Source organism: Williamsia soli (genome assembly GCF_017377795.1).
GTDB classification, from domain to species: Bacteria; Actinomycetota; Actinomycetes; order Mycobacteriales; family Mycobacteriaceae; genus Williamsia; species Williamsia soli.
Genome location: NZ_JAFRDR010000011.1, coordinates 56,858 through 113,133, shown reverse-complemented (window position 1 = coordinate 113,133; position 56,276 = coordinate 56,858). Strand labels below are relative to the sequence as shown.

Sequence of the window (56,276 nt, the reverse complement as noted above, 5' to 3'; positions counted from 1 at the left end):
GGGTCCTCTCCGATCGGCGCATTCTGGTCGGCACGGTCGACACAGCCCAGCTGCCGGCGCTGTTCGCCGCGACCTCTCCCGATGCCGAGCGGGGAAAGTTCTACGGACCACGCGGGATCGGGCATGTCGGAGGCGGCCCCGGAGAGCAAAAGCTCTACTCGCGGCTTCGCGACACCGAGGCGGCGCGGATCTGGCGGGTCTCTGAAGGGCTCACGACACCATTCACCTGGTAGATCTCCGACTACATGTTCGCCCTCGATGAACAGGGCTACCGAGCGGAACAAAGCTTCTATTCCAGAAGTTGAGCCAAACGTACTTAACTTTGGAGGAAACATGACCGAACTCAAACGGTTGCCGGTGTTGTTCCTGACCGATCCCGTCCTGCTTCCCGGCATGGTGGTCCCGGTCGAGCTGGATGACGCCGCACGCGCTGCCGTCGACGCTGCGAAAGCATCCGATGCCGGCAAACTACTGGTCGCTCCACGCCTGGACGACCGTTACCCCGCCTACGGCGTCGTCGCCTCGATCGTGCAGCTGGGCCGCATGGCCGGTGGCCAGTCGGGCGCTGTGCTCAAGGGCGAATCTCGCGCGCACATCGGCTCCGGAACCACCGGCCCCGGCGCTGCGCTGTGGGTCGAGGTCGAGCCCGTCGAAGAGCCCGATGTCACCAACGACGTCCGTGAACTAGCCGCCGAATACAAGCAACTGGTGCTCGCCATGTTGCAGCGCCGCGAGGCCTGGCAGGTCATCGATTCGGTGAACAAACTGAGCGACCCCTCGGCCCTGGCCGACACCGCCGGCTACGCCTCGTACCTCACGGACGTACAGAAGCGCGAAATGCTCGAAACCCCCGATGTGGGTGAGCGTCTGCGCACCCTGATCACCTGGACCCGTGACCATCTCGCCGAGGTCGAGGTCAACGACAAGATCGCCGGAGACGTCCGCGACGGCATGGAGAAGACGCAGAAGGAATTCCTGCTGCGTCAGCAACTCGCTGCCATCCGCAAGGAACTCGGCGAGGACGAGCCCGACGGGAGCGACGATTATCGAGCCCGGGTCGAATCGGCGGAACTTCCCGACAACGTCCGCGAAGCCGCGATGCGTGAGGTCGGCAAGCTGGAGCGGGCCAGCGACCAGAGCCCCGAAAGCGGCTGGATCCGAACGTGGTTGGACACTGTCCTCGATCTGCCGTGGAACGTCACCACCACCGACTCCACCGACATCAAGGGTGCCCGCGCGATCCTCGATGCCGATCACCACGGTCTGGATGACGTGAAAGATCGCATCGTCGAGTACCTCGCCGTCCGAGCCCGTCGGGCCGAGCGAGGCCTGCAAGTCGTCGGCGGACGTGGCTCGGGTGCCGTCATGGTGCTGGCCGGTCCTCCGGGCGTCGGCAAAACCTCTTTGGGCGAGAGCGTCGCTCGGGCCCTGGGCCGCAAGTTCGTCCGCGTCGCACTCGGCGGCGTGCGCGACGAGGCCGAGATCCGCGGTCACCGGCGTACCTACGTCGGCGCGCTGCCGGGCCGTATCGTCCGGGCGATCGGCGAGGCGGGCTCGATGAATCCCGTTGTGCTGCTGGATGAGATCGACAAGGTCGGCGCCGACTATCGGGGCGACCCCAGCGCGGCACTGCTCGAGGTCCTGGATCCGGCGCAGAACCACACGTTCCGCGATCACTACCTCGATCTGGATCTCGACCTGTCCGACGTGGTCTTCCTCGCGACAGCCAACGTGATCGAACAGATCCCGTCGGCCTTGCTCGACCGCATGGAGCTCGTCACCATCGACGGCTACACCGAAGACGACAAGGTGGTCATCGCCCGCGACTACCTGCTGCCCCGTCAGCAGGAGCGCGCAGCGATCACCGACGACGAGGTCGATGTCACCGACGAGGCCCTCCGCAAGATCGCCGCGGACTACACCCGGGAACCCGGCGTTCGTCAGTTCGAGCGATTCCTCGCGAAACTGATGCGCAAAGTGACCACTGCCCTGAGTGATTCGTCTGACGGAACCAAGATCACCGTCGACGAGCCCGATCTGGTCGGCTACCTCGGCAAGCCCCGGTTCACCCCGGATTCGGAGGAGCGGACGGCAGTGCCGGGCGTGGCCACCGGACTCGCGGTCACCGGACTCGGCGGCGATGTGCTCTACATCGAAGCCGGATCCACCGACGGAGAGGGCCTGGTCCTCACAGGACAGCTCGGCGACGTGATGAAGGAGTCGGCGCAGATCGCACTGAGCTATGTGCGCTCGCACGCAGCCGATTTCGGCATCGACCCGAAGAGTCTCGACCGGAGCATCCATGTCCACGTGCCGGCGGGTGCCACTCCCAAGGACGGACCGTCCGCGGGTGTCACCATGGTTACCGCGCTGGTCTCGATGGCGACCGGACGTAAGGTTCGCGCAGACGTCGCGATGACCGGCGAGGTCACCCTGAACGGCCGCGTGCTGCCGATCGGTGGCGTGAAGCAGAAGTTGCTCGCCGCGGCGCGGTCCGGAATGACGACCGTGTTCATCCCGGCACGCAACGAGCCCGATCTTGACGACGTACCGGCCGAGGTCCTCGAAGCACTGACCGTGCATCCGATGACCGACGTCGCCGACATCATCGCCCAGGCGCTGGAGCCGATCGAACAGAACGCCACTGCTGCGGCCTGACACCACGACGATCTGGACAAGCCCACTCGCTGCCGGCGAGTGGGCTTGTCGCTGATCACCGCCCGAAGGCCGGTCTGGTTAGGATCACCCGATGACCAGCGAGGATCGTCCTTTCAACTCCAAGCAACTGGCCTTCAAAGAGCTGTTCGTCGGCGCGCTCATTTATGCGGTGGTCCTTGGTTTCTTCAACGACTACACATCGCTCGTCTACGCGACCAGCTTCTCCACGATCTTCTTTGCAGCCATAGTTCTGGAGATACTGACGTTGGAGCGTTCTTCGTCAAAGGCCGGATTGTCGACCATCTCAGACGGCGCTCGGGATTGGCCAATCAACTTCTGATGTTCTTCTGCGTGTGGCTCGTCATGTTCTTGTCGAAGTTTGTGTTCATCTGGGCGATCGACCTCATGTTCGGCGATGAGATCACTATCAACGGGTTCTTCGGTATCCTGCTCGTGGCATTGACAGTCACGGTCGTGCACAGGCTCGCCGACTACGCGTTCGTGATTCTCGGACAGAAATCGAGTACAACCCCGACCACGGAGTCCTGCTGATGACGCACGATCGTCGAGACCGTCTCACCGTCTTCTTCCAGAAGCGGGTGGCCAACCCGGTCACCAAACTGTTCCCCTTCCAGACGCTTCTGGAGACCACCGGCCGGAAGTCTGGAGAACCGCGCCGCACGGCGCTCGGAGGGCGCCGGGTCGGCAACCAATTCTGGCTGGTTTCCGAGTTCGGTGAGCACTCGCAGTACATCAAGAACATCAAGTCGGACCCGCGCGTTCGAGTCCGTCTGCGGGGCAAGTGGCACAACGGAACCGCTCATCTGCTTCCCGACGACGACGCCGCCGCTCGCCTCAAGAGCCTTCCCGCCCTCAACAGTTTCGGCGTCCGGACGTTTGGTACGAACCTGCTGACCGTCCGCGTCGATCTGGACTGACATGGCCTACGATGACGATCTCGCCCACCGGATCCGCGAACTGATCGGCCCCGAGCCCGGGGTGTCCGAGAAGCGGATGTTCGGCGGGCTGGCGTTCCTGATCAATGGGCACATGGCCGTCGCCGCCAGCGGTCAAGGCGGACTCATGGTCCGGGTGGACCGCGATGAGCGCGACGCACTGCTCAAGGGCAAGTTCGTGTCACCGATGATCATGCGCAACAAAGAGACCCACGGATGGCTTCGGGTCGACGCCGGCGGTCTCAAGACCAAACGACAGCTGCAGACGTGGGTCGCGCGCGGAGTAGAACAGGCCCGCTCGGCTCGGTGAGATCGGAGGTCAGGGAGCCTGTTTCCACCAGGCAATCACGTACAGCGTCAGCGACGCGACCAGACCGGCGAGGACCCAGAGCACCACGGAGTAGTCGACCCACGATCCGAACGGCGGTGTGCCGGGGAAGATGTTCCGCAGGGGCAGCACAGCGAACAGCATCACCGCGAACCATGTGACCATCGGAGGCTGAAATGCCTTGCGGCGACGTACGGTCTGGATCGACACGAAGAGGGTGCAGATCGGCAGGATGACGAGCATCACGCACAACGCGAGGTCGAACGTCAGAGAACCGGCAGTCCTCGCCGAGGTGATCGTGAACGCCTGCCCCTCGGTCGGGTCGGTGTCGCCGGCTTCGACGTCCCAGCCGATGAGCGAATCGGTGATCGCGACCTCGGTGGGCAGCGCCGCGTCATTCGGGCCGTAGGCCTGGACGGCAACCGACTCCGATGTGTAGCTGTCGAAGGGCCAGTGCCGGATGTCACCGTCGCTGTACAACGTCACCGGCAGTGTGCCCGGCCGCGACCCGCGCGAGAACTCGATGTTCGCGGCGGAGACCATCGGCGAGACATCAATCATCAGGTCCTCTTTGAGGTCGCCCCTCGCATCGAGCAGATCGGGACCTGGATAGACGGAAACATGACCGCCCAGCGAGAAGTCGGCACCGTTCACGGCATCGATGTCCAGGTAGATCAGCACCCCGTTCGCTGCCGGTTCACGCGAATCCGAATCGTCATCGGTGTTGCCCGCGGCGTAGGCCACCAGCACAGCGATGTACACGATCACGAGACCGACGACAATCGCCAGACCCTTTATCCACGTTGGTCGTTTACCGGTCTCCACCATCCGGCGAGTGTATCGGGCTAGAGCTCGAAATAGAGGACGTTGTCTGTCCAGTTCCCATCACCGTTCGATGTGGTGACCACATGCAGGAGGATCGGAGAGAAGCCGCAGGCGAAGGCAGTGGCGACGGACGACTCCCCTGGCTCGAGAGTGCCGAAGGTGTACGGCCACAGTCCGGGCTGGACGTGCACCGTGACATCTCTGGCGACGTGATCGCCGTGGTTGGTCACCCGCACAGCGCAGGCGTCCATTCCCACGCCCGACGCACGTTCGATCCCTACATCGGGCACCCCCGCGCTCCCCCATGGCGCCGCGCCCGCAGTCCCAGCTGCCGTCAGTGCAAGGACTGTGGCCGCAACGAGTCCTACCCCGCCACCGAGCCGCTGCCGAGATGTCATCAGATTCCTCCCCGCGCTGCCCTCATGCCTGGGTAGGTTACTCGCCAGGTACTACATACAAGGGGAAGATCGAGCATGGGAACAGTTCGACACAGTTCGCAGGTCAGCGCGCCGCGAGAACGCGCGTTCGCCTACGTCAACGACCACGAGCACGTCCCGGACTGGATGTTCGGGGTGAAGAAGTTCGACCCGGTCTCCGAGGTCACCTATGGACTCGGCTCATCCTTCGACGTCGTCATGAACGTGGGTCCGAAGGCGTTGTCCGCCACGGTCGAGGTCACCGAGTTCATCGAGAACGAGTTGATCCGTCTCGAATCGATCAAGGGATTCACCGCGGCAACCGTCTGGCGATTCGCCGATACCGACAGCGGGACGAACGTGTCCGTGGAATTCTCTTACGAGCTTCCCGGCGGCATCGCCGGGCGCGCTTTGGGTGCGATGATCGAACCTTTTGCAGGACAGGTCATCAAGCACACCGATTCTTCGCTCAAAGCCAAACTGGACGCGCCCGCCTGACCGGAGATGGTGGTCAGGGGACGATGTTCACCATTCGTCCGAGTACGACGATGACCTTGCGGGGTTCGCCGTCGAGGAGCTCGACGATCTTTGGGTCGGCGAGCGCAGCGGCGCGAACCGTTGCCTCATCGGCATCGGCGGCAACCGTGATCCGGCTCTTGACCTTTCCCTTCACCTGAATCGCATACTCGACGGTGTCGTCGACGAGCCAGACCGGGTCCGGGGTCGGGAACGGTCCATGCGCCAGAGACTCCGTGCCGCCCAACCGCTCCCACAGTTCCTCCGCCGCGTGCGGAGCGACCGGCGCCAGCATCAACACCAACGGCTGCACCGCATCTCGCGGTGCACCTGCAGGATACTGCTTGGTCAGGTGATTGGTCAGCTCGATCAACTTGGCGACGGCGGTGTTGTCGCGAAGATTGCTGTAGTCCTCACGCACTCCGGCGATCGTCTTGTGCAGCAATCGGTTCGTGTCATCGGTCAGCGCATCCTCGGTGACCCGGGTCGCGCCGGTCTCCTCGTCGACCACCAGCCGCCACGCTCGCTGCAGGAACCGCTGGGCTCCGACGACATCCTTGGTCGCCCAGGCCCGTGAGGTGTCCAGCGGGCCCATCGACATCTCGTACACCCGCAGGGTGTCGGCGCCGTAATCGCGGCAGATGTCGTCGGGCGCAACGGAGTTCTTGAGCGACTTGCCCATCTTCCCGTATTCGCGATTGACTTCTTTGCCCTCGTAGAAGAACTTTCCATCTTCTTCGACGACCTCTTCGGCGGGAACGTAGATGCCTCGCGAATCGGTGAACGCGTACGCCTGGATCATGCCCTGGTTGTAGAGCCGGCGGTATGGCTCCGCCGAGGACACGTGACCGAGATCGAAGAGCACCTTGTGCCAGAACCGTGAATAGAGCAGATGCAGCACCGCGTGCTCGACACCACCGACATAGAGATCGAGACCACCGGGATCGGTCGGGCCGTGCAACTCCGGACGCGGACCCATCCAGTACGCCTCGTTCTCCTTGGCGCACAACTCCTTCGAGTTCTCAGGGTCGATGTACCGCAGCTGGTACCAGGAGCTGCCTGCCCACTGAGGCATCACGTTGGTGTCGCGGGTGTAGTCCTTGAGCCCGTCGCCCAGGTCGAGTTCGACGTTGACCCAGTCGGTCGCCTTCGCCAGCGGCGGTGAGGGCTCACTGTCTGCATCGTCGGGGTCGAACGAGATCGGTGCGTAGTCGACGACGTCCGGCAGCTCCACCGGCAGCATCGAGTCCGGGATCGAATGTGGCGCTCCCGCAGCGTCATAGACGATGGGGAACGGCTCGCCCCAGTACCGTTGCCGCGCGAACAACCAATCGCGCAGTTTGTACTGGATCGTGCCGCGGCCGGAGCCGTCTGCTTCCAGCTTCTCGATGATCGCGACCTTGGCGTCGTCGACGGACTTGCCGGTCAAGAATCCGGAGTTCACCAAGGGCCCGTCACCCGCGTACGCCTGCTCGGCGACGCCCTGCTCGGATCCGATCACCTCGATGATCGGAAGCCTGAAGGCGGTGGCGAACTCGTAGTCGCGGCCGTCATGAGCGGGCACGGCCATGATCGCGCCCGTGCCGTAGCCGATGAGCACGTAGTCGGCAATGAACACGGGAACCTGCTCGCCGTTCACAGGGTTCGTCGCGTAGCTCCCGGTGAAGACGCCGGTCTTCTCTTTGTTCTCTTGGCGCTCGAGGTCCGACTTGGCGGCGATGGTCTCGCGGTACTTTGCCACTGCGGCAGCGGGTGTCGCGGCGCCATAGGTCCACAGTGAGTCGACGTCGTCGGGCCACGCCGCAGTCGTGAGCTTGTCGACCAACTCGTGTTCGGGAGCCAGCACCATGTACGTCGCACCGAACAAAGTGTCGGGACGGGTGGTGAAGACCTCGATGGGTCCAGCCGGGGAATCGAACGCGACCTGTGCGCCCCGAGATCGGCCGATCCAGTTGCGCTGCATGGTCTTGACCTTCTCGGGCCAGTCCAGCAGATCCAGGTCGTCGAGGAGCCGATCGCTGTAGGCGGTGATCCGCATCATCCACTGCCGCAGGTGCTTGCGGAACACCGGGAAGTTGCCGCGGTCGCTGCGACCATCGGCGGTGACCTCTTCATTGGCCAGCACGGTACCCAGCCCCGGGCACCAGTTGACCAGGGAATCGCTCTGGTAGACGAGCCGGTACTCGTCGATGACGTCATTGCGTGCAGCCTGGTCGAGATCTGCCCAGACCCTGCCGTCGGCCAGAGTCCTTGTTCCCGAATCGAGTTCGGTGATCAGCTCGGGGATGCGGCGGGCCTTGCCCTGCTCGGCGTCGTACCAGGCGTCGTAGATCTGCAGGAAGATCCACTGAGTCCAGTGATAGAACTCGACGTCGGTGGTGGCCACCCGCCGGCGCTCGTCGTGTCCGAGGCCGAGGCGGCGGATCTGCTCCAAGTACCGCTCGATGTTGGCCTCGGTGGTTGTGCGCGGATGGGTACCCGTCTGTACCGCGTACTGCTCGGCGGGCAGCCCGAACGAGTCGAAACCCATCGTGTGCAGAACGTTGTGGCCGTTCATCCGGTGAAAGCGCGCATAAACGTCCGTGGCGATGAAGCCCAGCGGGTGGCCGACGTGCAGGCCCGAGCCCGACGGGTACGGGAACATGTCTTGGACGAACAGCTTGGCGTCGGGTCCGGCGAACTCCGAGAGATCGCCGGCCAGCTCACCGACGGGGTTGGGTGCTTCGAAGGTGCGCCGCTCGGTCCAGTTCCGCTGCCAGCGCTCCTCGATCTGCCCCGCGAGCTGCGCCGTATAACGGTGCTGCGGGGAATCGTCAGGGCCAGGAGTCGTCGAACCAGTCACTTGACCAGCGTAAAGCGTTGCTCGCGAGCCCCACACCGCGGCCTGCACAGTGCTGATTTGCACCGGGCTCGTATCCTGTTCTGGTGACCGTTGCTGCCCTGATATTCGCCGCTCTCGCGCTGGTGCTGGCGCTGGTCTGCCTGACCGCAGGCGTCCTCGGAACCCTGTCCCGGCTGCCGCGAAATCGCTGGCTCGGCGTCCGGTCGGCCGAAACACTGCAGAGCGATGAGGCCTTCGCCCTTGCCAACCGTGTGGCGGGACCCGGCGTCATCTGCGCCGGTGTGGTGCTGGCCATGGGCGCGGCCCTGGCGGCAGCGCTCGGCGGCGGCGGCGGTCTGATCGTCGCCCTTGCCGCCATCACCGTCGGCATCGGCATCGCCGGCGTGGTGGGATCCCTTGCCATCCGTGCCGCAGTGGCCGCCGCACCCGACCCGGCGTCCGACTGCGGCGTCTCCGGAGGATGCACCAGTTGCTCTCTGCAGAGCATGTGCGTGACCGAGGACAGCGCCGCGGGCCCGAAGGCCTGAGGCGTCACTCTTTGTTGGTGGCCTTTCGCAGTCGCTCGATGTGTTCGGACGCCTCGGCTTTCGTGAGGTCGGCCGTGATCGTCTCGCCGGCGTCGCGAGCCAAGGTATCCAGGTAACTACGCTGCGCCCCGGTCATCGGCTCATCCCCGGTCACCCAGTCGTCAGGATCCTTTTCGGTCGTGTTGCCCGCGCCTGCGCCTAAGACCTCACCCGTATCGGCGTCCGCTGAGCTGCTGTTCTCCGAATCTTTGTTCGATGTCATGTCCTTCGGCTACCCAGAACTTCAGGGAACCAATCGCGACACGGGCAGATTGATGAAACTCGGCGCGTTCGGGTCGAGTTGGATGTGTTCGGGCTTGAGTTCCGACTCGTTCAGGAGCGGCCGCAGTGGCAGCCCCTTCGGGAAGTTCATCGCGAACACGTCGACGCGCAGCCGATGCCCGGGTTTGATCAGCGCATCCGTGGCCAGCAGACCGACGTCCAGTTGCACCGGCTGACCGGGGACCACCGGCTGACGGGTCTCCAGGGTCAGCGAGTTCACCGGGTCGATCACATCACCGTTCGGCGCGTAGCCGGTCTTCTCCTCATCGAGCGCGCGCAGTGACGCCATCACCTGACCCGAGGTCAGCACCGTCGAGGTGCCGTCGGGTGCCACGTCGTTGAGCGTCGCCGTCCAGTAGCCGTCGGTGGCGTCCATGACCGTGTTCAGGTGCAGGTTGACCGGACCGCTGACCGTCGTCGCCGTCGTCACCGGCGCCGTGGTGAAGGTCAGCGCGTTGGACTCGGCGATCCGGGCATCATCGGCGCAGAAAGAGAACACCCCGACGATTCCCGCGGTCTGCTGTGCGGCGTCCCGAGAGCAGAGCGTCGTCAGGCCAGGTGCGATCGTCAACCGGCCGCGGCTGACGGGCGGCGCCGTGGACAGAGAACCGTCGCGCACGGCGTGCGGCGCGGTGCCACTGCGCCGGTCGGAGAGGTACAACCGCTGGTTCTCCATCCCCGGCTGCGGGAAGTCCGGGGCCGTGATCCACCCGTTGCCCTGCTGGTACAGCGTGGCAGGGCCGTAGTTCTCGATCCCGTTGTCGATGCCTTTGAGCCACTTGTCGAACCAGGCCTGCTGCAGCACATCCAGCCGAGGCGGATAGCCCGGCTCACCGAACCTCGTCCCCGGATTGATGTGGTACGTCGGGCCCATGATCAGTTGCTTCTTGCCGCCGGAGAGCGGGATGTTGTCGAACATCCGCCACTCACTGTTGGTGAACAGGTCGTGCCAGCCGCCGTAGATCATCGTCGGCACCTTGATGTTCTGGGCGTAGTCCTGCCACCCCGTGCGTTCTGCCGAACTCTCGTCGAGCAGATTCATCGTGCGCGGGGGCAGATCCTCGATGCTCGGTGCGAGCAGTGCGTCGAGTAGCTGCGGAGCGAAGACCGCGGGATCGGACAGACGCGACGACAGCCACTTCCAGTCGAAGGTGCCGTCGAGCATCGAACCCACGTCCGGCACGAACTTGAGCCCGTTGACCAGGGTCAGCCACAACGGCAGGAATCCGAAACCGAGTGCGCCACCGGGAGCGACGATGTCGCGGATCAGGTCACCACCCGGCTCCACCGGGAAGATCGCCTTGAGCGCTTCGGGGTTCTTGTTGGCCGCGTGGATCTGGTTGATCGCCGAGTAGGAGATACCGCTCATACCCAGCTTGCCGTCGGACCATTTCTGTTTCGCGGCCCAGTCGATGACCTCGAGGGTGTCCTGCTGTTCCCGCGCCCGGAAGACATCCCAGACACCTTGGGAGAAGCCGGTGCCGCGAACGTCCACGACCACCTGGGTATAACCGGAGCGGACAAGCTTCGAGTCCACCGAGAAGGCCTGCACACCGCCGCCTTTGAGGGCCTGGATGAGATCGGCGAGACCGTCGATCGGGGTGCCCGAGAAGTTCAGCAGATCAGCGAGTTGGATGGCCAGCGGTCCGAGCACCGGGTTGGACAGCGCTGCCTCGGCGACCGCGGAGACCAACTTGGTGTACGGCGTCATATTGAGGATCACCGGCGTCTTGGTGTCGACGGGGCGCCCGGCCGCATCAGCGGGCCGGTAGATGTTCGCCTTGAGCACTGTGCCGTCGCTCATCGTGATCGGGACGTCCCACTGGACGTGGGTTCCCGGGTACTGCAGATTGGTGTCATGCTCTGCGATCCAGCGCTGACCGTCCGCGCCGCCGCTCGGATCCGCCACCGCGGCAACAGGATTGATCAATCCCGCTGTCAACGCCAGTGACATTGCCCCTGCGACAATCCCCACGAACCGAACCGAAAGCCTCATCGGCTCCCCCTCTGATGCACCCCGACCCCAGCATCGCCGATGAGACGACGCTCACAACTGCTGAGGAAGAGTAACAGGCGCACAACAAGGTGTGAACGGGACGTCAGTTTCTCTCGAGTTCTATCGGGTGGGTCGAGAGAAGCGGCAGTGGCCACGGCTGGCGGCGCAACACCTGCGACCACAGGTCCATCTCCGCCGGGGCAAGGACGTCGTCGGGTAGCGAGGGCGCCACGATCCAGCTACCGGTCCTCAATTCGTCGCCCAGTTGCCCGATCCCCCAGCCCGCGTACCCCGCGAAGATCCGCACGCCCGACAGTGCCTCCGCCAGATCTTCGGCGTCGGCGTCCAGGTCGACGAGTACAACCCGGCCCTCGACGTGGCGGAGGGCCGGCAGATGACCGATGCTCACCCCGGGCCGGACCACTCCCAGACACAGGGCCGAGTCCTGCTTCACCGGACCACCCACGAAGATCGCCTTCGGCCGAGCGGCTGTGTCGGTCCACGCCGGCAAGAGGTTGTGGACGGCCGTCTGACTCATCCGGTTGAGGACGACGCCGAGACTGCCCGCGTCGTTGTGCTCGATGATGTAGATCACCGTGCGCCGAAAGGTCGGCTCGGCCAGATCCGTCGAGGCCATGAGCAGGCTGCCTGCAGACACCTCGATTGAACTGGGTGACATCGCTTCATCATGTCACGGTGAGAGGCGAATTTCGCGTGCGCACTTCGCCCGCGGCGGCGCACCGAGGCCGCAAGGTTTGTACGCTGGTGATGGTGAACATAGAACCGACCGCGGCGGCCTCTGGGCTGCCCTCCTGCTCCGGTAGCCATCGCCTGCCGCTGCGGCAGTTCGTGCGGTCGTTTCGCCACTCACCTGGACTTTTCCGGTTGCTCTCGGTGCGTCTCGGCAGTCAGTTCACCGATGGCCTCTTCCAGGCCGCGCTCGGTGGTGCGATTCTGTTCAACCCCGAGCGGCATGCCGATCCCATGGCCGTGGCCGGAGGGATGGCGGTACTGCTGCTTCCCTACTCGGTGATCGGTCCGTTCGCCGGCGCCCTGCTCGACCATTGGGATCGCCGTACGGTCCTCGTCTGGGCCAACGTGTTGCGTGCGGTGTTGGTCTCCTTGGTCGCCCTCGTGATCGCGACCGGCGCCGATGACACCGGCGTCCTGATCGCGGCATTGGCCGTCACCGGCGCGAGCCGGTTCGTGGCCTCGGGTCTGTCCGCGGGCCTGCCGCATGTCATCGAACGCGATCTGCTCGTCGGGATGAACTCCTTTTTCACCACCATCGGGGCCGGCGCGCTGGCTCTCGGTGCAGGCGGCGCCCTGACGTTGCGCGAGATCTTCGGGTCGAACAATTCCGGCAGCGCGGCGACGGTCATGGGCGCAGTGGTCGTCGCGTTGGCCGCCGCCGCGATCGCCCACCGGTTCGAACCTCTGCAACTCGGTCCGGACCATCCGGATGTCGTCGGTAAGGTCACCCCGCAGCATCCGAGCGGATCCGCTTTGCGCGCGGTCGCAGTGGGCCTCGGACACGGAGCCCGTGCCGTATGGCAGGCGCCGCCCGTCGCAGCCGCGCTCGCCGGGGTCGGGGCGCACCGACTGGTGTTCGGCTTCAACACCCTGATGCTGCTGGTCCTCACCAAGAATTCGACGCTCGGCGGAGGTCTGTCAGGATTCGGTCTGGTCGCAGCCATGACCGCCGTGGGGATGCTGTTCGCGGCCCTGCTGACCCCGTTCCTCGTCGCCCGGTTCGGACGTAGACGAGCGGTTGTCTCCGCATTGGCGGTCGGAGTCGTCGCGCAGCTGACCCTGTGGAGCTTCAACGGCATCGTGATCTGTGTGGCCGCTGCAGTGCTGGGATTGATCGGCCAGGTGTGCAAGCTCTGCGGCGACGCCGCTATGCAGATGGACGTCGCGGATGCCCGGCGCGGCCAGGCGTTCTCCTTCCAGGACGCGCTGTTCAACTTTGCGTTCGTCGGGGCGATCACCGTGGGCGCGTTGACCATCGCCGACGACGGACGCTCACCGGGCCTCGTCGTCGCAGGTGCAGCCATCTACGCGATTGCCATCGTTGTCGTAGGGCTGATCCATAATCGCGAGGAAGCGACCGTCCCCGAGGCCCCGGCGGCTCCGATCCGCACCTGACGGGCCCCAACCCCCACCACTCAGGAGACGCCATGAAGTACGGAATCGTCTTTCCCAAGGGTGATGCCGCCGACTTCGCGACGATGGCGGTTGCGGCCGAAGACGCGGGCTGGGATGCGGTGTTCGGTTGGGAGGCCCTCTGGGGCAACGACCCCTGGATATCACTGACCGCGGCAGCGATGCGCACCGAACGCATCGGGCTCGGCACGATGTTGACCCCTGTGCCGCGGCGCAAACCGTGGGATCTGGCGTCCACCACTGCAACTCTCGATCGGCTCAGCGGCGGGCGGGTGATCCTCGGCGTCGGGATGGGCGCTCTGCACCCCGGCTGGCTGGCGTTCGAACGCGACCAGGGCCGCAAGACCCGTGCAGAATTGTTCGACGAGGGTCTCGACGTACTGTTCGGGCTCTGGGCCGGACAGCCATTTGAGTACTCGGGCAAGCACTACCAGGTGCAACCCACCGATTTCGAACTCCCCGACCCCATCGTCTCCACGCCCCGGATCACCACCTGGTGCGTAGGGCTGCAGGGTGCGCGCAAGTCCATGGCGAGGGCGGCCCGCTGCGACGGACTGCTGCCGAACTTCCGGAACACGGACGGCTCGATGCCGGACGGCCCGGTCACGGTCGGTGTGGAGCAGTGGGCGCGCGTTGCGGCCGGGATCCGTGGGCTGCGCGAGGAGCTCGGTTTCACGGGAAACTACGACATTGTCTTCGAGGGCACGTCCGATCTCTCCGATCGCGACGGCGAACGTCGCAAGGCTGCGCAGCTCGCGGATGCCGGCATCACCTGGTGGCTCGATTCTGACTGGGAGGCCCGGCCGGCCGATCCCATCGCGTACCAACTCGAGCGCATCAAGGCCGGCCCACCCACCTTCTGACCACCCGCCTTCTGACCACCGCCGTCCCTTCGGCGAGGGGCCGGTCAACGAGCACACGGATCCCGGTAGAGGTAGTGACTCGTCGGCACCGTGTCGATGTTCTGATCCGCCCCGAAAGCGCCGGTGCTCGCCAGCATCCGGGTCATCCGGTCGGTCAGTTCATCGTCGTCCGCGGCGCCGAAGAAGGCGTGCACATCGTGCACTGCCTCGATGGGGAAGAACTCCTCGACGATCGCGTCCACCGACGGCGCATCCGGTGTCAGCGACCGGACGACCGCGTTCTGGACGTAGCCGAACGTCGCCTGGGTCTCGATCGCGATCGGCGTGTGGTCGAGGTGCCAGCGCCTGCGCCATGTCGCCTCGTCGAGGTCGACGGGGCGGCGGATGAAGGCCAGGTTCGACAACCCCGGGGTGCGCTCCCCCGGGTCGACACGGGGCACGGGCAGCGGTACTGATTCCGTCACCAGATACGCCGAAACATGACCAAATGAACTGCCTATAAGGTCGATGAGTTCCGCGATCGGCTGCCCGTAGTGTTGCTCCGTCCAGACGCTGACCACGGCGACAATCGGTGGATCCAGGGTTGTCAGCGTCATTTTAGAACCGGATACCAGATTGTCTCGAACGTTGATCGCGACGCCACCGAAACCCATCTGGGAGCCTTGTTTACGCAGGTCAGAGCACCATTTCTCAGTCGGCACCGGACCTCTTACAGCGAGCATGACCTTCTCCACGTGAGTGACCTTAGCCTCCGACATAGCGACAAAACGGCTATTCACCTGGCACTATGGTGCCCATGCGCAATCGTGATGAGGTGTCTGAGTTCGCAATCGAGCTCAATAGGCTCTGTGCGTCCCGCTGGCCCGGTGGCTCTCGGACGGCAAACGCAGAGATCGCCGACTGGGTCACGGCCGAAACCGGCCGCACCATCGATCGGCAATTCGTGTGGCGGATCCGCAAGGGTCGTGTGATGAAGGTGGACGGCGCCGTGCGTGACGCCATCTGCTCGTTCTTCGGTGTCTCCAAAGACCACTTCTCGTCGAGTCCTCGGACCCTTGGTGAAGAGGTCCAGGCGGCGATCGAGGAAACCGGGTTGCAGGTTGCGGGTCTGCGTGCCGATCAATTGTCCTCGACCGGACGGGCCGAACTGGTCACCCTGCTCCGCGAGGTGAGCCGGGTACTCGAGGCCGAGAAGAGCGTCGGACAATGATGACCCGCCAGAAGATGTTTCGGCTCGCCGCTGCCATCTCACCCGAGGGCGACTGGTCGTGGGAGGCGTTCGAGATCCGGCTGGCCAAAGAACTCGGCTGCCCGGTCCGTTGCATCACTTCTGACAGTCTCAATTCGGGTGAGGTGACCGGCGCCGCACTGCGGACCAGCCGCGGTACCGCCATCATCGTCATCCCGGCGAACGTCTCCAAGGCCCACAGCATCCACATCGCGGCGCACGAGGCCTGGCATCTGCTCGCCGGTCATGAGGGTTGCGATCAGAACTCCCGGCGAGAGGCCCAGTCCGAGGCGTTCGCGACGACGGTCGGCACACTCGCCGAAGGCCGTGGTAGCCAGCCTCGTAACAACCGTGCCTTGACTGCTGCGTTCGGAGCTGTTGGCATCGTGGCATGAGAGATGCGCTCGGCGCGCTTGCCTGGACCGGAGTGGTCCTGGCGGCGCTGGTGGCGCTGCGCGGCGGGTGGTACCGCCACGCGACCACCATCTCATTCGGCGTGTGCATGGCGTTCTACTCCCTTACCGGCGAGAACTACATCAGCCTGATCCCCATCGGCGGTGTGCGCGACCCTCTCAACACCTCTGAGCGCATCTGGGGCGCCACGTCGGCCGTCATCGCCGGCTGCGCTCTGATGGGTGCGCTGATGGCCATCCGTCGTAAGAGCCGCGATCCGGGCAGCGACGAGTGGACCGACCCCGATCTGCACCAGCGTCTGATGATGCTGGTCCTCGGAGCTGCAGGCTCGGTGGCGATCATCAATCTCACGTTGGTGCACTCGAGTTTCCCTCCGAGCGCCGACTTCCTCGCCGACTACGGGCACGTCTTCAACGTGGTCCTCTACGAGGCCGTCTTCTCGATCTGGATCGGGTTACCGGCAGGCTTCCTCGCCTGGACCGTCGTGCGGTCCGAACTGGGCAAACTGCGGTTCGTCGTCGGCGTTGGCGGCATCTTCGCCGTCGCCTGGTCCGCGTGGAAGATCATCGGGACCGGCCTCGTCTGGGCCGCAGACATCCATGTCGCCGAGAACAGTCCGATCAGTGTGACCCTGGGGCTGCTTGCCCTCAGCTTCTGCATGGTCGGGACGTTGCTGCTGGGACTCGAGGCGGCATTCCGGGTATGGCGAGCCGGCCGCACCTATCGCACCGCACGCGCGCTGGAGGATCGGCGGCTGCGACACCGCAGCACCGGCGAAGAAGCCGCCTGACGCTCTCGAGCCGGCGTCATCGCCGCAGGTCGCACGTGTTGCGCTGACCAGGGCCTCGTGGTTGACTGGGCCCTACCTCGCTTCGTGATCTTCACGATCACGATGGAGGTGCGAGGGGTGGTTCCCAGGGTGGCTGCCGACAGGGGCGGCAACCGCCCTGAGAATCCTCCGCGCTGAGAATCTTCCGCGCTGAGAATCCTCACAGTGCAAACCCCGGCTGCCCCACCGAGTAGACAACGTCGGCAGTCCCATCGAGATCGGTGTCGACGAGGACCTGATCGAGCCGCGAGTCCATGTCGGTGTCGAGGTACAACCGCCCACCGGATCGCATCAACACGATCTCGGCGAGACCATCGGAATCCCGATCGCACACCCTGTCGTCGGTACCGCTGTCACCCGCGACGTCCACACTCGCGCAGGATCCGTGGAGATCCGTCGTGGCCGGACTCGTGTGCTGCTCACCCGTCGGATCGCTCCAACCGAGATCGCCGTCGCGCTGCTCCTGTTCTCCCTGCTCGATCTCCTGCCCCCACACCCCCGAACCATCGTCGGTGAACCAGGCGTCGAGCCGACCATCGTCGTCGAGATCCAGGACGCTGCAGTCGGCGCGCCCGTCTGCGTCGCGGTCCCACATCGCATCGTCGAGTCGTCCGTCGCCGTCGAAGTCGATCCGGACCGCGTCGAGACCACCCGGCCCGAGGGTCAGATCCGGCGGCGAGATCCACGATTGGGTCGTACCGTTCCCCGATCCGAAGACGTACTCGATGGTGGGCTCCATGACGGATATGACGGCGCCATCGGGTGTCTCGGTTCCATCGGGTGTCTTAGCGGTAGCGTGAGAGCCGACAAGCACTTAGGCGGAGTCCCCCAGCCCAGGAGGTTCTACGGATGTACGTGAGCGAGCTCGGTGACCTCTGGCATCGCGCCCGTACCGAACCGGTGAGCATCCACCTGGACTCGGCGTCGGCATCACGTTCGTCGAAGCGGGTGATCGAGACCATCACGTCGCACCTGTGGCGCGAGGCCGAGCGCGGTGCGTATGTCGCCGAGGAACAGATCGCCGAATCGCTCGACAGGTGCCGTCGCGACATCGCCGAGCTGGTCGGGCATCAGGCGAGCGAGCTCGCCTTTCGAGAGTCCGCCAAGGCGGCGCTGCGAGCCCTGCTCACCCACTGGAACCTCCCCATCTCCGCGTCGGTCTGGGTCGCCAAGAACGAGTTCGGGCCCAACCTCGACGAGTTCGAGCGTCGCGGTTACGCGGTGCACACGATCCCGTCGGCGGACGTTTACGGGCACGTCGACACCGACGCGCTCGAGAACATGCTGCAGTTCGAGCAGCCCGACTTCATCCACATCTGCCACATCGGGTCGCACAGCGGTGTGGTGCAACCGGTCTCGAAGATCGTCGACCTCGCCCGCGCTGCGGGTGTTCCTGTGGTCGTCGACGTCGCGCAGGCACTGGGCCAGCGGGACTGCGCATCAGGAGCCGACGTGGTCTACGGGACCAGCCGTAAATGGCTGGCCGGACCCCGCGGCGTCGGCTTCCTCGCTGTGCGGGCCGATTCGGTCCGCCCGGTCGAGGTCGAGAGCTCCGAGGCCTTCATCGCCGGTCGGCTCGGGCTCGGCGTCGCGATCCAGGAACTGCAGAGTTTCGGGCCCGCACGGGTCAACCGCGAGCTCGCCACGATCGGACAGTTCACCAGGGAACGGCTGACCGGAATCGGCAGCTGGGAGGTGCTCGAGCCCATCGACGAGCCGTCCGCGATCGTCACGCTGGCACCGCCGCCTGGCTGGGAGGCCGGTGACGTGTTGGCGGCGCGCAACAAGCTGCGCTCGATCGGCATCCTGGTCACCAGCGCCGATCCCTGGCGAGCGCCCCTGAGTTCGGAACAGACGGTGCTCAGGATCAGTCCACACCTCGATGTACAGCGGTCGCACCTCGATCAGCTGGCCAACGAATTGCGCGGGATGGGTTACTGATTGCGTTTCTTCTCGGCCCGCACCAGTCCCCCACCGATGATCAACCGCTGGATCTCGCTGGTGCCCTCGTAGAGCCGCAGTAGCCGCGCGTCACGGTAGATCCTCTCCACCACAACACCGTTCATGTATCCCGCGCCGCCGTGGATCTGCACGGCCAGGTCGGCGACGTTGCCGAGCATCTCGGTACAGAAGACCTTCGCCACTGACGGAGCGATTCTCCTGTCTTCGTCGGCGACCCACTTCCGGGCGGCCTCGGCCACCAGCGCCCGGCCGGCCATCACCCCCGTCTGCTGGTCGGCGAGCATGGCCTGCACGAGCTGGAAGTCGCCGATTGCCTTGCCGCCCTGTGTCGTCAGCGCCGCATGGCGGACAGATTCGTCCAGCGCACGCTGTGCCTGACCGACCGCGACCGCGGCGATGTGGATCCGGCCGCGGGCCAAGATGGTCATCGCGGCCCGGTAACCCACGTCGGGGTCGCCCCCCACCAATGCGGACCCGTCCACCCGCACCTCGTCGAAGTACACCTCTGCCGTCTGTGATCCGGACTGGCCCATCTTCTTGTCCCTGGGGCCGACCTCGACCCCCTCCGCGTCGGCGGGGACGAGGAAGACCGCGATGCCCGGCCCGCCGGAGTCGGCGTCGCGGTAGCGGGCGAAGACCACGAACAAGTCCGCGGACGGCGCGTTCGTGATGTAGCGCTTGGACCCGCTGATGATCCAGTCATCCTTGTCGGCAACGGCTTTCGTCCGCAGGCCCGCGGGGTTGGACCCCGCGCCGTCCTCGGTGAGCGCGAACGACGCGACCACCTCCCCCGAGGCTATCCGGGCCAACCACAGCTGCTTCTGCTCGTCTGTCCCGAACTCGACCAGGACCTGGCCTGCGATGCCGTTGTTGGTTCCGAACATCGACCGCACGGCGAGTGAGGTGTATCCGAGCTCCTGGGCCAGCGCCACATCCTGCTCGAGGTCCAGTCCGAGACCGCCCCATTGCTGCGGGATCGCGAACCCGAACAGGCCCATGTCCTTGATCGCCTCGCGCAGATCGTCGGGAATGGCATCGGCGTCGGCGATCTCTTGTTCACGGGGGATCACCTGCTCGCGGACAAAGCTGCGTGTGGCGGCCACGATGTCGGCGAGATCGTCGGCACTGACTTCACTCATGAGAGCCCACACTAACCGCACGCGCGGCGGTTCGACCCGACGTTGCTCAGGCCGATGTCTCGGCGGCACCGTCGAGGATCTCCGCGACGGCTCCGGCCGCGTGGTCGGCGTCGCCCGGCACCAAGCCGATCCGCGTACGGCGGGCCAAGATGTCCGAGACCGTGCATGCACCCTCGTGGGTGATCGCGAACTCGATCTCCGCACGTGTGACGTCGATCCCGGGGGCGATGGGTGCGGCCGGACGGTCGGTGGTGGCGACATCCAGGACGTGCTCCGATTCCCCACCGAAACGCTCGATCAACGACCGCGGCAGCGCCGAATCGGCTGCGGCACCGGAGGCACCGATCAGGGGAAGGGTCGCGGTGATACACGGTCCGGCAGGCACTCCCGACCGCGTGAGGGCCGCGTCCACGGCCTGCTCGGCCATCTGCCGGTATGTCGTGAGCTTGCCCCCGACCACGGTGATCATGCCGCCGGTGTACGAGACGAGGTGCTTGCGCGACAGGTCCGAGGTGCTCATCTCGACACCTTCGCCGACCTGGTCCACCAACGGACGCAGGCCTGAGAAGACGCCGAGGATGTCCGACCGGTCCAGTGGCCTGGCCAGTGCTTTGTTGATCGTCTCGAGGAGCATGTCGATCTCGGCCTCGGTGGGCCGTGGTTCATCGGGTATCGGTCCCGGCGCGTCCTCGTCGGTCAGTCCGATGAACACGCGGCCGAGTTGTTGTGGCAACGCGAAGACGAACCGGCTGATGCTGTCTGCCATCGGTACGGTCAACGCGCCGGTCGGATTCCCCAGCGCCTGAGCGGAGACCACGAGATGTGTTCCGCGACTGGGGCGCAGCGTGATCGACCGGTCGACTTCCCCGGCCCACACCCCGGTTGCGTTGATCACCGACCGGGCCGGGGCGGCGAAACGGCGTCCGGTCCTGACATCTGTCAGCATGGCGCCGTCACCGGTCACCTCGGTGGCGCGGGTGTACGTGAGAATGGTCGCCCCGTGTGCGGCAGCGGTGCGGGCCACCGCCACCACCAGCCGGGCGTCGTCGACGAGCTGGCCGTCGGCCGCCAGGACGGCCGAGCGCAGACCGCTGGTGCGGAGACCAGGAACGAGTTCGACCGCCTCCTCCCCCGAGACCTTCCGGGACCGAGGAAGCAGCTCGGCCGACGTCTTCGCATTGTGGCGCAACAGGTCTCCGGCGAACATGCCGGCGCGGGTCACGAGCCTGCCCAGAACCGGGCTGTCTGCGAAGACGGGCAGCACCTGTGTCATCGGGCGTACCAGATGGGGTGCGATGTCGGTCATGATCCGGTGCCGCTCGACCGCGGACTCGTGCGCGATCCCCACGTTGCCGCTGGCCAGGTAGCGCAGGCCTCCGTGCACCAGTTTGCTGCTCCACCGGCTGGTGCCGAATGCCAGATCCTGGGCCTCGACCAGTGCCACCGACAGTCCCCGGGAGGCGGCGTCGAGCGCGACACCGACACCGGTGATCCCGCCGCCGACCACAAGTACGTCCAACGGCTCTGTGCGAGAGGCCAACTCGACCATCTCCCGGCCGCGTCGCGACGCATTCAGCGCACCGGCCGCGTCATTCTCCGGTTCGGAGGTCACGACTGGATCCTGAGGTAGGACATGAGGGCGTACCGCAACTCGGTCGTCCATCGGTCACCGAGGATGGGAGCGACCAATGCATGCGATTGGATTGCCGACTGGCTGATCAGCAACACCATCGCAGCCAGTTGATCCGGCCTACCCGGGCGGATGTCGCCGCGCTCCTGGCCCTCGCCGATGGCCCATTCGATCATCGCCAGCAACATCTGCTGGCTCGTGCCCAGGCGCACCGACACGTATTGCGCCAGGGCCGTGGCGGGTTCGCGCCACAGCACGGCGAACAGCGCGTTCTCCTGCAGGCCCTGGGCGACGTCGACAAAGCGGTCGACCTGCTCCTCCAGTGTGCTGCCACGTTCTGGTACCGCGCCGAGCACCTCGGCCATCTCACGATTGAGGAGTTCGCCGGTCAATGACTGCACATCGGGCCAGCGGCGGTACACCGTCGGCCTGCTGACGCCGGCGACCCTGGCCACCTCCGCGAGGGCGATCTTGCCGCCCTCCGCGCGCAACATGCAGCTCCGGGCTGCGTCGAGCACGCGGTCGGTGATGTTCGTCGGGTCGGATTCTCGAGAACTGAGTTCGGGACTATCGTTACGGATTGACATGTTATGTAAAACTGTAACGCATGAGCGCCGATTATCCCCAGCACGTACTGCCGCTTCCTCCGATGCAGTGGAATGCCTGGGGCTCCGCCGAGTCCGCCACCACTCTTCCCCAGCCCGTGAAAGACCTGCTCGGCCAGGTCCTCGGCATCTCGGGCGACCCGGTCTCCGCACCGGCTGCGGCGCAGATCCAGCTCTCCCCCAGCCGCCTGACGAGCACCGACGTCGCTGAACTCGAGGCCATCGTGGGCACCGTCGCCACAGCCGACGGAGACCGGCTGATCAGGGCGGGCGGGAAGTCCACCCTCGATCTGCTCCGGCGCCGGCAACCCCACCAGGACGCCCCCGACGCCGTCGTCGCGCCGGCGACGAGCGCTCAGATAGCCGAACTCCTGCGCTGGTGCGCCGACCGGTCGATCGCCGTGGTGCCCTTCGGCGGCGGTACCAGCGTCGTGGGCGGCCTCGACCCCGATGCCGGCGGTCTGCGCGCCGTCCTCTCGGTGGACCTCTGCAACTTCGACCGGCTGGTCGCGATCGATCCGGTGTCGAACCAGGCGACTCTCGGCGCCGGGGTCACCGGACCGCGGGCCGAAGAACTGCTCGGCGCACACGGGTTCTCGCTGGGCCATTTCCCGCAGAGCTTCCGGTTCGCGACCATCGGTGGGTTCGCGGCCACGCGATCGTCGGGGCAGGCGTCGGCGGGTTACGGACGGTTCGACGACATGGTGACGGGCCTGCGAGTGGTCACCCCGACGGGCATCCTCGACCTCGGCGGCGCCCCCAAGACCGCAGCCGGCCCCGATCTCCGCCAGTTGTTCCTCGGTTCGGAAGGCACCTTCGGGATCATCACCGAGGTCACCCTGCGAGTACGTGCCGCTGCACCGGTCACGCTCCACGAAGCCTGGCACTTTCCTGACTTCGTCACGGGTGCAGCAGCATTGCGCGCGGTCGCGCAGCAAGGTGGCGGTCCCACGGTGATGCGACTGTCCGACGAGGCGGAGACAGCGGTCAACCTCGCGAGCCCCGGCAAGATCGGCGCCACCGACGACACCGTCTCCGGCGGTGCCCTGGCGATCACCACCTTCGAGGGCACCGGCCCTGTTGCGCAGGCACGGCAAGAGCTGGCCGCGGCCCTGTTGTCGGACGCCGGCGGACGGTCCCTCGGCGCTCCGCGCGGGCAGGCCTGGGAACACGGCAGATTCGACGCGCCCTATCTTCGCGACGCGCTTCTCGCCGTCGGGGTCGGATGCGAAACGCTCGAGACCGCCACCACCTGGAACAACCTCTGCGCACTGAAAGACGTCGTGACCACCGCGCTCACCGATGCGATCGCGACGTCCGGATCACCCGCACTGGTGCTCTGCCACATCTCGCACACCTATCCCACCGGCGCGTCGCTCTACTTCACCGTGGTCTACCGGTGTGACAGTGATCCCATCGTGCAGTGGCAGGCCGCGAAAGCCGCTGCGTCCGAGGCCATTGTTGCCGGCGGTGGCACGATCACCCACCACCACGCGGTCGGTGCCGACCATCGACCGTGGGTGGGGGCAGAGATCGGCGACGTCGGCGTGCGGATTCTGCGCGCGGTGAAAGACGCCCTGGACCCCACCGGGATCCTGAACCCGGGCAAACTGATCCCATGACCATCCGGCGCATTGCCGCACTGATCAACCCCTCCGCACGTCACGGTCTCGGAGCCGGTGCCGCCGAGACCGCACTGGGGGCGCTCCGCGCCCACGGTCTCGACGTCACCGAGATGATCGGCCGCGACGCGACCCACGCGCAGGAGTTGGCGCACAGCGCCGCCCGGTCCGATCACGATGCCGTCGTGGTCATCGGCGGCGACGGCAGTATCAGGTTGGCGCTCGTGGCGGTGCGGGGGACCGGCACGTCCATCGGCCTGATGCCTGCCGGTACCGGCAACGATCACGCACGCGCACTTGGTATCCCGATCGACGATCCGGTCGCCGCCGCGGCGATCATCGGCGCCGGTCACCAACGCAGCATCGACCTTGCCCAGATCACTCTCGCCGATGGCAGCAACTCCGTGTTCGGGACGGTCGCGGCGACCGGGCTCGATGCGTTGGTCACCGAACGGGCGAACATGCTTTCGCGGCCGAAGGGTCAACTGCGGTATCCCATCGCAGCCGTGGCCGAGATCGCGAAGCTGAAGCCATTCCATTACCGGATCACCGTCGACGGCACCACCATCGAACGCGATCTCGTCCTGGCGTCGGCCGGTAACACCCGTTCGTACGGCGGAGGGATGCACATCACACCTGACGCCATCATCGACGACGGGCTGCTCGACCTCACGCTCGTACTCAGCGGCTCCCGACTACGTCTGCTGACGCTCTTCCCAACGGTGTACAGCGGCAAACACATTCACCGGCCCGAGGTCGAACAGCTGCGGGGTCGAAAAATCGTGCTCGAATGCGAGCCCGCCGCACCCATCTACGCCGACGGCGACCGGGTCGGCATGCTTCCCGCGACCATCGAAACCCTCCCCGGTGCCGTAACCTTTCTGGTACCTCGCAATCCCTCGAAGGAGTCTCGTGCTCAAACGTGACGTATCTGCCCAGCTCGACGTCGACATCACCGGTGAGACCGATCTGGAGTTCCAGATCGCGATCGCGCCACATCCGGGTGCCGAGGTGACGGAGTCGCTGTCGTTCCTCCTCGACGGTCGCCCGTTGGACGTCCGCGAGATCAGTGGCGCCCACGGTAACCGCATCCACATGATGCACGCGGGCGTGGGCAACCTCCAGGCCAAGTACGAGGCCACCGTGATCGGCAACACCGAGCCCGCACCGGTGTCCGACTACGATCTGTCACTGTATCTGCGTCCCAGTCGTTATGCCGAGGCGGACAAGTTCTTCGGTTTCGCCGCAAAGCAATTCGGCGACATCACCGAACCGGCCACGTTGCTGGAGAAGGTATCGGCCTGGGTGGGAACGCATCTCGACTATGTGCCGGGTTCGAGCGATCCCATCGACGGAGCCGCGGACACGCTGCTCGCCGGAGCCGGGGTGTGCCGCGACTACGCACATCTCGTCGTCGCGACGCTGCGGGCGGTGAACGTTCCGGCGCGACTGGTGGCGGTCTACGCACCGGGCTGCGACCCCATGGACTTCCATGCCGTCGCCGAGGCATTCGTCGACGGGCAGTGGCGCGTGGTGGATGCGACCTGTCTCGCACCGCGGCAGACCCTGGTCCGGATCGCCACCGGCCGCGACGCCGCCGACACCGCCTTCCTCGACAACCACAAGGGCGGCATTGTGCTGAATAACGCGACGGTCACCGCGGTCGTCGACGGTGAACTCCCCAGCGACGATCTCGGCCAACTGGTGTCGCTCACCTAGACGCCGCCGGTTCTGCCCAGACGTTGTCAGTCCTGCTGCTCCGCCCACCACTGCCGCAGGGCCTCTTCGGCTTCATCGTGTGACATGGGCCCCCGGTCGAGGCGTAGTTCTTTCAGGTACCGCCACGCCTTACCGACTTGTGGACCCGGCGGCAGACCGAGTAGCTCCATGATCGCGTTGCCGTCGAGATCAGGCCGGACACGTGCGAGATCCTCCGCCTCCGCGATCTTGTCGATCCGGGCCTCGAGGTTGTCGTAGTTCTGCTGCAGTCGCTGTGCCCGGCGCTTGTTGCGGGTGGTGCAGTCCGCCCGCACGAGTTTGTGGAGCCGGGGGAGCAGTTCACCGGCGTCCGTCACATAGCGGCGCACCGCGGAGTCGGTCCACTGGCCCTCGCCGTATCCGTGGAATCGCAGGTGCAGGAACACCAGATTGGCCACGTCTTCGATCACGGCCTTCGGGTACTTCAGTGCGCGCAGCCGTTTGCGCACCATCTTCGCTCCGACGACCTCGTGGTGATGGAAACTGACGCCGCCATTGGGTTCATGCCTGCGCGTACCCGGTTTGCCGATGTCGTGGAGAATCGCGGCCCACCGCAGCACCAGGTCGGGATCGCCGTCCTCGAGATCGATCGCCTGCGAGAGCACCGTCAGGGAGTGGGTGTAGACGTCCTTGTGCTGGTGGTGTTCGTCGATCGCCAATTTCATCCCGGGGATCTCGGGCATCACGCGTTCGGCCAGACCCGTTTCACACAACATGTCGACACCCTCGACGGCGTGCTCTCCGAGGATCAGCTTGTCGAGCTCGGCCGCGATCCGCTCGACCGTGATGCGTTCGATCTGCGCAGCCATCCGCACCGTCGCAGCGAACACGCCGGGGGAGAGGGAGAAGCCGAGCTGCGAGACGAACCGGACGCCGCGCAGCATCCGCAACGGATCGTCGTTGAAGGAGTCCTCGGGCGCCGCGGGCGTGTCGATCACCCCGGCGAGCAGAGCGTCCAGGCCGCCGAGAGGGTCGACGAACTGCTGACTGCCGTCGTCCCCGATCTTCACCGCCATCGCGTTCATGGAAAAATCGCGGCGGATCAGGTCGTCTTCGAGACGGTCACCGAACCGCACCTCGGGATTGCGCCCCACCCGGTCGTAAGAATCGGCCCGGAAGGTCGTGATCTCGATCTGATGCCCGGCCTTGGCAGCGCTGATGGTGCCGAAATCGATACCGGTGTCCCAGATCGCCTCCGCCCAGCCGTGCAGCAGTTCCTTCACCTTGTCCGGCCGGGCGTCGGTGGTGAAGTCGAGGTCGTTCGTGAGGCGCCCCAGCACCGCGTCACGCACCGAGCCCCCGACGAGATACAGCTCGAATCCCGCTGCCGCGAATCGCGCTCCCAGCGGGTCGAGCACGTCCGACAGACTCCTCAGCGACACCGCAGCCGCAGCCAGTAACCTGGTCCGTCGTTCGGCGGCGGCCAGGTCATCTGTGGAATCAGCAGGAGTTGTCACGAAACGCCAGAGTACCGACGAAGACCTCGAGCTCCGCCTCCGGCTTCGTCTCCCGGCAACGTCCAACGGCCACGCTGGAGCAAACAGCGGGTTACACACGACTAGCATCTATTGGGTGTCAGCCGAACCCACCGAGCCGAACAGGGACGTCGCCCGGCGCCCACGGCGCAGGCGCGGCGGTAGGCGCGGGGCCGCTCGAGATGTCGGCACGAACCAGAACGGAACCGAGCCGCGTCAACAACCCGCAGGTGGAGAGCAACAATCGGCCGATGATCGCTCCGGGACCGAGTCGGGTGGCGGCGGCTCCCGCCGATCCCGTCGCGGCCGTCGACGCAAACCGTCCAGGCCTGCCGACAGCAGCGCCGAGGCGGCCCGCAGTGAGGCGACCGGAGTGGCCGGGAACCCGGTCACCGAGGGTAGGACCGCGCAGGTCAAGCCGTCGGACGTCGGCAAGACCAAGGCACCGCCAAAGGTGCCCGCCAACCTCGCCAAGCAGCGTCTTCGCACGGTCAGGGAGACCTCGGCCGGTGGCCTGATGGTGTCGGGTCTGGACGGACCCGGTGAAGAACGTTGCGCCGCCCTCATCGGTCGGGTGGACCGTCGTGGCCGGATGATGTGGTCGTTGCCCAAGGGTCACATCGAGACGGGGGAGACGGCCGAACAGACCGCCATCCGCGAGGTCGCCGAGGAAACCGGTATCAAGGGAAACGTCGTCGCGCCCCTCGGCAAGATCGACTACTGGTTCGTCAGCGAGGGCAAGAGGATCCACAAGACCGTCCACCACTATTTGATGCGGTTCACCGGCGGAGAACTCTCCGACGCCGACTACGAGGTCGCCGAGGTCGCGTGGGTGCCGCTGACCGATCTGCCCCGACGACTGACCTACTCCGACGAGCGCCGGCTCGCGCGGGTCGCCGAGGACGTCATCGCCGAACTGACCGCCGACCCGGACCGCATGGCGGAATCGGAGTCGCAGGGTGCCCGCACCGAGCCGAACGCCTACGAGAAGGCGGCGGCCGCCCGCAACCAGAAACGCAACGAGCCGCCCGTGGTCGCGAAACCTCGACGACGACGGCGCCGCGGGCGTCGCGGTGCCGGCCGGGGTGGCGACGGCGATGAGTCCTCGGGCGCACCGGCTGCGCACAGTCCGCCGGCCGGCTCCGGCCCGCCTGACGCCACGTGAAGGCACGATCGATGCAGGTGCTGGTCGCACTGCTGGGGGTGCTCGCGGTGATGTTCGGGATCGGGTCCGGACCACTCGCCGGCGCCGCACCCGGCGACGGAGAAACCGCGACCGGGGAGTTCCTGAGCATCTCGCTCGACGCGATCGACCCCTCCACGGTCACCACAACCAGTCCCGGCACGGTGACGGCCCGTGGCACCCTCACCAACGTCGGCGATCGTCCCGTCCGCAACATCGCGATGCGTCTGCAACGGGCACCGGAGGTGACCACGAGCGCGGGACTCGGGGACTCCCTGTCCGCCGACGCCAACAGCTTCGAGGTCGTCGGCGATTTCCAGGACATCTCAGAACAGCTCGCGCCCGGCAAGACCGTCCCGTTCACCCTGCAAATCAATCTGTCCGACAACAGTTCCGGCGATCCCAGTCTTCAGATCGACAGTCCGGGCGTCTATCCGATCCTCATCAATGTCAATGGCACCCCCGACTACGGTGTTCCGGCCAGACTCGACGACTCGCGCACGCTGCTGCCCGTGACGGGGCTGCCGCCGGACCGCGACCGCGCCCAGACCACTGATCCGGGAGCAGACCCGGCCACGGCACCGATCGGGGGAGACGGCTCCGTGCCGCCGGACACGTCTTCGCCGGTCGCCTTGACGATGTTGTGGCCGATCGCCGCCCCTGCCTCGCTCGCGCCCGGCGTCACCGGTGGGGGAGACGAGACCGTGCGCCTGATGGACAACGGTCTTCAGCAGTCGATCTCACCGGGCGGCCGCCTCGACCATCTGCTCACGGCGATGGAGCAGGTACACGCCGACGATCCGGACTCCCAGCTCTCCCGCAGCCTGTGCCTGGCGGTGGATCCCGACCTGCTGGTCAGCGTGCAGGCGATGACCGAGCCCTACCTCGTCTCCACCGATCCGGGCGATCCCACCGGGCCGGCCCGCGAAGGTACCGGAACCCCGCAGGCCATTGCTTTCCTCGACAGGCTCAGCGCCCTGGCGGGCCAGACGTGCGTCGTCGCGACGTCGTTCGCTCACGTCGACACCGCCGCCCTGACCCAGGTGGCGGACAGGGATCTCTCCGAGGTCGGGCTCCGCGCCCCCGCGGACATCGTCGACACCATCCTGGGCGTCAAGAGCGTGCGCGGACTCGCCATCCCGGCGTCAGGTGTCCTCGACGACGCCGGGGCGGATCTGGTCCGCGACACCGGGTCCACGGGCGCCGTCGTCGCAGCCTCCGGCGTCGCCAACACCTCGCCCACCTCACCGGACGGCCTGTATCCCCTCGGCCAGGACCTCGCGGCGCAGACCTACGATCCCGCCCTTGCCAGCGCACTGGCCGCGTTGGGGACCACCCCGCACTCGGCCCAGGTGACGCCGAACGCACAGCGTGCGGGCTGGGTGCACGGCTCCGAGCAGGCCAGGCGGCAGACGGCAATCGCCTCGCTGATGTTCTCCGCTCTCGCGCCGTCGGCGAGCGGCGCGACACCCGAAGCCACCCGGCAGCAGAGCACACCGCCGCCGGCCGATCCGATCGCCGACCGGATCGGCCGCGGTGAGGTGCTGATCGCACCGCCGACGTGGTCGGCGACGCCCGAGGACACCAAGGCGGTGCTCTCGGCGATGACGATGCTCCTCGGTTCCGACCTGGCCGTGCCGCGGCCTCTGCCCGACATCGCCACGGAACTGGCAACCGCCTCCTCCACGCCCACCGGAGCCACCCTGGTCGCTCCCCGTACCGCACAGGTCGCGGGCCCCAGCCCCCAGGCGATCGCGACGGTGCGCACCAGCAGCGCGCAGATCTCGGAGCTGCAGGACGCGATGACCAAGCGAGCCGATGTCCCCATCACCCCCGCCGCCTACATGGCCCCACTGCGGGAAGATCTGCTGCGCGCGCTGGCGTCTGTGGCCCCGCAGGATCAGCACGCGGCGGGCCACGCGGCGAACATGCGTACCTCGGCGGTCTCCATCACGGTGGCGAGCATCCGGGACGGCGTGGGCATTCTCGATCCGGGGGGTCGCTTCACACTCGCGTCCGAACGCAGCCCCCTGCTGCTGGTCATCCGAAGCGATCTTCCGGTGGCGATGCGGGTGCGACTGAACATCGCGGTGCCCGACGGGATGACCGTCGGCGACCTCGGCGTGATCGAGATCCCCCCGAACGGCACCCGCCAGATCCAGGTCCCCACCCGCGCCGACCGGTCGAGATCGATGACCGTCGCGATCGGTCTGGTGACCGCGAACGGCGTCCCGTTGGGCGATCCCATCAACCTGTCAGTACATTCCAACGCATATGGAAAACCGCTCTTCATCATCACGATCTGCGCCGGGGTGCTGCTGGTCTTCCTGGCCGGACGCCGTCTATGGCACCGTTTCAGGGGTGAGCCCGACCCGGCTGACCTTGATCGGCCCGAGCCCGACGAACGAGATCGCCTGATGGCCGACTCACGCGCACTGCACAGTCCACCCGAACGCGGTGGCCATCACCCGGACGGCGGACACCGATGACCCAGGGAGGATCACGGGGTTCGACACCGGTGGTTCCCACCCAGCCCTCCGACGACAGCGTCCTGCGGACCAGCGGTTCGATCGCACTCGCCACGCTCATCTCCCGGATCACCGGATTCGTGCGCACCGTCCTCGTGCTCGCCCTGCTGGGTGCGGCCATCGCATCGTCGTTCCAGGCCGCGTACGTGCTGCCGAACATGGTCGCCGAAGTCGTGCTGGGCGCGGTGCTCACCGCGATCGTCATTCCCGTCCTGGTCAGGGCCGAACGCGAGGACGCGGACGGGGGAGCGGGCTTCATCAACCGCATTTTCACCCTCACCGTCGTGGTGCTGGGTGTGGCAACTCTGCTCGCCCTCGTCGCGGCGCCGGCGCTGACGATACTCAACCTGGGTGACGGCAAGGTCAACCGCGATCTCGCCACCGCACTGGCATTCCTGCTGCTTCCGTCGGTGCTCTTCTACGGGCTGTCGGCGCTGTTCATCGCGATCCTGAACATGAAGGGCCTGTTCAAACCGGGTGCGTGGGCGCCCGTGCTGAACAACATCGTGCAGATCACGACCCTGATCGCGTACGCGGCGGCGCCGGGGGAGATCTCTCTGAACCCGGTCCGGATGGGAGACACCAAACTCCTCATCCTCGGTGTCGGCACCACGCTCGGCGTGGTGGCTCAGACGATGGTCCTGGTGCCGGCCATCCGCCGCAGCGGCGTGAAACTGCGCCTGCAGTGGGGTCTGGACGCGCGGCTGCGCAAGTTCGGCAACATGGCGCTGGCCATCGTCATCTACGTCGCCGTGCTCCAGGTCGGCCTCATCGTCACCTACCGGATCGCGTCGAGTGCCAGTGAGGCAGGCGTCAGCGTCTACGCCACCCAGTGGCAGCTGCTTCAGCTGCCCTACGGGGTACTCGGGGTGACGATCCTGACCGCGATCATGCCGCGGCTCTCCCGCAACGCCGCCGCCGACGACACCCACGCCGTGGTCGATGATCTCTCACTCGCCACCCGGCTGACGATGGTGTCGATGGTTCCGATCATCGCGTTCATGACGTTCTTCGGACCGGCCATCGGTGTGGCCGTGTTCAACTTCGGCAAGTTCGACGCCGATACCGCATCGCAACTGGGCAGCGTGCTCTCCTGGGGCGCCTTCACGATGATCCCGTACGCGATGACCCTGGTGCAGCTACGCGTCTTCTATGCCCGCGAGGACGCCTGGACCCCGACCTACATGGTGATCGGCATCACCGCCGTGAAGGTCGCGTCGTCGTATCTCGGGCCCGTCCTGTTCGACGATCCGGACGCGGTGATCCGGTGGTTGGCGCTGTCCAACGGATTGGGTTATCTGGTCGGCGCGATCGTCGGCCACTACCTGCTCCGTAGTCGACTCGGCGGGGCCCGGATGGACAACGTGGGTCGCACGGTCCTGTGGACCATCGGCGCCTCCGTCGCGTGCAGTGCACTGGTCTGGGGCCTGGCGGAAGTGTCGGGGCTGCATCGGATGTCAACCGAGCACGGCAAGCTCGGATCGGTCGCGTACCTGTTCCTGGTCGCGGTGGTCGCCATCGGCCTGACCTACACCGTGCTGACCCTGCTCCGGGTCCCCGACGTGCTGGCCGTGGTGGTCGCCGTGCGCCGGCTGCTCGGCCGGTTCATCCCGGCCATCGCTCCGGCACCCGAACCGGACACCGACGGCGCGGCCACCATGACCGTGCAGTTCCCGCGGATCTCTGCCGACGAATCCGTTCCGTATTCTGGTCAAGTCGAAGTCATCCGACGTTTCGACCGGGGAACATCGAGCTGGCAGGCCTATGCGGTCACCAGTGGTGGCGCGGCCGGGATGGATGTCCGGGCGCCCGCCGACTTGCGCTATCGAAGGAGAGGAGTAGGTGCGATGACGAATCAAGATGCCGACACACCGCCCGCCGCCGGGCCTGCACCTACCACCGCGGTTTCCCGGACCGGAGGCGGCAGCGACGACCAGCCGACCACGAAGGCAAGAATCGAGCAGCCACGCCCGCGAGAGAATCTGGCGCCCGCGTCCGACCGCCCGGTACCCGACCTGCGTTCGCGCAGAGGGCCGCGACTCGTACCGGGAGCCGCCGTGGCAGGCGGGCGGTACCGATTGCTGCAGCACCACGGCGGGTCGCGCGGTCTGCAGTTCTGGCAGGCCCGCGACATCAACCTCGATCGTGATGTCGCCCTGACGTTCGTCGATGCCCAGCAGGTCGCGCCGCCACCGGAGCCCGGTGCCCGCATCGATCCCCGCGACGAAGGCCCCCAGGCCGTCCTGTCCCGCACCCTGCGACTCGGCCGGATCAATTCCCCCGGGATCTCGCGTGTTCTCGACGTCGTGCGCGGCTCCTCGGGTGGAATCGTTGTGGCCGAATGGGTTCCGAGTTCGTCGCTGGCCGACGTCGCGAAGTCGGGCCCCTCACCGGTCGGCGCCGCCAGGGCCGTTCGCGCACTCGCGGCCGCAGCCGAATCCGCGCACCGCAACGGCGGCGCACTCTCGATCGACCACCCGGAGCGTATCCGGATCAGCCAGGAGGGCAACGCGTTCGTGGCGTTCCCCGGAACGCTCGCCGACGCCGACAAGTCGACCGACGTCCGTGGACTCGGCGCAGTGCTGTACGCCCTACTACTCGCCCGCTGGCCGCTGGACCCCGACACCGGCTCGACCTTGACCACGAGCCGCAAGTCGAACGAGCCGGTCGGTGGCCTGCCTCCTGCGGCCCCCGGCCCGGACAACCTGCCGCGCGAACCGCGCGCCGAACGACCTGACGTGCCGTTCGAGATCTCCGCCGTCGCCGCCCGGGCGCTGGAGGGCAACAGCGGTATCCGAACCGCAGCAACGGTTCAGCACGTTCTCGACCAGGCAACGGTGCTCGATCAGAAGACCGACCTCATCGCGCAGGTCGGGCCCGGGGGAGCCCCCGTCAGCTCGACTCCGCGTGCAAAACCGCGCATGTTGGGCTCGGGTGGCACCGAACAGAAGAAACCCCGTTCGGTTCGGATGATCGCCACCATCGCCGGCGCCGCGCTGCTGACGCTGTTCCTGGTCATCGCGCTGGTCGTCTGGGCGAGCAACTCGTTCGGCGCCGACGACTCGACACCCGACATCGACTCCATCTTCTCGTCGTCGGCACCGGCCTCCGGAGCCGAGGGTGCCCCGGTGGCAGCAGCTCCGGTACCCCTGACCGCGGTCTCGATGCTGGACTACTCCGATCAGGAGCCCGACAGCAGGCAGAACCTGAACAACGTCATCACCGGGCAGGCACCACCCTGGCAGACCGACGAATACCGCGGTGGACCCAGATTCGGCAACCTCAAACCCGGTCTCGGACTGATGTTCACCCTCGAGCGTGATGCCACCCTCACCGACGTCGTCATCCGGACACCCACCCCGGGAATCCAGGTGGAGATCCGGACCGCCGACAATCCGCAGGCCGCTTTCGAGACCACCCGCCGGGTCGGTGCGGCCACTCTGGAAGCGCAGGAGACGCGCATCCCGATCACGGGCGCCGGACCGTCCAAGTACGTGCTCGTGTGGCTGACGTCGTTGCCGCGCAATGACAATGGCCGCTACCAGGGTGCGATCAGCCAGGTCTCGATGACGGGCTGATGGCACGGTCCGACGACGATCTCCCCGAGGGCGCCGTGCTGTGTGGGGACGGACTCGTCCGTCCGGTGTGGGCGGCACAGCCGGGGCTGATGCGCGACTACTACGACACCGAGTGGGGTATGCCGGTGTCCGGCGAGAACGCCCACTTCGAACGCCTCGTGCTCGAGGGTTTTCAGGCCGGCCTGTCGTGGGCGACCATCCTGCGCAAGCGTCCGGCGTTCCGCGAGGTCTTCTGCGACTTCGACGTGGACACGGTCGCCGGCTTCGGCGACGCGGAGATCGACACCCTGTTGACCGATGCCCGGATCATCCGGCACCGCGGCAAGATCGAGGCTGCCGTCGGTAACGCGCGCGCCACCCAGCAGCTTCGTGCCGGCGGTGGGTTGGTCGACTTCCTCTGGTCGTTCAAGCCGCCGCAGACGCCACGACCGGAGTCGGTCGCGGATGTGCCCACCACCTCGCCCGAATCGGTCGCCATGTCGAAGGCACTGCGAAAGAACGGTTTTCGGTTCGTCGGTCCGACCACGATGTACGCGTTGATGGAGGCGATCGGAATCGTCGACACGCACCTCATGTCGTCGTTCCGGCGCGGCAGTTCCGGGGTCTGGAACGGCTAAACCCGGTGTCGCCGGACCAATTCCGCCAGGTTGACCGGATAGATGAACTCGGTGCTGGCCTCGATCTCTTCGGGACTCCACCATCGGTGGTCGAGAAATGACGTGCGCTCCAACTCCGTCCACCCGGCCGACCGGGGCTCGAATGTGGGCACGTGCGCGACGAAATAGACCTCCGTCTGATGGATCGGCTCGCCGACGAACATGATGTCGAACTCCCGGTGCAGCACCGGACCTGACATCTGCCCGACCTCGAATCCCGTCTCCTCCAGCACCTCGCGGCGCGCGGTCTGTTCCTGCGTCTCGTCACCCTCGCGACCGCCGCCAGGGGTGAACCACCACGATCCCGCGGCAGGATCGGTGGGGTCGAGACCTCGGAAGAGCAGGGTTCGGCCGGCTTCGTCGATGAGGACGATGCGAGCGGCTTCTCGCCGTCGACGATCCATTGGCCACCTTCCCACACGTGCGCACCGCGTACCAGCCTGCCAGAGCGCACCGGCCGCCGCGTACACCCTGCCGGTGGCCACCTGTTCACACCCCGACCCTGGTGTGTACCCATCAGGGCATCCTCAGTGTGTTTGGCTAGTGTGAGTGGCGGCAATCGCCGGTATTGCAGCGCACGTCCGATTTCGAAACGAGAGTGCGATGACTGTCCGCAGAGCCGAGTATCCCCGGCCGAACCACTACATCGTCCACGTCAGTGACACGCATCTGATCGTCGGCGACGAGAACCTCTATGGCGGTGTCGACAGCACCGCCCGGCTACGGCAGATCCTCGCCGAGCTCACCGGGTCGGGCGTCGACATCGATGCGATGGTGTTCACCGGTGACCTCACCGACAAGGGCGACCCGACGGCGTACCAGACGCTGCGGACCATGGTCGAGCCCGTGGCGGACGAGCTGGACGCGGAGTTGATCTGGGCCATGGGCAATCACGACGACCGCGCGAGCTTCCGGGTCGAATTGCTTCGGGAAGCACCCGGGACCACACCGATCGATCGCGTCCATGATGTGGACGGACTCAGGATCGTCAACCTCGATTCGACGGTGCCCGGCAAACACCACGGCGAACTGACAGACGGTCAGCTCGACTGGCTCACGGGGGTGCTGGCGACCCCGGCCGAGCACGGCACCATCCTGGCAATGCACCATCCCCCGGTTCCCTGCGTGCTGGATCTGGCGGTCGTCGTCGAACTACGCGATCAGCACCGGCTCGCAGATGTGTTGCGCGGCACCGATGTCCGGGCGATCATCGCCGGACACCTGCACTATTCGACAACAGCCGTGTTTGCGGGCATACCGGTCTCGGTGGCGGCAGCCACGTGCTACAACCAGGACCTCAACGTGCCGGCCGGAGCAATGCGTGGCCGTGACGGGGGACAGGGTTACAACCTCATCCACGTCTACGACGACACCGTCGTGCACTCGGCCGTACCCATCGGCACGTTCGACACGGTGGGGGAGTACGTCTCGCCCGAGCAGACCGCGGCGCGGCTCACCGAGGCCGGCGTGTACATCGCCGACAGCACGCGACGACGCGCGCGCACCCGCGCCTGAGCAGGCCTACAGCGTCGTTGTCTCCCACGGAGCAACGATCGGGAAGTAGCGGTCCAAGAACTCGGTGACCATTTTGGTCCGGAGCTCGAGGTCGACCTCGGGAAAGCTCCCGTCGTTGAGGCAGAAGAAGTCCACGGCCCTCTTGGGCAGCATCTTCTCCATCGCCTTGAGGCCCGCATATCCGGTGGTGTCGATGTACTTGACCTTTGCGTCCTTCTGCACCACCGCTCGGCCGCTCATCAAGGCGTAGTAGTGATACAGCGAGTTGGTGACGGAGATGTTGGTGCTGGCCCGGAACACGCTTGCAGCCGTTGCCGCGAACTCTTCGGGGAATTCGCGCTCCATCTCGGCCATCACGCTCTTGCGTAGCGGGGTGGCGGCGTGTTCGAGGTGACGGGTGGTCATGAGCCCGAACCGTTCCTGCAGGAGACGCCGGTTCACCCGGGCTGCGTTCTCGAAGCCGCTGCGGTCAGTATCGCTGTAGCCCAACCCGATTCGGGTGTCGGCTTCGATGAACAAGCTGATGCCCCCCGGCGAGAAGAACATCTGCGGCCCGACCGGACGTCCGAAGAACATGTCGTCGTTCGAATACAGAAAGTGCTCGGAAAGCCCTGGGATGTGGTGCAATTGGCTTTCGACGGCCTGCGAGTTGTGCGTCGGCAACACCGAGGTGTCGGCGAAGAAGTCCTCACTGGCCACGAAGGTCACCCGCGGGTCGTCGGCGAGCCACGCCGGCCGCGGCGAGTCGGTGGCGACGAAGATCCGACGGATCCAGGGCGCGTACATGTGAACCGACCGCAACGCGTACTTGAGCTCGTCGATCTGGCGGAACCGAGCCGCTGAGGTATCTCCCTCACCGACAACGTAATTCTTCATCCGCTTCGCCCGCTGCGCCTGGAACTCGGCTGACGAACCATCGACCCAGGAGAAGACGAGGTCGATCTCGAAACCGATGTCGGATGCATGTCCGGCGAACATGTTCTCGATCGACGGCCAGGTCTTCCCGAAACGCTCGACCGTGCCCCGCACCGCTTCGTCGCGGCGGACGGTGCGCCTGGTCAGCGAGTTCTCGATGGGCAGCACGATGTCGGTGTCGCCGAAGGACCACAGTTCGATCTGTACACCCGTCGCAGCTCCGTAGTTCAGGCCGCTGCTCGGCTCGACCCGCGGCCGGTACAGCCGGAAGATCCGGGCCTTCGGCGATACGGAGAGCACACCGTCGCCCACCAGCACGGCCTTCCCGCGCTCGGCGTCCACGGTCTTCGAGTAGAACGGTTCGCGAATGCAGGCGTCGACCAACGCTGCTTTGAGGGCGGCGCGATCGGTCCACGCGATCGCGATGACCGGGCGTTCGTCATTGCCCCGGACCAGCAGATATTCGATGCCGGCCGTGTCCAGCACCGCGCGGATGAACAGCAGATCCTCGACCATCGCCCCATGTGGCGTGGTCGAGGTGATCTTCAGCGCATACCTGCCCTCGAACCCGACCACATCGGAGCGCTCACTGAGCCGGGCCACCGACGCGGCCGATTCCTGCAGAACGGTCTCGTGGCGGGAGGGTTCCGGCGGAAGCAGATAGATCTCGTGCGGCGCAGACGACAAAGTGGTGTGAATCCTTTCGGGGACGGCGAACGGCCGAGAAGTCCCCGGGATCAACTCAGTGTAGTGCCGGACACGCGTTGTCCATCAAACAGATGCTTTGCAGTTCCCCCTCGCGCGGGGCATAACCGTCGATTAGTCTCCATCCATGGCCGAGTGGGGGAAGGTCGGTGGGGATGATTCGCGTACCGATGAAGAATTGTTGTCTGCGCATGTGTCGGGGGATCGTGATGCGTTCGGCATCCTGATCACCCGCCATCAGGGCCATTTATGGGCCGTTGCACGGCGGACCTCGCATACCGGCGAGGATGCAGCCGACGCCCTGCAGGACGCGCTTCTCAACGCCCATCGCATGGCTCACCGCTTCCGCGCCGACTCCAAGGTCAGTTCCTGGCTGCACCGTATTGTGGTCAACGCGAGCCTGGATCGCATCCGGCGCAACAAGTCTCGGCTGACGGTGCCGCTGCCGGAGTTCGATGTCGGCCAATACGCCGATCCGCGAGACCACCATGGCGACATCGATCTGTCGATGTCGATCGGACGCGCTCTCGACACGCTGCCACCTGAGCAGCGCGATGCGATTGTGGCAGTGGACATCGAGGGATATTCAGTTGCCGAGGCCGCGGCCCTGCTCGGCGTGCCCAGCGGGACCATCAAGAGTAGATGTGCCCGCGGGCGCTCGAAACTTGCTGTGGTACTTGGCCATCTGCGTGATACGGCGGACGAACCCACCCCCTGAACCCCATAATGGAGGGATGGGCTTCACCCGCGCTGAACTCGAATCCTTCCGGGATGCCGTGATACCCGACCTGATCGGGCCGGGTTGCCGGTTGTTGTTCGTCGGTATCAACCCGGGCCTGTGGACGGCGGCGACCGGCGCGCACTTCGCGCGGCCCGGCAATCGGTTCTATCCCGCTCTCCACCGGGCCGGGATAGTCGACCGGGTCATCGACGCGTCCGCCGGGATGAAACCCGCCGACAGAGACCTGCTGATCGAGCGGGGAGTGGGGATCACCAATATGGTCCACCGGGCCACTGCCCGTGCCGATGAGCTGTCTGCGGACGAGTTCCGGGCCGGGGCCCACGAACTCGTGGACACCATCGAGCGGGTGGCGCCCCGGGTCGCCGCCGTCGCGGGGATCACCGCGTACCGAACTGCTTTCGGTGAGAAGAAGGCCCTGGCCGGCCGCCAGGAGCGGAGGCTGGGCAACGCCGAGGTCTGGGTGGTGCCCAATCCCAGCGGACTCAACGCGCATCACACCGTCGAGACCCTCGCGGCGGCCTATCGTGAGGCAGCTGTCGCCGCGGGAGTCGTTTGAGAAAAACTGTTGCCGGGAAACCGGGAACCAACTGTCACACGACGGCGTCCTAGCTGGGAATCACAAAGACGATGGAACTGGAGCTGGCGACGATGTTCGGTATCGGAAGTCGGGGTCACCCGCCTCGGGAACTGCCGGAACCTCCCTATTCCGTCGACGTGGTGGCCGATCTGCATGCCGGCGTCTATCCCGACGACATCGCCGAGCAGCTACGTCCACGTGTGCTGGCCGATCCCGACTCCATGGCGATCTGGCGAGCACTCGAGGCCACAACGGGTCAGCTCCGCGAGGGTGCCGCGGGCTCCGAGCCGCTGCCGGACTATGCGCAGGCCACCCTGGACGCGACCTTGCGCTCGCTGCACGACCAAGGATCGACGCAGACCCCGATGGCTTGGTCACCCCCTGCGGCCGCACCGATACCCCTGTGGCGCAGACATTCTGGTGCGCTGATCGGCCTCGCCGCGGCAGCCGCGGTCGCAGGCATCGCCGTGGCCACCACCTTTGCGTTCACCGGTGGCTCGACGGAGCCGGCATTCGCCGAAGGCGGGCAGAATCCTACGAGTGTCGAAGCGCCGACGGAGGCCACTCTGCTCGCGGCTCTCGGCCGCACCGACGTTTCTGCGTTTCCGGATGTCGCGGCGCGTGATCGATGTCTGGCCGCGAATGGCATCGCGTCCAGCGCGACGATCCTCGGGATCGGGTCACTCGATACCGGCGGTGATCCGTCCACGGTGATATTGCTGGCCACGGGCACGATCGGGCGGTTCGACGCGCTCGTGGTCGGCGCCGCGTGCGATACGGGTAACCCTGCGACGATCAGCCGGACCACCATCGGCAGTCAGTGAGGCCATCGCCGCAGCAGCGGCGAGCCCGATGGGCGCCACGGCGAGATGATCGGTTGCGACAGCCCACAGGAGGGGACCGACAGCGGCCGCCAGTGCCGTCAGCACGGCCGTCAATGTCCGACTCCGCATCGTGCCACCCCTGCCCGCCTCGCCCGCGGCGCCCGGCACCAGGTGCATCAGTGCGGCGGCCAACAGAATCGAGCCCAGCAGATCGCTCGGCCGGTGCCATCCCCACACCATCAGGTCTTGGGTCACCAAAGTCAGCCACCCCACCCCGGCCACGGCCAGTACGGGAGCGATCCGGCGCGGCGCGGCGCGGACGATCGCAGCCACGCACCCCGCGGCTGCAGCGGCGTGTCCGCTCGGAAAGGTGTTCGTGGCCCAGGAGAAACCATCGAAGTCCGCCCGGGTGAGCAGCTCGTCTCGCAAGAACTGGGTCATCAGGATCGAGACCACCGGAAGGGCCAGCAGCGCGGCGATACTCAGTCGGCGTCCGGCCCAGAGTCCGAGTCCGACGATGGCCACGATCGACACCACCCATAGTCGAACATCGGTCACCGAGCCCAGCCCGACCACGTGCGGGACGTCCGCGGTGGCTCCGGTACCTCTCAGGGTGAGAAAGGCCCGTTGGTCCAGGTCTTGGCCCCAGGGGGTCTGGACCGCGATCAGGTAGACGCCGGCCATCAGCACCACCAACAGCGCTGACCACATCAGTGACAGCACCATCGCGCCGGTCGCGGACGTTGCGCGCGGAGCGCCCAGCCGGCGCAGGGACCTCGAAGACATGCACTCCATGGTGCCTGACGTAGCTGAGTGCATCCACGGCGTCAGCCGCCGCCCCAGAGTTCTGCCGCCACCCTGGGGTGCGGGAACAGATCCCCTTACGCTGGTGTTATCCATCGCGGGTAGAGAATCAGACACGACCAGACCAGATGCCAATCCCGGATCATCTGCTCGCGGCACACAAGCCCAGGCCAGAGTACCCAGATAGGAAAGTGGAGCACCGATGAGCGCACCAGGAACCGACACCGTCCACGACGTCATCATCGTCGGATCGGGACCGGCCGGATACACCGCCGCCGTCTACGCGGCACGAGCCGAGTTGTCGCCTGTTGTCTTCGAAGGCACCCAGTTCGGTGGCGCGTTGATGACCACCACCGAGGTGGAGAACTTTCCCGGGTTCCAGAAGGGAATCCAGGGTCCAGAACTGATGGAAGAGATGCGTGAGCAGGCGATCCGTTTCGGTGCCGACCTGCGCATGGACGACGTGGACGCGGTCCGGCTTGCCGGTGAGATCAAAGAGGTGGACGCCGGCGGCGAGACCTTCCGCGCAAAGTCGGTCATTCTCGCGATGGGCGCCGCAGCACGTTACCTCGACATCCCGGGGGAGCAGGATCTGCTGGGCCGCGGTGTGTCGGCCTGTGCGACCTGTGACGGCTTCTTCTTCCGCGATCAGGACATCGCTGTCATCGGCGGTGGCGACTCAGCGATGGAAGAGGCGACCTTCCTGACGAAGTTCGCCCGTAGCGTCACCGTCATCCACCGCCGCGAAGAGTTCCGGGCCTCGAAGATCATGCTCGAGCGCGCCCGCGCCAACGACAAGATCCGCTTCGTCACCAACGCCACCATCGGCAAGGTGCTGGGCGAGACGTCGGTCACCGGTCTCGAGCTCGTCGACACGGTCACCGGCGCCACGTCAACCATCGACGTGACGGGCATGTTCGTGGCCATCGGCCATGATCCGCGCAGCGCTCTGGTGAAGGGCCAGGTGGATCTCGATTCCGAGGGTTACGTCAGGGTGCAGGGACGCAGCACGTACACGTCACTACCAGGGGTTTTCGCTTCGGGAGATCTGGTCGACCACACCTACCGTCAGGCCATCACCGCGGCCGGCTCCGGATGTTCGGCCGCGATCGACGCGGAACGCTGGCTCGCGGATCAAGCAGACATCGCGCCCGCCGCGGTACCCGAGGCCGCGGGCGTGCAGGCCTGACCCCGAACCACCCACCTCCGTTCATCCGAACGGACCCCGACCACGTGTGAAAAGGAGAACAAAAAATGGGAGACAACACCGTCGCCGTCACCGACGCCACGTTCAAAGAAGAGGTGCTGGGAGCCGGCAAACCGGTCCTGGTCGACTTCTGGGCAACCTGGTGTGGACCCTGCAAGATGGTCGCCCCCGTCCTCGAGGAGATCGCTGGTGAGAACTCCGAAAAGCTCACCGTCGCCAAGCTCGACGTGGACCAGAACCCCAACGTCGCAAGGGATTTCCAGATCATGTCGATTCCGACCATGATCCTGTTCGAAGACGGCAAACCGACCAAAACGATCGTCGGTGCCAAGGGCAAGGCCGCGCTTCTCCGCGAACTCGACGGAGTTCTCGGTAAGTAGCGCGTCGGCGCACCACCACTCACCACCGCGGCCAGACACCAGTCTTTTGATCTCAAAGGTCACCAAACTGGTGCCTGGCCGTATTGGCTCCCGAGGGTCATTGCTGAGACACTCTTAGCTAGTTCGGGTGCGGACAGGGGCCACGAGGCACCATGAGCACCCGCCGACCACGCGCTACCGATTGCTAGAAGGAAGGCCAAGCGATGCCGTTGTTCCGGTTTGGAGACCACGGGTCGGCAGTTGCCGAGATACGTGCCATCCTCACTGGCCAGGGCTTCCTGACGGACGCTCAACTGCCGACGGGCCGGCTCGTGGACGCCAACGGATGGGCCTTGCCCGAGGCCGTGTTCGACGCTGAGACGGATCAGGCGGTACGCGCCTTCCAGCAGCAGCGCGGACTGCTCGTCGACGGGATCGTCGGCCCGGCCACGTTCGGTGCGCTTCGCGAATCGTCCTACCGCCTGGGTGCGCGGGTGCTGTGTTACCTCACCTCAGCGCCCATGCACGGCGACGACGTCGCAACCCTGCAGTCTCGACTACAGAACCTGGGTTTCTACACCGGGCTCGTCGACGGCCACTTCGACGTCGACACCCACAACGCCCTGCGGAACTATCAGGGCGATTACGGACTCAATCCGGACGGCATCTGCGGCCCGGCAACGCTACGGTCCCTCAAGCAACTCGGCACCCGCGTGACCGGTGGCTCGCCTCATGCGATCCGTGAAGAAGAGCATGTCCGCCGCCGCGGACCTCAGCTGTCGGGCAAGCGGATTGTCATCGATCCGGGTTCCGGCGGTGACCACCCCGACGCCGATCCTGCAGAGTCGGCCATCGAAGCCGAAATTCTGTGGGATCTCAGTGATCGCCTGGTCGGCCGGATGACCGCCGCCGGGATGGAGACTTTCGTATCTCGGCGCCAAGACGAGAACCCGACCGACGCAGAGCGGGCCGGCACCGCCAACGCCATCGGCGCAGATCTGCTGATCGCCCTCAGGTGCGCGCACTATCCGAACAGCCGGGCGAGTGGAGTGGCCAGTTTCCACTACGGGACCACCCATGGGTCTTCGTCCACCATCGGCCGTTCACTCTCGGGTTTCATCCAGCGCGAGATCGTCGCTCGGACAGACCTGCGGGACTGTCGTTCGCATGAGCGCACGTGGGACATTCTCCGCCGCAGTCAGATGCCTGCCGTCCAACTCGACATCGGCTACATCAGTAATCTGCACGATGCGACCCAACTGAGTGATCCGGCGGTCCGCGACACCATTGCCGAGGCGATCCTGGTTGCCGTCAAACGTCTCTATCTCCTGGGCCGAGACGATCAACCCACCGGGACCTACACGTTCGCCGAACTACTGGCCTCGGAACAAGTGGCGCGCTGAGCCAACCGGCACTGCCGTTCGTTCTCGACCCGCCACATCGATGGCCGCCATCACCACCAGCTTCTCCAACGCACTCTCGACGCCTGCTTTCCAGCCGAGGTCGTTGTCGAGCGCGAGCCGCAACCTGGGGTAGCGGTGGTGAGCTGACACGACGTCGAAACCCTCGCCTTTGAGGAAGTGGGCGTCGATCATGCAGCGCGCACAGATCGCGTCATTCTCCGGGTCCTGGTTCGGACTGGTGTGCGCTGACCGGACGATGCCGAACGCTTCGATGGCGCGGACCCCACGCCGGGTGAGGTCGACGATCACCGCCTGCGTCAGTGCGGCAGCGGCGTCGTCATAGCCGGGATCCACCCACAGCGAATTCAGGATTACTGCGTCGGGTGATACCGGGGAGGTGGGGAAAAGCAGAGACCTCGGAACACTGCGCGGAGGACCGTAGAACGCGGCGCCCACCACCTTGCCGGTCGTACGACTGACGGCGACCCGTCCGCACGTGCCCCACTCGAGCAGGATCATGGAGACCCAGGCCTCTTTGTCGAACTCGCTCTCGAATGCGACGCCGCCCGGGTTGTCGGGGATGAGGGTCGGATCCATCTCCCAGAAGACACAGCGTCGGCTGTGCGAAGGAAGACTTTCGAATCCGTCCATCGTCAGTGGCGCTATCGTTACCGACACGGCACCGACGCCTTTCCTTCAAATCGTCGAGCTCCGGCTCCGATGAGATTTCCACGTCGCCCGAATCGACCGAAAACTGCTGTGAACACCCTCCAGCATAAGCGATCGAGGACGTCGGCCTGCGGTGAGCGGCCCTCCGGGCGAAATCTGTTGTCTGATAACGGTTTCGGAGATATCGGAACCACTGCCGAGGAGCCTTTGTCACAGTGACGTTTCAGCCGCATACTCCCGTACGCGAAATTCCGCGGCGAAATTTTCACTTTTGCGCAATGATCTCGACAAGCCGCTCGAGGTCGCCAACGGACCCGAATTCGACGGTGATTTTGCCTTTTCGTTTCCCCATCGCGACCGTCACCCGGGTGTCGAGCTTGTCCGACAGCCGTTCCGCCACGTCTTGAAGGCCGGGCATCTGCATCGGTTTGCGCTTCGGCGAGGGGGGAGTGGTCTTGCCGTCACCGCGGTTGGCAAGCGTCACCGCTTCCTCAGTCGCACGCACAGACATGCCCTCAGCGATGATCCGGGCCGCCAAGGCCTCTTGGGCGTCGGCACCCGCGTCGAGCGAGAGCAGTGCGCGAGCGTGTCCGGCGGACAGCACGCCGGCCGCGACGCGACGCTGGACCGGGATCGGTAGGCGAAGCAGTCGGATCATGTTGGTGATCACGGGCCGCGAGCGGCCAAGCCGACTCGCGAGTTCATCGTGGGTGACGCCGAACTCTTCGAGCAGCTGCTGATACGCCGCGGCCTCTTCCAGCGGATTCAACTGCACCCGGTGAATATTCTCCAGGAGGGCGTCGCGCAACATGTCGCCATCCGCAGTCTCGCGAACGATGGCAGGGATCGACTCGAGACCGGCTTCCTGGCTTGCACGCCACCGCCGCTCGCCCATGACGAGTTGGTACTCAGCGGCACCCACCGGCTCGGACAGCCGCCGCACGACAATCGGTTGCATGAGGCCGAACTCGCGAATCGAGTGCACCAACTCGGCAAGTGCTTCTTCATCGAAGGCGGTACGCGGCTGCTGCGGATTCGGCTGAATCAGCCTGGGCGGGATCTCCCGGTATACCGCGCCGACCTCATCGACACCCCGCGGATCGGTCACGGTCGGGGGAGTGGGCACAGGCGCATTCGCGGTCTGCGACTCCGAATCCGCCTGCCGGTTGGCAGCACCGAACATCTCGTCAGCAGCCGCAGAGCCCATTCGGGGACCCTCTGTGGGGCCGGTCGGGATGAGCGCAGCCAGACCGCGACCGAGGCCGCCCTGCCGTTTCGGCGACCGATTACCGGCACCCTTGGCGGGCGGCTTCCCGGTGCCACTTCCTTTGTTTGCCTGACCCGGATCGCTCACGACAGCCCCTCCTCTTCTCTCGTCGAACGCAGCGCGAGTTCGCGGCCCGCATCCAGGTAGCTCATGGCTCCACGTGAACCCGGGTCGTATTCGATGATGGTGGTCCCGTAGCCGGGTGCCTCGGACACCTTCACACTCCGGGGAATGACCGCGTTCAGGACGCGATCGCCGAAGTGCTCACGCACACTTTCTGCGACTTGGTCGGCAAGTTTCGTTCGCCCGTCGTACATCGTGAGAACAACGGTCGACACGTGGAGCTCAGGGTTCAGATGCGCCTGGACGAGGTTGATGTTCGACAGCAACTGGCTGACACCTTCGAGCGCGTAGTACTCGCACTGGATCGGGATCATGACCTCGCGCGCGGCGACCATCGCGTTGATCGTCAGCAGCCCGAGAGATGGCGGGCAGTCGATGAGGACGTAGTCGAAGTCGTATTTCTCGAGGGTCGCCTTGTCGAGAGCATTGCGGAGGCGATTCTCTCGCGCGACCATCGAGACCAGTTCGATCTCCGCTCCCGCCAAATCCAGTGTCGCCGGAACGCAGAAGAGGTTTTCGTTGCTGGAACTCTGCACGATTGTGTCGGCGAACTCGACCTCACCGATCAGCAGTTCGTAAACCGAAGGGATGCCGGACCGATGGTCGACACCGAGCGCGGTACTGGCATTGCCCTGGGGGTCGAGATCGATGACCAGAACGCGTAGCTGATGCACCGCTAGTGCCGCAGCCATGTTCACCGCGGTCGTCGTCTTTCCCACGCCGCCCTTCTGGTTCGCGATGGTGATGATGCGGGTGCGCCTCGGACGGGGGAGTGCTCCGCTACCTCCTGGGGTCAGCACACGGCTTGCTCGCTCTGCTGCGGCAGCGATCGGGGTGTCATCATGTGGTTGGGGTCTGGCCTCGTACGCGCTGGTTTCACGTGAAACAGTTTCACGTGAAACATGCGATTCGTTGGACACGCTTTCACTCCTTCGGCTACGCCTGCTGAACATTCTGCGCTCTGTCACCGGCGACCACCAACCCGCGTCGCCAACACCACAGTCGTCGGCGTGGGGAGCATAGAACTCCCGCATTGTTCGACCCGTAGACCAGACAAACCAATCCGACCCAGGGTGCCTACATGAGTGGTGATCTCCTCGGCCGCCGACGAACCCTTAATGGCAACCAGCCGACCGCCGGGCCGCAGCAGGGGAGTGGACCACTTTCCCAGCCGATCGAGCGGAGCGACCGCACGCGACGTGACAACGTCGGCGCGTCCGGCCGCCTTCACAACCGCCTTCTCCTCTGCCCGGCCCCGGATGACCCGCACGTCGATTCCGAGTTCGGCCACCACCTCTTCAAGGAATGTCGCACGGCGCAGGAGAGGTTCGACCAGAGTCATGTTGATGCCCGGCTTCGCGATGGCCACCGCGACACCCGGCAGTCCGGCGCCGCTGCCGATGTCCACCACGGCCTCGCCGTCCGCGAGGACTTCGGCAACCACGGCGCAGTTCAGAATGTGCCGTCCCCAGAGTCGGTCTATCTCTCGGGGCCCGATCAGACCGCGCTCGACACCGGCACTCGCCAGCGCGTCCCAGTACTTCTCGGCTATCGGCAGGCGGTCGGCGAACACCGACTCCGCGGCCGCCCGGAGTTGGTCCCCACCCTCGCCCTCGAACTCACCGGTCATCCGGTCCTCCGTTTCACGTGAAACATCACTCGCACCCTCGCCGTCCGGGGACCCCGGATCGGCCGGTAAACAACATCGTTGTAACTATGCCTGGAGATAGCAATGGGCCCCGGCGACACCGCCGGGGCCCACTGCCTCAGTTGTTCGAGTCAGCCCTTGAGAACGACAACTCGTCGATTGGGCTCGGTGCCCTCGCTCTCGGAGTAGACCCCGTCGACCGCTGCAACCGCGTCGTGCACGATCTTCCGCTCGAATGGGGACATCGGATCGAGCTCTTCGCGCTCTCCACCCTCGCGCACACGTTCAGCGACTTCGTTGCCCAGACGCGCGAGTCGCTCCCGACGATCAGCCCGCCACCGCGCGACGTCGAGCATCAGCCGACTCCGGTCACCCGTGGTGCGCTGGACGGCCAGCCGCGTCAACTCCTGGAGGGCGTCGAGGATCTCACCGTTCTTGCCCACCAACTTCACGAGGTCGGATCCGCCGTCGATGCTCACGATCGCCCGGTCACCGTCGACGTCGAGATCGATGTCACCGTCGAAGTCCAGGACGTCGAGCAGCTGCTCGAGATAGTCGCCTGCGATCTCGCCTTCTTCGACCAGCCGCTCCTCGTCGGTCAAACCCGTATCGTCCGAGTCCGCATCGTCCCCGTCGGATACCTCACCGTTCGCCGGGGTTTCGGTCGCCTGTTCGTCGGCTGCCGGCTCCTCGATCAATTCCTCGACCACCGCATCCTTGGTCTCTGCACTCATCGAACTTCCCTCGCTTTGCACTCATCGGGGTACTGACCAGTCATGGGTCAGCGCCGCTTCTTACGTCGTTGCTGATTGCCGCCGCGTGCTCCGCCGGGCCCTGTGGCCGGACGTCCGCCTGTCGGTTTCTTCGCGCCGTTGGAACTGGGCGAGCCGCCTGCCGTCGGCTTGCCCGAGGACGTGGTCGTCTCCTCCGAGTCCTCTGACGAAGTCTTTGCATCAGCTGCTGCCGCGTCACCCTTGGTGATGTCCACCTGTTGCGACCCCGGCTTGCCTGCCGGCTTCGACGTGCCTGTCGGTTTCGCGCCGGGCTTCGGTTTGGTCGTGACCGCCTTGGCCGCCTGCGGCTTCGCGCCGGGCTTCGGTGCGTTGTTGGAACGCTTCTCGAGCTTGGCGGCCTTCTGAGCCTCTTCTTCTTTCTCAATGTTTCCGAAGACGATGTGTTGCTGCACATAGGTCCAGAGGTTGTTCGAGACCCAGTAGAGGAGGATCGCGACGGGGAAGAAGGCGCCGGAGACGAGGATGCCCAGAGGGAACACGTACAACGCGAGGTTGTTCATGATGCGTGTCTGCGGGTTCTCCATCGCGGCTTCGCTCTGCCGGGCCACGGACGCCCTGGAGTTCATGTGTGTCGCGATCGACGAGATGATCACCAGTGGGATCACCAGGATGATGATGTTCAGCCGAGTGAAGTCGACCGGCACACCGGGAGGGCTGAAAGCGAGCCATTCCGAGGTCGGCTGGATGATATACGACGACAGGGGAACGCCGAAGAGTCGGGCGTCCAGGAAGTTCTGGACCTGATCGACGTTGAAGATGTAGTTGCCGTACGACCGGGTTTCTTCGGCCGTCATACCCAGCTGACCGAAACCCGTGCCCATTCGGTTGAACGAGCGCAGCACGTGGAACAGGCCGATGAAGACCGGGATCTGCGCGAGCATCGGCAGACATCCGAGCAGGGGATTGAACCCGTGCTCCTTCTGGAGCTTCTGCATCTCCTCGGTCATCTTCACGCGATCTTTGCCGTACTTCTTACGGATCGCCTGCATCTGCGGCTGAATCTCTTGCATCTTCCGCGTGGTGCGGATCTGCTTGACGAACGGCTTGTAGAGAATCGCGCGAAGGGTGAAGACCAGGAACACCACCGACAGGGCCCAGGCGATGCCGTCGCCACCCGGTGAGTTGGGCAGGAGGAAGCTGAACGCCTCGTACCATACCCACATGATGGCCGAGACCGGCCAGTAAATGAAATCGAGCACGCGTCAGTTCCTCACTGTTACAACAAGATCCGGCTCTTTGGCCGCGTTTGGGTCGAGTTCCGCAGGTTGCTGCCGGCAAGGGTGCTCGTCATCGGCGTTCCGGCGCTCAGGAATGGGGTCGTAACCGGGCTTGTGCCAGGGTCCGCACTTGGCGAGGCGTATCAACGACAACAGTCCTCCACGGAGTGCGCCGTACTCGGTCAGTGCCTCGACTGCATAAGTACTGCATGTCGGTTCGAACCGACAGGTGGGCAGTCGCATGGGGGAGACCCACGTGCGGTAGAGCTCGATCACGAAGATGATCGCTCTGCGAGGCCAGGTGGCGAAGGTCGACCTGCGTACGCCGCGGGGACTTCCCATCACACAGTCGCCTCGATGCGACGCATTGCCGTGGTCACTGCCGACGACAACTGCCGTTCGAGATCTGGCTGCGAACAGTTCGCACTGCCACCGAGAGCACGCACCACGACCATCGCCGCGGGATCGCAGTCGTCGAGAAGTGGTCGAGCGGCAGCGCGCAGCCGACGTGACACGGCGTGACGGACCACCGAGTTGCCGACAGACTTGCCGACGATCAGCCCGAACCTCGGACCACCGGAGGTGATGAGTTCGGGCTCGGACGGCACCAACACGTGCGCGATCACATCACGCCGACCAACCCGCACCCCTTGTTTGAGGATGCGGGTGAAGTCTGACCGCCGGGTGATCCGGTTCGGTGGTGCCAACACGATAAGTTGCGGCCGGCTACGCAGGCTGCGATACGCGGCCGACTCAGGCCGTGAGACTCGCGCGCCCCTTGCGGCGACGGGTGTTGACGATTGCGCGTCCCGCACGGGTACGCATACGCAGCCGGAAGCCGTGCACACGTGCGCGACGACGGTTGTTCGGTTGGAAAGTCCGCTTGCCCTTGGCCACGGCCAAATCTCCTCATGGTGACGGGCTCGCGTCCATGATTGAGCCCAGCTTGTTAATCGGTGGTCTGGTCGCTACCTCGATGCGTCGGTTACTTTGCAGCCCCCTGTGGGCGCTGATCAGAGTGGCCGGAATCGACGATCGGCGACCGTTCGAGACTACTGATGACCGGCGTCAGGGTCAAACCGCGGTCGGATGCGTGAAACACCCGCGACCTGCGGCATCGATGTTCGACACGCCTGTTGCGGGGAGATTCTTGCCTTTACCTGCGACATGTGGTGTTCAGTTGTCGCCCCGCGCCGATCTCTGTTAACTTCACCCAAGCTATCCACCCGGGGCGGAATCGCGTTAACCCTTCTGGGGTTCGCTGTGTCTTCCTATTGCTCCACACCTGTGGATAACGGTGTGGACAATTGGTGACGAACCACCAGGAGGGACGACCATGCCAGCGGATTCCGATCACGACTCGTTCAGCGTGATCTGGCACCAGGTGGTCACCGAGCTCAATGACGACACCGCAGGCAACCGGATCCCGTTGTCCAAACAACAGAAGGCCTGGCTCTCTCTCGTCCGGCCGCTGACCCTTGCCGAGGGCTTCGCACTCTTGACCGTGCCGACCCCGCGAGTTCAGGAACAGATCGAGCGCGGACTCCGCGAACCGATCGTGTCCGCGCTCAGCCGCCATCTCGGACACACCGTGGATCTGGCCGTTCGCATCGACCCGATCGCTGCCGATGCAGTACCTGGTGCGACCGAACTCCCCGATGAGGACAGCCGGCCACTGCCGGTGGACGATTACGGCAGCTCACGGCTCGCGCGCCCCGACGGTTATGGCCGTCCGGAGATTCCCGGACGTACCGACCTCCCGGGACGACCCGACATCTCTCCTCCGCCCGAGACCTTCGCCGACCGCGACCGCGATCTGACAAGAGCCGGCGGCAACGGCGGCGAATGGTCGAGTTATTTCTCGGCCGACTCGGGGGCGAAGTCTGACTCCAGTGGCGACTCGAGCCTCAACTCGAAGTACACCTTCGAGACATTCGTCATCGGCGCTTCCAACCGGTTCGCACACGCAGCCGCGGTGGCGATCTCCGAGGCACCTGCGCGGGCCTACAATCCGCTGTTCATCTGGGGCGAATCGGGCCTGGGCAAGACCCACCTGCTGCACGCGGCCGGCCACTACGCGCAACGACTCTTCCCCGGGATGCGAGTCAAGTACGTCTCCACCGAGGAGTTCACCAACGACTTCATCAACTCTCTGCGTGACGACCGCCGGGTGGCGTTCAAACGTCGGTACCGCGACATGGACGTACTACTCGTCGACGACATCCAGTTCCTCGAGGGCAAAGAAGGTATCCAGGAAGAGTTTTTCCACACCTTCAACACGCTGCACAACGCGAACAAGCAGATCGTGGTCTCGTCGGATCGGCCACCCAAACAGCTTGCGACGCTTGAAGATCGCCTGCGGACCCGCTTCGAATGGGGTCTGATCACCGACGTCCAGCCACCCGAGCTGGAGACCCGGATCGCCATCTTGCGCAAGAAGGCGCAGATGGACGACATCCGGGTACCCGACGATGTCCTCGAACTGATCGCCTCGAAGATCGAACGCAACATCCGTGAACTCGAGGGCGCATTGATCCGGGTCACGGCCTTCGCCTCGCTCAACCATTCCGAACTCGACACCGCACTCGCCGACGTCGTCCTACAGGCTCTGCTACCCGATTCGGCGAGTCTGGAGATCACCGCAGCCACCATCCTCGCGGTCAACGCCGAGTACTTCGACATCAGCATCGAGGAGCTCCGCGGGCCGGGTAAGACCAGGTCCATCGCGCAGGCTCGCCAGATCGCCATGTACCTGTGCCGCGAGCTGACCGACCTGTCCCTGCCGAAGATCGGTGAGACCTTCGATCGGGACCACACCACCGTCATGTACGCGGACAAGAAGATCCGCAAGGAGATGGCCGAGCGTCGTCGTGTGTACGACCAGGTCCAGGAACTCACCGCACGCATCAAACAGCGCTCACGCCGCTAGCTCTGCCGCCCTTTCCACCGGGCTCTCCCGCACGTTGATCGTGGTCTTCCATGCCTCGAGTGGGCCTTCGCGCGCGTTCATCGTGCCGCCGGCGGCGCCATACTCTCAACCCAACGATGAGACTTTCGATACGTCTTCGTCCGAATCACACGCTCTGCCACGAGCAGATCTGCCTGTGTACAAGCCGGTGGATAACTACTGAAATCTGTGGATAGACAGTGCACCTTTCCCGAACGGAGGCGTCCCGTTCACATGCACGTCACGTTGGTTCACGGACGACTGACATTTCGCCCCCAGGCTTCCAGAGCCGATACCAGCCGAATCTGCCTGTCATCCACAAATTCACAGGACCTATTACTACGAAGAATTTATCTCTCAACAAAGCTCTTTAAAAGCAAGGGTGTGCACAAGTCATCTCCACAGGCATCGGCCTGGGCCGAATCTCAAGAAGCCAAGCCGACCCCATCGGCACCGAATACTTGTCATCCGCCTTAGAGTGGAGACCCTGGCGCACGCCGCACGGTCGAAGGTTGTCTTCGCACCGGAGCAGGCTCAGCTCGAACAACCAGAAGGGCAAGCTGAACACGATGAAGTTTCGGGTGACTCGCGACGAGTTCGCAGATTCGGTCGCGTGGGTTGCACGTAGCCTGCCGAGCCGGCCTCCGGTACCGGTCCTCGGCGGTGTGCTGCTGACAGTCACCGACACCGGTCTCTCGGTGTCGGGATTCGACTTCGAGGTCTCGGCGCAGGTCAACGTCTCGGCCGAGGTGGCCGACGAAGGCCAGGTGCTGGTGTCCGGCAAGCTGCTCGCCGACATCACCAGGGCGCTCCCGGCGAAACCCGTCGACGTGCAACTCGACGGGACGCGCGTCGCGATCGTCTGTGGCAGCGCCAAGTTCTCGCTGCCGACGATGCCGGTGGAGGATTACCCCCAGCTGCCCGACGTCCCGGAAAACACCGGATCCATCCCGTCGGACGTCTTCGCCGAAGCGATCACGCAGGTCGCCATCGCAGCGGGCAAAGACGACACCCTGCCCATGCTGACCGGCATCCGCCTCGAGATCGACAACAACACCGTGGTGCTCGCCGCAACGGACCGGTTCCGGCTCGCGGTGCGCGAGCTCACCTGGACTCCAGAGGTCGCCGACACCACCTCCGCGGTGCTGGTGCCCGCCAAGACCTTGGCCGAGGCGGCCAGAACCGCAGGGTCGGACGGCACCTCGGCCGTCGGACTGGCATTCGGTTCCGGCGGGAGCATCGGCGCAGACGGTCTGCTGGGCATCCTGGGATCCGGGCGACGCACGACCACCCGTCTTCTCGATGCCGAGTTCCCGAAGTTCCGGCAGTTGCTGCCGCCGAGTCACACCTCGGTCGCCAACATCGAGATCGGTCCGCTGACCGAGGCGATCAAGCGTGTCGCCCTGGTCGCCGAGCGGGGTGCGCAGGTGCGACTCGAGTTCGGTGAGGACACCGTGCTGTTGACCGCGGGCGGTGACGATGCGGGTCGCGCTGAAGAGCAGGTCGACGTGAAGTTCTACGGTGATCCGCTGACCATCGCCTTCAATCCGGGATATCTGCTCGACGGCCTCGGTTCGCTGCATGCCGGGACGGTCGATTTCGGGTTCACGACACCGTCGCGCCCCGCGGTACTGCGTCCCGGTTCCGACGCCGAGCCCACACCTGACGACAACGGCGCCTACGCAGCGCCGAACAGCGAGTACACGTACCTGCTGATGCCCGTCCGCCTGCCGGGCTGAAAGATGAGCGGCACCGGCGCCGCTGGACAACAATGGTTGCAGCGGACACCGGACCGCAGCGACACGTCATCGGCGAAGGAGTGATCGACCATGCAAATGGGTTTGGTGGGACTCGGCAAAATGGGTGGTTTCATGCGCACCCGCATCAAGGATGCAGGTATCGAGGTCGTCGGCTACGACCCGCGCCCTGAGGTCACCGACGTCGGCTCCCTCGCCGAACTCACCGAGGCGCTCGACGCGCCGCGGATCGTGTGGGTCATGGTCCCTTCCGGGGAACCGACCAGGTCCACCGTGCGCACCCTTTCGGAGACCCTGTCACCCGGCGATCTCGTGATCGACGGCGGCAACTCCAAGTACACCGACGACGCCATCAACGCAGAACTGTTGAGCGCCAAGGGGATCAGCTACATCGACTGCGGTGTATCCGGCGGCGTCTGGGGCCTGGAGAACGGCTACGGCCTGATGTGTGGCGGAGCCAAGGACGACGTCGCCCGCGCGATGCCGATCTTCGACGCCCTACGCCCGCCGGGGGAGCGTGCCGACGGATTCGTCCACGCCGGCCAGGTCGGTGCAGGTCACTACGCCAAAATGGTGCACAACGGCATCGAGTACGGACTGATGCACGCCTACGGCGAGGGATACGAGATCCTCGACGCCGAACCGCTCATCGAAGATGTCACCGGAACCCTGCGGGCCTGGACCAACGGCACCGTCGTTCGGTCGTGGCTGCTCGAACTCCTGGTCAAGGCACTGCAGGAAGATCCCGGTCTGGCCGAGATCTCCGATTACACAACTGATTCCGGCGAAGGACGCTGGACGGTCGAAGAAGCCATCCGACATTCCGTGCCCGCCAACGTCATCTCTGCAGCGCTGTTCGCGCGTTTTGCATCCCGGCAAGAGGGCGGTTCACCCGCGCTCAAGGCGGTCTCCGCTCTGCGCAACCAGTTCGGCGGTCACTCGGTGGTCCCCAAGTCCGGGTCGTCCGAGTGACTCGCAGGAGTTGATCTGACGAGGTGTTCGTCCGCAACCTGGGCCTGCGCAACTTCCGCTCGTGGGAGGATGTGTCCGTCGAACTGGATACCGGCACAACGCTTTTCGTCGGACGCAACGGTTTCGGCAAGACGAATCTACTCGAGGCGATCTATTATCTCGCCGGTCTGAGGTCACATCGGGTCAGCACTGATGCGCCGCTCATCCGAACCGGTGCCGACCAGGCGAAAGTGTCGGCCACCGTTGAGAACGACGGGCGTGAATTGACCGTTGATCTGCTGATCGGCGGAGCGCGGGCCAACAAGGCTGCGATCAACGGTGCCCCGTGCCGTCGCCCCCGCGACATCCTCGGGATCCTGCGGACCGTGATGTTCGCACCCGAGGATCTCGCGCTCGTCAGGGGCGACCCGGGCGAACGGCGTCGCTTCGTCGACGAACTCATCGCGATGCGGGGACCGCGATGGGCGGCCGCGAAGGCGGATTACGACCGGGTGCTCCGTCAGCGCGCCGCCCTGCTCAAGACTGCGTCGTCGGCACTTCGTCGGGGTGACGGAGAGTCGGTGATCAGCACCCTGGATGTGTGGGATGCGCAGCTCGCCGACTTCGGGGCGCAGGTCACCGCAGCGCGGATAGATCTGGTTCGTGAACTCGAACCCCATGTGCAACAGTCATATTCAACGATCGCACCACAGTCTCGGCCGGCTGGTATGCGCTATCGCCCGTCGATCTCTGCGGACATAGCGCCCGCACCGGGGGAGGCGGCGGATGTCGAATACATCGAGGCGGCCATGCTCAACGATCTCGGAACCC

At 65.5% G+C, this 56,276-nt stretch carries 55 protein-coding genes and 1 pseudogene (2 of these 56 running past the window's edge); 32 read left to right on the top strand and 24 right to left on the bottom strand.

Features of this window, described 5'->3' with window-relative positions; all coding sequences use genetic code 11:
* The 6 genes from J3S28_RS24165 to J3S28_RS24140 all read left to right on the top strand — a co-directional run.
* A protein-coding gene (locus J3S28_RS24165; RefSeq protein ID WP_207843501.1) for an SDR family oxidoreductase crosses the window boundary here: on the top strand, positions 1-233 show its end. 703 nt of this gene lie to the left of the window's left edge; 233 of the gene's 936 nt are visible here — the last part of the coding sequence; its start codon lies off the left edge, out of view; the stop codon is at positions 231-233.
* Between the two features lie 100 nt (positions 234-333).
* Complete coding sequence (gene lon, locus J3S28_RS24160; protein ID WP_207843500.1) at positions 334-2,658, top strand: endopeptidase La; 2,325 nt, start codon at positions 334-336, stop codon at positions 2,656-2,658.
* A 91-nt stretch (positions 2,659-2,749) separates the two neighbouring features.
* Entirely contained in the window at positions 2,750-2,998 is a 249-nt protein-coding gene (locus J3S28_RS24155) for a hypothetical protein (protein ID WP_207843499.1), read from the top strand.
* A complete protein-coding gene (locus tag J3S28_RS24150; RefSeq protein ID WP_207843498.1) occupies positions 2,998-3,210 on the top strand; it encodes a hypothetical protein in 213 nt (70 codons plus the stop codon). The genes J3S28_RS24155 and J3S28_RS24150 overlap by 1 nt, the downstream gene beginning before the upstream one ends.
* On the top strand, positions 3,210-3,596 hold the full coding sequence (locus tag J3S28_RS24145) for a nitroreductase/quinone reductase family protein (protein ID WP_207843497.1): 387 nt from the start codon (positions 3,210-3,212) through the stop codon (positions 3,594-3,596). Before J3S28_RS24150 ends, J3S28_RS24145 begins: the two co-directional genes overlap by 1 nt.
* Position 3,597: 1 nt before the next feature.
* Positions 3,598-3,924, top strand: coding sequence for a TfoX/Sxy family protein (locus J3S28_RS24140; RefSeq protein ID WP_207843496.1), 327 nt, complete (start codon positions 3,598-3,600; stop codon positions 3,922-3,924).
* Between the two features lie 9 nt (positions 3,925-3,933).
* On the opposite strand, the gene J3S28_RS24135 is transcribed toward J3S28_RS24140, so the two are convergent.
* Together J3S28_RS24135 and J3S28_RS24130 are read right to left on the bottom strand one after the other, a co-directional pair.
* On the bottom strand, positions 3,934-4,770 hold the full coding sequence (locus J3S28_RS24135; protein WP_207843495.1) for a DUF4436 family protein: 837 nt from the start codon (positions 4,768-4,770) through the stop codon (positions 3,934-3,936).
* A gap of 17 nt (positions 4,771-4,787) precedes the next feature.
* Entirely contained in the window at positions 4,788-5,165 is a 378-nt protein-coding gene (locus J3S28_RS24130) for a hypothetical protein (RefSeq protein WP_207843494.1), read from the bottom strand.
* A gap of 75 nt (positions 5,166-5,240) precedes the next feature.
* On the opposite strand from J3S28_RS24130, the gene J3S28_RS24125 reads away from it, so the two are divergent.
* Positions 5,241-5,681, top strand: coding sequence for an SRPBCC family protein (locus tag J3S28_RS24125; protein ID WP_207843493.1), 441 nt, complete (start codon positions 5,241-5,243; stop codon positions 5,679-5,681).
* A gap of 13 nt (positions 5,682-5,694) precedes the next feature.
* Here J3S28_RS24125 and leuS read toward each other — a convergent pair whose 3' ends face one another.
* The gene (gene leuS, locus J3S28_RS24120; protein WP_207843492.1) at positions 5,695-8,541 is read right to left on the bottom strand and encodes a leucine--tRNA ligase; all 2,847 of its coding nucleotides are present in this window, start codon (positions 8,539-8,541) and stop codon (positions 5,695-5,697) included.
* Between the two features lie 83 nt (positions 8,542-8,624).
* Here leuS and J3S28_RS24115 point away from each other — a divergent pair, with 83 nt between their 5' ends.
* Complete coding sequence (locus J3S28_RS24115) at positions 8,625-9,068, top strand: SdpI family protein (protein WP_207843491.1); 444 nt, start codon at positions 8,625-8,627, stop codon at positions 9,066-9,068.
* A gap of 4 nt (positions 9,069-9,072) precedes the next feature.
* On the opposite strand, the gene J3S28_RS24110 is transcribed toward J3S28_RS24115, so the two are convergent.
* The 3 genes from J3S28_RS24110 to J3S28_RS24100 form a co-directional block, all read right to left on the bottom strand.
* Positions 9,073-9,330, bottom strand: coding sequence for a DUF3072 domain-containing protein (locus J3S28_RS24110; RefSeq protein WP_207843490.1), 258 nt, complete (start codon positions 9,328-9,330; stop codon positions 9,073-9,075).
* 21 nt (positions 9,331-9,351) lie between these two features.
* Complete coding sequence (locus tag J3S28_RS24105) at positions 9,352-11,385, bottom strand: CocE/NonD family hydrolase (RefSeq protein ID WP_207843489.1); 2,034 nt, start codon at positions 11,383-11,385, stop codon at positions 9,352-9,354.
* 103 nt (positions 11,386-11,488) lie between these two features.
* Positions 11,489-12,064, bottom strand: a complete 576-nt coding sequence (locus tag J3S28_RS24100; RefSeq protein WP_207843488.1) for a YqgE/AlgH family protein — start codon at positions 12,062-12,064, stop codon at positions 11,489-11,491.
* Between the two features lie 89 nt (positions 12,065-12,153).
* Here J3S28_RS24100 and J3S28_RS24095 point away from each other — a divergent pair, with 89 nt between their 5' ends.
* Together J3S28_RS24095 and J3S28_RS24090 are read left to right on the top strand one after the other, a co-directional pair.
* Positions 12,154-13,533, top strand: a complete 1,380-nt coding sequence (locus tag J3S28_RS24095) for an MFS transporter (RefSeq protein ID WP_237342036.1) — start codon at positions 12,154-12,156, stop codon at positions 13,531-13,533.
* Between the two features lie 32 nt (positions 13,534-13,565).
* A complete protein-coding gene (locus J3S28_RS24090; RefSeq protein WP_207843487.1) occupies positions 13,566-14,414 on the top strand; it encodes an LLM class flavin-dependent oxidoreductase in 849 nt (282 codons plus the stop codon).
* A gap of 44 nt (positions 14,415-14,458) precedes the next feature.
* Here the strand turns inward: J3S28_RS24090 and J3S28_RS24085 are convergent, their stop codons facing one another.
* A complete protein-coding gene (locus J3S28_RS24085; RefSeq protein ID WP_207843486.1) occupies positions 14,459-15,148 on the bottom strand; it encodes an EthD domain-containing protein in 690 nt (229 codons plus the stop codon).
* Between the two features lie 80 nt (positions 15,149-15,228).
* Between J3S28_RS24085 and J3S28_RS24080 the strand changes: the two genes are divergently transcribed.
* Genes J3S28_RS24080 through J3S28_RS24070 form a run of 3 tightly spaced genes read left to right on the top strand, consistent with a single transcriptional unit; the run spans position 15,229 to position 16,846 of the window.
* Positions 15,229-15,624 (top strand): hypothetical protein, encoded by a 396-nt coding sequence (locus J3S28_RS24080; RefSeq protein WP_168176612.1) that lies wholly within the window; start codon positions 15,229-15,231, stop codon positions 15,622-15,624.
* The gene (locus J3S28_RS24075; protein ID WP_084892657.1) at positions 15,621-16,037 is read left to right on the top strand and encodes a M78 family metallopeptidase domain-containing protein; all 417 of its coding nucleotides are present in this window, start codon (positions 15,621-15,623) and stop codon (positions 16,035-16,037) included. Before J3S28_RS24080 ends, J3S28_RS24075 begins: the two co-directional genes overlap by 4 nt.
* The gene (locus J3S28_RS24070; RefSeq protein WP_207843485.1) at positions 16,034-16,846 is read left to right on the top strand and encodes a hypothetical protein; all 813 of its coding nucleotides are present in this window, start codon (positions 16,034-16,036) and stop codon (positions 16,844-16,846) included. Before J3S28_RS24075 ends, J3S28_RS24070 begins: the two co-directional genes overlap by 4 nt.
* Before the next feature lie 199 nt (positions 16,847-17,045).
* Here J3S28_RS24070 and J3S28_RS24065 read toward each other — a convergent pair whose 3' ends face one another.
* Positions 17,046-17,624 (bottom strand): hypothetical protein, encoded by a 579-nt coding sequence (locus J3S28_RS24065; protein ID WP_207843484.1) that lies wholly within the window; start codon positions 17,622-17,624, stop codon positions 17,046-17,048.
* A 110-nt stretch (positions 17,625-17,734) separates the two neighbouring features.
* On the opposite strand from J3S28_RS24065, the gene J3S28_RS24060 reads away from it, so the two are divergent.
* Complete coding sequence (locus J3S28_RS24060) at positions 17,735-18,826, top strand: aminotransferase class V-fold PLP-dependent enzyme (protein WP_207843483.1); 1,092 nt, start codon at positions 17,735-17,737, stop codon at positions 18,824-18,826.
* Here J3S28_RS24060 and J3S28_RS24055 read toward each other — a convergent pair.
* From J3S28_RS24055 to J3S28_RS24045, 3 genes are read right to left on the bottom strand one after another with little or no spacing between them, the layout of a single operon-like run.
* Positions 18,820-19,986, bottom strand: coding sequence for an acyl-CoA dehydrogenase family protein (locus J3S28_RS24055; protein WP_207843482.1), 1,167 nt, complete (start codon positions 19,984-19,986; stop codon positions 18,820-18,822). The genes J3S28_RS24060 and J3S28_RS24055 overlap by 7 nt on opposite strands.
* Positions 19,987-20,032: 46 nt before the next feature.
* Positions 20,033-21,535, bottom strand: coding sequence for a glycerol-3-phosphate dehydrogenase/oxidase (locus J3S28_RS24050; RefSeq protein WP_237342060.1), 1,503 nt, complete (start codon positions 21,533-21,535; stop codon positions 20,033-20,035).
* A gap of 59 nt (positions 21,536-21,594) precedes the next feature.
* Positions 21,595-22,203, bottom strand: a complete 609-nt coding sequence (locus J3S28_RS24045) for a TetR/AcrR family transcriptional regulator (protein ID WP_207843480.1) — start codon at positions 22,201-22,203, stop codon at positions 21,595-21,597.
* A gap of 62 nt (positions 22,204-22,265) precedes the next feature.
* Here J3S28_RS24045 and J3S28_RS24040 point away from each other — a divergent pair, with 62 nt between their 5' ends.
* The 3 genes from J3S28_RS24040 to J3S28_RS24030 are packed head-to-tail and all read left to right on the top strand — an operon-like array spanning position 22,266 to position 25,562.
* Complete coding sequence (locus tag J3S28_RS24040) at positions 22,266-23,843, top strand: FAD-binding oxidoreductase (RefSeq protein WP_207843566.1); 1,578 nt, start codon at positions 22,266-22,268, stop codon at positions 23,841-23,843.
* Positions 23,840-24,769, top strand: a complete 930-nt coding sequence (locus J3S28_RS24035; protein ID WP_207843479.1) for a diacylglycerol kinase — start codon at positions 23,840-23,842, stop codon at positions 24,767-24,769. Before J3S28_RS24040 ends, J3S28_RS24035 begins: the two co-directional genes overlap by 4 nt.
* Positions 24,756-25,562: a transglutaminase-like domain-containing protein gene (locus J3S28_RS24030; RefSeq protein ID WP_207843478.1), complete on the top strand. Its 807-nt coding sequence runs from the start codon at positions 24,756-24,758 to the stop codon at positions 25,560-25,562. Before J3S28_RS24035 ends, J3S28_RS24030 begins: the two co-directional genes overlap by 14 nt.
* Before the next feature lie 26 nt (positions 25,563-25,588).
* Here the strand turns inward: J3S28_RS24030 and J3S28_RS24025 are convergent, their stop codons facing one another.
* A complete protein-coding gene (locus J3S28_RS24025) occupies positions 25,589-27,058 on the bottom strand; it encodes a CCA tRNA nucleotidyltransferase (RefSeq protein ID WP_307797391.1) in 1,470 nt (489 codons plus the stop codon).
* A gap of 115 nt (positions 27,059-27,173) precedes the next feature.
* Between J3S28_RS24025 and J3S28_RS28840 the strand changes: the two genes are divergently transcribed.
* The 4 genes from J3S28_RS28840 to J3S28_RS24005 are packed head-to-tail and all read left to right on the top strand — an operon-like array spanning position 27,174 to position 34,982.
* On the top strand, positions 27,174-28,241 hold the full coding sequence (locus J3S28_RS28840) for an NUDIX hydrolase (protein WP_307797390.1): 1,068 nt from the start codon (positions 27,174-27,176) through the stop codon (positions 28,239-28,241).
* An 11-nt stretch (positions 28,242-28,252) separates the two neighbouring features.
* Positions 28,253-30,748 carry a DUF6049 family protein gene (locus tag J3S28_RS24015; protein WP_207843476.1) on the top strand — a complete coding sequence of 832 codons (2,496 nt, stop codon included), beginning with the start codon at positions 28,253-28,255 and terminating at the stop codon, positions 30,746-30,748.
* The gene (locus J3S28_RS24010; protein WP_207843475.1) at positions 30,745-34,365 is read left to right on the top strand and encodes a murein biosynthesis integral membrane protein MurJ; all 3,621 of its coding nucleotides are present in this window, start codon (positions 30,745-30,747) and stop codon (positions 34,363-34,365) included. The genes J3S28_RS24015 and J3S28_RS24010 overlap by 4 nt, the downstream gene beginning before the upstream one ends.
* Positions 34,365-34,982, top strand: coding sequence for a DNA-3-methyladenine glycosylase I (locus tag J3S28_RS24005; RefSeq protein WP_207843474.1), 618 nt, complete (start codon positions 34,365-34,367; stop codon positions 34,980-34,982). Before J3S28_RS24010 ends, J3S28_RS24005 begins: the two co-directional genes overlap by 1 nt.
* Here the strand turns inward: J3S28_RS24005 and J3S28_RS24000 are convergent.
* Entirely contained in the window at positions 34,979-35,425 is a 447-nt protein-coding gene (locus tag J3S28_RS24000; protein WP_207843473.1) for an NUDIX hydrolase, read from the bottom strand. The two genes, J3S28_RS24005 and J3S28_RS24000, sit on opposite strands and share 4 nt — an antisense overlap.
* A 199-nt stretch (positions 35,426-35,624) precedes the next feature.
* Here J3S28_RS24000 and J3S28_RS23995 point away from each other — a divergent pair, with 199 nt between their 5' ends.
* Positions 35,625-36,536 (top strand): phosphodiesterase, encoded by a 912-nt coding sequence (locus J3S28_RS23995; RefSeq protein WP_207843472.1) that lies wholly within the window; start codon positions 35,625-35,627, stop codon positions 36,534-36,536.
* A 6-nt stretch (positions 36,537-36,542) separates the two neighbouring features.
* Here J3S28_RS23995 and J3S28_RS23990 read toward each other — a convergent pair whose 3' ends face one another.
* Complete coding sequence (locus tag J3S28_RS23990; protein WP_237342057.1) at positions 36,543-37,967, bottom strand: stealth family protein; 1,425 nt, start codon at positions 37,965-37,967, stop codon at positions 36,543-36,545.
* Positions 37,968-38,283: 316 nt separating this feature from the next.
* Here J3S28_RS23990 and sigM point away from each other — a divergent pair, with 316 nt between their 5' ends.
* From sigM to J3S28_RS28975, 3 genes are all read left to right on the top strand, one after another.
* Positions 38,284-38,874: an RNA polymerase sigma factor SigM gene (gene sigM, locus J3S28_RS23985; protein ID WP_207843471.1), complete on the top strand. Its 591-nt coding sequence runs from the start codon at positions 38,284-38,286 to the stop codon at positions 38,872-38,874.
* Between the two features lie 16 nt (positions 38,875-38,890).
* Complete coding sequence (gene mug, locus J3S28_RS23980; RefSeq protein WP_207843470.1) at positions 38,891-39,454, top strand: G/U mismatch-specific DNA glycosylase; 564 nt, start codon at positions 38,891-38,893, stop codon at positions 39,452-39,454.
* 71 nt (positions 39,455-39,525) lie between these two features.
* Positions 39,526-40,299 (top strand): RsmA family anti-sigma factor, encoded by a 774-nt coding sequence (locus J3S28_RS28975; RefSeq protein WP_504970638.1) that lies wholly within the window; start codon positions 39,526-39,528, stop codon positions 40,297-40,299.
* 177 nt (positions 40,300-40,476) lie between these two features.
* On the opposite strand, the pseudogene J3S28_RS28970 reads toward J3S28_RS28975, so the two are convergent.
* Positions 40,477-40,740: pseudogene (locus J3S28_RS28970) on the bottom strand (phosphatase PAP2 family protein); the annotation flags it as partial.
* 565 nt (positions 40,741-41,305) lie between these two features.
* Here J3S28_RS28970 and trxB point away from each other — a divergent pair.
* The 3 genes from trxB (at position 41,306) to J3S28_RS23960 (ending at position 44,072) form a co-directional block, all read left to right on the top strand.
* Positions 41,306-42,292, top strand: coding sequence for a thioredoxin-disulfide reductase (trxB, locus tag J3S28_RS23970; protein ID WP_207843468.1), 987 nt, complete (start codon positions 41,306-41,308; stop codon positions 42,290-42,292).
* Between the two features lie 65 nt (positions 42,293-42,357).
* Entirely contained in the window at positions 42,358-42,690 is a 333-nt protein-coding gene (gene trxA / locus J3S28_RS23965; protein WP_207843467.1) for a thioredoxin, read from the top strand.
* A 203-nt stretch (positions 42,691-42,893) separates the two neighbouring features.
* Positions 42,894-44,072, top strand: coding sequence for an N-acetylmuramoyl-L-alanine amidase (locus J3S28_RS23960; RefSeq protein ID WP_207843466.1), 1,179 nt, complete (start codon positions 42,894-42,896; stop codon positions 44,070-44,072).
* Here J3S28_RS23960 and J3S28_RS23955 read toward each other — a convergent pair.
* From J3S28_RS23955 to rpmH, 9 genes are all read right to left on the bottom strand, one after another.
* A complete protein-coding gene (locus J3S28_RS23955; RefSeq protein ID WP_207843465.1) occupies positions 44,043-44,750 on the bottom strand; it encodes a hypothetical protein in 708 nt (235 codons plus the stop codon). The genes J3S28_RS23960 and J3S28_RS23955 overlap by 30 nt on opposite strands.
* Before the next feature lie 256 nt (positions 44,751-45,006).
* The gene (locus J3S28_RS23950) at positions 45,007-45,990 is read right to left on the bottom strand and encodes a ParB/RepB/Spo0J family partition protein (protein ID WP_237342055.1); all 984 of its coding nucleotides are present in this window, start codon (positions 45,988-45,990) and stop codon (positions 45,007-45,009) included.
* A gap of 101 nt (positions 45,991-46,091) precedes the next feature.
* Positions 46,092-47,084 carry a ParA family protein gene (locus J3S28_RS23945; protein ID WP_237342054.1) on the bottom strand — a complete coding sequence of 331 codons (993 nt, stop codon included), beginning with the start codon at positions 47,082-47,084 and terminating at the stop codon, positions 46,092-46,094.
* Between the two features lie 11 nt (positions 47,085-47,095).
* Entirely contained in the window at positions 47,096-47,761 is a 666-nt protein-coding gene (rsmG, locus tag J3S28_RS23940) for a 16S rRNA (guanine(527)-N(7))-methyltransferase RsmG (protein WP_207843463.1), read from the bottom strand.
* 149 nt (positions 47,762-47,910) lie between these two features.
* Positions 47,911-48,513, bottom strand: a complete 603-nt coding sequence (locus J3S28_RS23935) for a Jag family protein (RefSeq protein WP_207843462.1) — start codon at positions 48,511-48,513, stop codon at positions 47,911-47,913.
* Between the two features lie 47 nt (positions 48,514-48,560).
* A complete protein-coding gene (gene yidC, locus J3S28_RS23930; protein ID WP_207843461.1) occupies positions 48,561-49,772 on the bottom strand; it encodes a membrane protein insertase YidC in 1,212 nt (403 codons plus the stop codon).
* Positions 49,773-49,775: 3 nt separating this feature from the next.
* On the bottom strand, positions 49,776-50,132 hold the full coding sequence (yidD, locus tag J3S28_RS23925) for a membrane protein insertion efficiency factor YidD (RefSeq protein WP_207843460.1): 357 nt from the start codon (positions 50,130-50,132) through the stop codon (positions 49,776-49,778).
* Positions 50,132-50,497, bottom strand: a complete 366-nt coding sequence (gene rnpA, locus J3S28_RS23920) for a ribonuclease P protein component (protein WP_207843459.1) — start codon at positions 50,495-50,497, stop codon at positions 50,132-50,134. The genes yidD and rnpA overlap by 1 nt, the downstream gene beginning before the upstream one ends.
* Positions 50,498-50,543: 46 nt before the next feature.
* Positions 50,544-50,687 (bottom strand): 50S ribosomal protein L34, encoded by a 144-nt coding sequence (gene rpmH, locus J3S28_RS23915; RefSeq protein WP_084837894.1) that lies wholly within the window; start codon positions 50,685-50,687, stop codon positions 50,544-50,546.
* A gap of 439 nt (positions 50,688-51,126) precedes the next feature.
* On the opposite strand from rpmH, the gene dnaA reads away from it, so the two are divergent.
* The 4 genes from dnaA to recF all read left to right on the top strand — a co-directional run.
* A complete protein-coding gene (gene dnaA, locus J3S28_RS23910) occupies positions 51,127-52,719 on the top strand; it encodes a chromosomal replication initiator protein DnaA (protein WP_207843458.1) in 1,593 nt (530 codons plus the stop codon).
* A gap of 587 nt (positions 52,720-53,306) precedes the next feature.
* On the top strand, positions 53,307-54,476 hold the full coding sequence (gene dnaN / locus J3S28_RS23905; protein WP_084837896.1) for a DNA polymerase III subunit beta: 1,170 nt from the start codon (positions 53,307-53,309) through the stop codon (positions 54,474-54,476).
* 90 nt (positions 54,477-54,566) lie between these two features.
* Complete coding sequence (gnd, locus tag J3S28_RS23900; protein WP_207843457.1) at positions 54,567-55,466, top strand: phosphogluconate dehydrogenase (NAD(+)-dependent, decarboxylating); 900 nt, start codon at positions 54,567-54,569, stop codon at positions 55,464-55,466.
* 23 nt (positions 55,467-55,489) lie between these two features.
* Positions 55,490-56,276: the 5' portion of a DNA replication/repair protein RecF gene (gene recF / locus J3S28_RS23895; RefSeq protein ID WP_207843456.1), read on the top strand. Its footprint extends 377 nt past the window's final position; the window shows 787 of its 1,164 coding nt (coding positions 1-787); the start codon lies at positions 55,490-55,492; its stop codon lies beyond the right edge, outside the window.

What these genes read in the sequence shown, in the direction of transcription:
- J3S28_RS24090 (WP_207843487.1), top strand. Translation starts at nt 13,566, where the DNA reads ATGAAGTACGGAATCGTCTTTCCCAAGGGTGATGCCGCCGACTTCGCG.
- J3S28_RS24145 (WP_207843497.1), top strand. Translation starts at nt 3,210, where the DNA reads ATGACGCACGATCGTCGAGACCGTCTCACCGTCTTCTTCCAGAAGCGG.
- J3S28_RS24000 (WP_207843473.1), bottom strand. Translation starts at nt 35,425, where the DNA reads ATGGATCGTCGACGGCGAGAAGCCGCTCGCATCGTCCTCATCGACGAA.
- J3S28_RS24070 (WP_207843485.1), top strand. Translation starts at nt 16,034, where the DNA reads ATGAGAGATGCGCTCGGCGCGCTTGCCTGGACCGGAGTGGTCCTGGCG.
- yidD (WP_207843460.1), bottom strand. Translation starts at nt 50,132, where the DNA reads ATGGGAAGTCCCCGCGGCGTACGCAGGTCGACCTTCGCCACCTGGCCT.
- J3S28_RS24135 (WP_207843495.1), bottom strand. Translation starts at nt 4,770, where the DNA reads ATGGTGGAGACCGGTAAACGACCAACGTGGATAAAGGGTCTGGCGATT.
- J3S28_RS24125 (WP_207843493.1), top strand. Translation starts at nt 5,241, where the DNA reads ATGGGAACAGTTCGACACAGTTCGCAGGTCAGCGCGCCGCGAGAACGC.
- J3S28_RS24065 (WP_207843484.1), bottom strand. Translation starts at nt 17,624, where the DNA reads ATGGAGCCCACCATCGAGTACGTCTTCGGATCGGGGAACGGTACGACC.
- J3S28_RS24005 (WP_207843474.1), top strand. Translation starts at nt 34,365, where the DNA reads ATGGCACGGTCCGACGACGATCTCCCCGAGGGCGCCGTGCTGTGTGGG.
- J3S28_RS23960 (WP_207843466.1), top strand. Translation starts at nt 42,894, where the DNA reads ATGCCGTTGTTCCGGTTTGGAGACCACGGGTCGGCAGTTGCCGAGATA.
- J3S28_RS24140 (WP_207843496.1), top strand. Translation starts at nt 3,598, where the DNA reads ATGGCCTACGATGACGATCTCGCCCACCGGATCCGCGAACTGATCGGC.
- J3S28_RS23990 (WP_237342057.1), bottom strand. Translation starts at nt 37,967, where the DNA reads ATGGTCGAGGATCTGCTGTTCATCCGCGCGGTGCTGGACACGGCCGGC.
- lon (WP_207843500.1), top strand. Translation starts at nt 334, where the DNA reads ATGACCGAACTCAAACGGTTGCCGGTGTTGTTCCTGACCGATCCCGTC.
- sigM (WP_207843471.1), top strand. Translation starts at nt 38,284, where the DNA reads ATGGCCGAGTGGGGGAAGGTCGGTGGGGATGATTCGCGTACCGATGAA.
- J3S28_RS24010 (WP_207843475.1), top strand. Translation starts at nt 30,745, where the DNA reads ATGACCCAGGGAGGATCACGGGGTTCGACACCGGTGGTTCCCACCCAG.
- trxA (WP_207843467.1), top strand. Translation starts at nt 42,358, where the DNA reads ATGGGAGACAACACCGTCGCCGTCACCGACGCCACGTTCAAAGAAGAG.
- J3S28_RS24095 (WP_237342036.1), top strand. Translation starts at nt 12,154, where the DNA reads ATGGTGAACATAGAACCGACCGCGGCGGCCTCTGGGCTGCCCTCCTGC.
- trxB (WP_207843468.1), top strand. Translation starts at nt 41,306, where the DNA reads ATGAGCGCACCAGGAACCGACACCGTCCACGACGTCATCATCGTCGGA.
- J3S28_RS24100 (WP_207843488.1), bottom strand. Translation starts at nt 12,064, where the DNA reads ATGTCACCCAGTTCAATCGAGGTGTCTGCAGGCAGCCTGCTCATGGCC.
- J3S28_RS24050 (WP_237342060.1), bottom strand. Translation starts at nt 21,535, where the DNA reads ATGGTCGAGTTGGCCTCTCGCACAGAGCCGTTGGACGTACTTGTGGTC.
- J3S28_RS24055 (WP_207843482.1), bottom strand. Translation starts at nt 19,986, where the DNA reads ATGAGTGAAGTCAGTGCCGACGATCTCGCCGACATCGTGGCCGCCACA.
- J3S28_RS23945 (WP_237342054.1), bottom strand. Translation starts at nt 47,084, where the DNA reads ATGTTCAGCAGGCGTAGCCGAAGGAGTGAAAGCGTGTCCAACGAATCG.
- dnaA (WP_207843458.1), top strand. Translation starts at nt 51,127, where the DNA reads ATGCCAGCGGATTCCGATCACGACTCGTTCAGCGTGATCTGGCACCAG.
- J3S28_RS24155 (WP_207843499.1), top strand. Translation starts at nt 2,750, where the DNA reads ATGACCAGCGAGGATCGTCCTTTCAACTCCAAGCAACTGGCCTTCAAA.
- J3S28_RS24150 (WP_207843498.1), top strand. Translation starts at nt 2,998, where the DNA reads ATGTTCTTCTGCGTGTGGCTCGTCATGTTCTTGTCGAAGTTTGTGTTC.
- J3S28_RS24045 (WP_207843480.1), bottom strand. Translation starts at nt 22,203, where the DNA reads ATGTCAATCCGTAACGATAGTCCCGAACTCAGTTCTCGAGAATCCGAC.
- dnaN (WP_084837896.1), top strand. Translation starts at nt 53,307, where the DNA reads ATGAAGTTTCGGGTGACTCGCGACGAGTTCGCAGATTCGGTCGCGTGG.
- J3S28_RS24105 (WP_207843489.1), bottom strand. Translation starts at nt 11,385, where the DNA reads ATGAGGCTTTCGGTTCGGTTCGTGGGGATTGTCGCAGGGGCAATGTCA.
- J3S28_RS23995 (WP_207843472.1), top strand. Translation starts at nt 35,625, where the DNA reads ATGACTGTCCGCAGAGCCGAGTATCCCCGGCCGAACCACTACATCGTC.
- J3S28_RS24015 (WP_207843476.1), top strand. Translation starts at nt 28,253, where the DNA reads ATGCAGGTGCTGGTCGCACTGCTGGGGGTGCTCGCGGTGATGTTCGGG.
- J3S28_RS24035 (WP_207843479.1), top strand. Translation starts at nt 23,840, where the DNA reads ATGACCATCCGGCGCATTGCCGCACTGATCAACCCCTCCGCACGTCAC.
- J3S28_RS24130 (WP_207843494.1), bottom strand. Translation starts at nt 5,165, where the DNA reads ATGACATCTCGGCAGCGGCTCGGTGGCGGGGTAGGACTCGTTGCGGCC.
- J3S28_RS28975 (WP_504970638.1), top strand. Translation starts at nt 39,526, where the DNA reads ATGGAACTGGAGCTGGCGACGATGTTCGGTATCGGAAGTCGGGGTCAC.
- gnd (WP_207843457.1), top strand. Translation starts at nt 54,567, where the DNA reads ATGCAAATGGGTTTGGTGGGACTCGGCAAAATGGGTGGTTTCATGCGC.
- J3S28_RS24040 (WP_207843566.1), top strand. Translation starts at nt 22,266, where the DNA reads ATGCAGTGGAATGCCTGGGGCTCCGCCGAGTCCGCCACCACTCTTCCC.
- J3S28_RS23935 (WP_207843462.1), bottom strand. Translation starts at nt 48,513, where the DNA reads ATGAGTGCAGAGACCAAGGATGCGGTGGTCGAGGAATTGATCGAGGAG.
- rsmG (WP_207843463.1), bottom strand. Translation starts at nt 47,761, where the DNA reads ATGACCGGTGAGTTCGAGGGCGAGGGTGGGGACCAACTCCGGGCGGCC.
- J3S28_RS24075 (WP_084892657.1), top strand. Translation starts at nt 15,621, where the DNA reads ATGATGACCCGCCAGAAGATGTTTCGGCTCGCCGCTGCCATCTCACCC.
- J3S28_RS24110 (WP_207843490.1), bottom strand. Translation starts at nt 9,330, where the DNA reads ATGACATCGAACAAAGATTCGGAGAACAGCAGCTCAGCGGACGCCGAT.
- J3S28_RS24060 (WP_207843483.1), top strand. Translation starts at nt 17,735, where the DNA reads ATGTACGTGAGCGAGCTCGGTGACCTCTGGCATCGCGCCCGTACCGAA.
- mug (WP_207843470.1), top strand. Translation starts at nt 38,891, where the DNA reads ATGGGCTTCACCCGCGCTGAACTCGAATCCTTCCGGGATGCCGTGATA.